Annotated in this window: 39 protein-coding genes and 1 pseudogene; 19 read left to right on the top strand and 21 right to left on the bottom strand. The window is 53.4% G+C overall.

Translation table 11 applies throughout. The features are described from left to right. Window positions 1-77: 77 nt before the first annotated feature. Both JNK54_09730 and JNK54_09725 read left to right on the top strand, forming a co-directional pair. Window positions 78-503 (top strand): hypothetical protein, encoded by a 426-nt coding sequence (locus JNK54_09730; protein MBL8024540.1) that lies wholly within the window; start codon window positions 78-80, stop codon window positions 501-503. After that, the gene (locus tag JNK54_09725) at window positions 496-921 is read left to right on the top strand and encodes an arsenate reductase ArsC (protein ID MBL8024539.1); all 426 of its coding nucleotides are present in this window, start codon (window positions 496-498) and stop codon (window positions 919-921) included. The genes JNK54_09730 and JNK54_09725 overlap by 8 nt, the downstream gene beginning before the upstream one ends. 28 nt (window positions 922-949) lie before the next feature. Here the strand turns inward: JNK54_09725 and JNK54_09720 are convergent, their stop codons facing one another. From JNK54_09720 to JNK54_09710, 3 genes are all read right to left on the bottom strand, one after another. Beyond that, entirely contained in the window at window positions 950-1186 is a 237-nt protein-coding gene (locus tag JNK54_09720) for a TM0996/MTH895 family glutaredoxin-like protein (GenBank protein ID MBL8024538.1), read from the bottom strand. A gap of 12 nt (window positions 1187-1198) precedes the next feature. Continuing rightward, the gene (locus JNK54_09715) at window positions 1199-2497 is read right to left on the bottom strand and encodes a permease (protein ID MBL8024537.1); all 1299 of its coding nucleotides are present in this window, start codon (window positions 2495-2497) and stop codon (window positions 1199-1201) included. A gap of 164 nt (window positions 2498-2661) precedes the next feature. Continuing rightward, complete coding sequence (locus JNK54_09710; GenBank protein MBL8024536.1) at window positions 2662-3030, bottom strand: helix-turn-helix transcriptional regulator; 369 nt, start codon at window positions 3028-3030, stop codon at window positions 2662-2664. Between the two features lie 266 nt (window positions 3031-3296). On the opposite strand from JNK54_09710, the gene JNK54_09705 reads away from it, so the two are divergent. Continuing rightward, entirely contained in the window at window positions 3297-3890 is a 594-nt protein-coding gene (locus tag JNK54_09705; protein ID MBL8024535.1) for a methyltransferase domain-containing protein, read from the top strand. Between the two features lie 238 nt (window positions 3891-4128). Here the strand turns inward: JNK54_09705 and ltrA are convergent. Next, window positions 4129-5430, bottom strand: a pseudogene (gene ltrA, locus JNK54_09700) (group II intron reverse transcriptase/maturase). Between the two features lie 809 nt (window positions 5431-6239). Between ltrA and JNK54_09695 the strand changes: the two are divergent. The 4 genes from JNK54_09695 to JNK54_09680 all read left to right on the top strand — a co-directional run bounded on the left by JNK54_09695 (window position 6240) and on the right by JNK54_09680 (window position 10876). Further along, the gene (locus JNK54_09695; GenBank protein MBL8024534.1) at window positions 6240-8108 is read left to right on the top strand and encodes a sulfatase-like hydrolase/transferase; all 1869 of its coding nucleotides are present in this window, start codon (window positions 6240-6242) and stop codon (window positions 8106-8108) included. Between the two features lie 12 nt (window positions 8109-8120). Further along, a complete protein-coding gene (locus JNK54_09690) occupies window positions 8121-8732 on the top strand; it encodes a hypothetical protein (protein MBL8024533.1) in 612 nt (203 codons plus the stop codon). 270 nt (window positions 8733-9002) lie between these two features. Next, complete coding sequence (locus tag JNK54_09685) at window positions 9003-9890, top strand: NmrA family NAD(P)-binding protein (protein MBL8024532.1); 888 nt, start codon at window positions 9003-9005, stop codon at window positions 9888-9890. Window positions 9891-9940: 50 nt separating this feature from the next. Beyond that, window positions 9941-10876 (top strand): L-lactate dehydrogenase, encoded by a 936-nt coding sequence (locus JNK54_09680; GenBank protein ID MBL8024531.1) that lies wholly within the window; start codon window positions 9941-9943, stop codon window positions 10874-10876. A 10-nt stretch (window positions 10877-10886) separates the two neighbouring features. Here JNK54_09680 and JNK54_09675 read toward each other — a convergent pair whose 3' ends face one another. The 4 genes from JNK54_09675 to JNK54_09660 all read right to left on the bottom strand — a co-directional run bounded on the left by JNK54_09675 (window position 10887) and on the right by JNK54_09660 (window position 13857). Then, window positions 10887-11360: a peroxiredoxin gene (locus JNK54_09675; GenBank protein MBL8024530.1), complete on the bottom strand. Its 474-nt coding sequence runs from the start codon at window positions 11358-11360 to the stop codon at window positions 10887-10889. 234 nt (window positions 11361-11594) lie between these two features. After that, window positions 11595-13145 carry an OmpA family protein gene (locus JNK54_09670; protein ID MBL8024529.1) on the bottom strand — a complete coding sequence of 517 codons (1551 nt, stop codon included), beginning with the start codon at window positions 13143-13145 and terminating at the stop codon, window positions 11595-11597. 58 nt (window positions 13146-13203) lie between these two features. Then, window positions 13204-13356 (bottom strand): lmo0937 family membrane protein, encoded by a 153-nt coding sequence (locus tag JNK54_09665; protein ID MBL8024528.1) that lies wholly within the window; start codon window positions 13354-13356, stop codon window positions 13204-13206. 12 nt (window positions 13357-13368) lie between these two features. Beyond that, a complete protein-coding gene (locus tag JNK54_09660) occupies window positions 13369-13857 on the bottom strand; it encodes a hypothetical protein (GenBank protein MBL8024527.1) in 489 nt (162 codons plus the stop codon). 147 nt (window positions 13858-14004) lie between these two features. Between JNK54_09660 and JNK54_09655 the strand changes: the two genes are divergently transcribed. Genes JNK54_09655 through JNK54_09645 form a run of 3 tightly spaced genes read left to right on the top strand, consistent with a single transcriptional unit; the run spans window position 14005 to window position 16692 of the window. Beyond that, window positions 14005-14673, top strand: coding sequence for an RNA polymerase sigma factor (locus JNK54_09655; GenBank protein MBL8024526.1), 669 nt, complete (start codon window positions 14005-14007; stop codon window positions 14671-14673). 49 nt (window positions 14674-14722) lie between these two features. Then, window positions 14723-15985 (top strand): PAS domain S-box protein, encoded by a 1263-nt coding sequence (locus tag JNK54_09650; protein MBL8024525.1) that lies wholly within the window; start codon window positions 14723-14725, stop codon window positions 15983-15985. Further along, entirely contained in the window at window positions 15982-16692 is a 711-nt protein-coding gene (locus JNK54_09645; GenBank protein ID MBL8024524.1) for a response regulator, read from the top strand. The genes JNK54_09650 and JNK54_09645 overlap by 4 nt, the downstream gene beginning before the upstream one ends. Before the next feature lie 31 nt (window positions 16693-16723). Here JNK54_09645 and JNK54_09640 read toward each other — a convergent pair whose 3' ends face one another. Further along, window positions 16724-17377, bottom strand: a complete 654-nt coding sequence (locus JNK54_09640) for a superoxide dismutase (protein MBL8024523.1) — start codon at window positions 17375-17377, stop codon at window positions 16724-16726. 229 nt (window positions 17378-17606) lie between these two features. Here JNK54_09640 and JNK54_09635 point away from each other — a divergent pair, with 229 nt between their 5' ends. Further along, the gene (locus tag JNK54_09635; GenBank protein MBL8024522.1) at window positions 17607-18578 is read left to right on the top strand and encodes a DUF1207 domain-containing protein; all 972 of its coding nucleotides are present in this window, start codon (window positions 17607-17609) and stop codon (window positions 18576-18578) included. Between the two features lie 61 nt (window positions 18579-18639). Here JNK54_09635 and JNK54_09630 read toward each other — a convergent pair whose 3' ends face one another. Next, window positions 18640-19332, bottom strand: coding sequence for a hypothetical protein (locus JNK54_09630; GenBank protein ID MBL8024521.1), 693 nt, complete (start codon window positions 19330-19332; stop codon window positions 18640-18642). A gap of 114 nt (window positions 19333-19446) precedes the next feature. Here JNK54_09630 and JNK54_09625 point away from each other — a divergent pair, with 114 nt between their 5' ends. Together JNK54_09625 and JNK54_09620 are read left to right on the top strand one after the other, a co-directional pair. Further along, entirely contained in the window at window positions 19447-19824 is a 378-nt protein-coding gene (locus JNK54_09625; GenBank protein MBL8024520.1) for a hypothetical protein, read from the top strand. Beyond that, window positions 19821-22493, top strand: a complete 2673-nt coding sequence (locus tag JNK54_09620) for an AsmA family protein (GenBank protein MBL8024519.1) — start codon at window positions 19821-19823, stop codon at window positions 22491-22493. Before JNK54_09625 ends, JNK54_09620 begins: the two co-directional genes overlap by 4 nt. A gap of 127 nt (window positions 22494-22620) precedes the next feature. Here JNK54_09620 and greA read toward each other — a convergent pair whose 3' ends face one another. Next, window positions 22621-23100, bottom strand: a complete 480-nt coding sequence (greA, locus tag JNK54_09615; GenBank protein MBL8024518.1) for a transcription elongation factor GreA — start codon at window positions 23098-23100, stop codon at window positions 22621-22623. A gap of 142 nt (window positions 23101-23242) precedes the next feature. Continuing rightward, complete coding sequence (locus JNK54_09610; GenBank protein ID MBL8024517.1) at window positions 23243-24655, bottom strand: class II fumarate hydratase; 1413 nt, start codon at window positions 24653-24655, stop codon at window positions 23243-23245. Between the two features lie 59 nt (window positions 24656-24714). Here JNK54_09610 and JNK54_09605 point away from each other — a divergent pair, with 59 nt between their 5' ends. Then, complete coding sequence (locus tag JNK54_09605; protein MBL8024516.1) at window positions 24715-26439, top strand: glycogen/starch/alpha-glucan phosphorylase; 1725 nt, start codon at window positions 24715-24717, stop codon at window positions 26437-26439. On the opposite strand, the gene JNK54_09600 is transcribed toward JNK54_09605, so the two are convergent. Beyond that, window positions 26415-27086: a VTT domain-containing protein gene (locus tag JNK54_09600; protein MBL8024515.1), complete on the bottom strand. Its 672-nt coding sequence runs from the start codon at window positions 27084-27086 to the stop codon at window positions 26415-26417. The two genes, JNK54_09605 and JNK54_09600, sit on opposite strands and share 25 nt — an antisense overlap. On the opposite strand from JNK54_09600, the gene JNK54_09595 reads away from it, so the two are divergent. After that, window positions 27085-27918 carry a M48 family metallopeptidase gene (locus tag JNK54_09595; GenBank protein MBL8024514.1) on the top strand — a complete coding sequence of 278 codons (834 nt, stop codon included), beginning with the start codon at window positions 27085-27087 and terminating at the stop codon, window positions 27916-27918. The genes JNK54_09600 and JNK54_09595 overlap by 2 nt on opposite strands. A 9-nt stretch (window positions 27919-27927) precedes the next feature. On the opposite strand, the gene JNK54_09590 is transcribed toward JNK54_09595, so the two are convergent. Next, entirely contained in the window at window positions 27928-28566 is a 639-nt protein-coding gene (locus JNK54_09590; protein MBL8024513.1) for a 2,3-bisphosphoglycerate-dependent phosphoglycerate mutase, read from the bottom strand. Between the two features lie 110 nt (window positions 28567-28676). Between JNK54_09590 and JNK54_09585 the strand changes: the two genes are divergently transcribed. The 4 genes from JNK54_09585 (at window position 28677) to JNK54_09570 (ending at window position 35281) form a co-directional block, all read left to right on the top strand. Continuing rightward, the gene (locus JNK54_09585) at window positions 28677-29261 is read left to right on the top strand and encodes a sigma-70 family RNA polymerase sigma factor (GenBank protein MBL8024512.1); all 585 of its coding nucleotides are present in this window, start codon (window positions 28677-28679) and stop codon (window positions 29259-29261) included. Further along, window positions 29258-30358 carry a protease complex subunit PrcB family protein gene (locus JNK54_09580; GenBank protein MBL8024511.1) on the top strand — a complete coding sequence of 367 codons (1101 nt, stop codon included), beginning with the start codon at window positions 29258-29260 and terminating at the stop codon, window positions 30356-30358. The genes JNK54_09585 and JNK54_09580 overlap by 4 nt, the downstream gene beginning before the upstream one ends. Before the next feature lie 103 nt (window positions 30359-30461). Further along, window positions 30462-32849 (top strand): hypothetical protein, encoded by a 2388-nt coding sequence (locus tag JNK54_09575; protein ID MBL8024510.1) that lies wholly within the window; start codon window positions 30462-30464, stop codon window positions 32847-32849. Beyond that, window positions 32846-35281, top strand: coding sequence for a hypothetical protein (locus JNK54_09570; GenBank protein MBL8024509.1), 2436 nt, complete (start codon window positions 32846-32848; stop codon window positions 35279-35281). Before JNK54_09575 ends, JNK54_09570 begins: the two co-directional genes overlap by 4 nt. A gap of 168 nt (window positions 35282-35449) precedes the next feature. Here the strand turns inward: JNK54_09570 and JNK54_09565 are convergent, their stop codons facing one another. From JNK54_09565 to JNK54_09535, 7 genes are all read right to left on the bottom strand, one after another. After that, window positions 35450-36382 (bottom strand): YihY/virulence factor BrkB family protein, encoded by a 933-nt coding sequence (locus tag JNK54_09565; GenBank protein ID MBL8024508.1) that lies wholly within the window; start codon window positions 36380-36382, stop codon window positions 35450-35452. Between the two features lie 8 nt (window positions 36383-36390). Next, complete coding sequence (locus JNK54_09560; GenBank protein MBL8024507.1) at window positions 36391-37575, bottom strand: tyrosine--tRNA ligase; 1185 nt, start codon at window positions 37573-37575, stop codon at window positions 36391-36393. After that, window positions 37572-38699, bottom strand: coding sequence for a glycine oxidase ThiO (gene thiO, locus JNK54_09555; protein ID MBL8024506.1), 1128 nt, complete (start codon window positions 38697-38699; stop codon window positions 37572-37574). Before thiO ends, JNK54_09560 begins: the two co-directional genes overlap by 4 nt. Continuing rightward, window positions 38696-39814: a tRNA 2-thiouridine(34) synthase MnmA gene (gene mnmA, locus JNK54_09550; GenBank protein ID MBL8024505.1), complete on the bottom strand. Its 1119-nt coding sequence runs from the start codon at window positions 39812-39814 to the stop codon at window positions 38696-38698. Before mnmA ends, thiO begins: the two co-directional genes overlap by 4 nt. Further along, a complete protein-coding gene (locus JNK54_09545) occupies window positions 39811-40164 on the bottom strand; it encodes an iron-sulfur cluster assembly scaffold protein (protein ID MBL8024504.1) in 354 nt (117 codons plus the stop codon). The genes mnmA and JNK54_09545 overlap by 4 nt, the downstream gene beginning before the upstream one ends. Further along, window positions 40164-41390, bottom strand: coding sequence for a cysteine desulfurase NifS (gene nifS / locus JNK54_09540; protein ID MBL8024503.1), 1227 nt, complete (start codon window positions 41388-41390; stop codon window positions 40164-40166). Before nifS ends, JNK54_09545 begins: the two co-directional genes overlap by 1 nt. Before the next feature lie 141 nt (window positions 41391-41531). Then, window positions 41532-42677, bottom strand: coding sequence for an ATP-binding protein (locus JNK54_09535; protein MBL8024502.1), 1146 nt, complete (start codon window positions 42675-42677; stop codon window positions 41532-41534). Window positions 42678-42823: the final 146 nt, after the last annotated feature.

The following is a 42823-nucleotide window of genomic DNA, read 5'->3' as shown; positions in this document are numbered from 1 at the left end:
AATATTCAGGATGCACGGGTAAAACAAGCAGCGTGAAAACCGTGGCCAATTTCAACTAAAAAAAAGATTGCGCCTCCTTGATTCGGGCCAAGGGCAAAGAATGGTTTGAAAACGTTTTTCTGCCAAAGATCAGCCCCATCACCCTCGGTGCCCTCTTGTTCACCATATTCGTCATGTTTTCGTTAAAGGGAGATTTCATCGTTCGTCTTCCAATGGATGTGGTAAGGATCGCTCTGCCTCTCATAATCTATTTTGTGTTGATGTTCCTAGTTTCCTTTCTCATGGGCAAGAAAATGGGGGCCGGATACGAAAAAACGGCGACTCTTTCGTTTACGGCGGCCAGCAACAACTTTGAACTTGCCATTGCTGTAGCGGTATCGGTTTTTGGAATAAATTCCGGGGTAGCACTGGCGACGGTTGTCGGTCCATTGGTCGAGGTGCCAGTGGTCTTGGGGTTAGTCCATGTGTCTTTGTTTTTTAAGAGGAGGTATTTCAATGGATAAAATCAAAGTTCTATTCGTTTGCATTCACAATTCGGCTCGAAGCCAGATGGCAGAAGCCTTTTTGAAGAAATACGGCGGTGACCGATATGCGGTGGAAAGCGCGGGACTCGAACCGGGAAAACTCAATCCGGTGGTGGTTGACGTGATGAAAGAGGTCGGGTTTGATATTTCCCGAAACAGGACCAAGAGCGTCTTTAAGTTTTACAAGCAAGGGAAACCTTACGATTTCGTGGTGACCGTTTGTGATGAATCCCAATCAGAGCGCTGTCCCCTATTCCCAGGGAATGCAAAAAAAATTCACTGGGGTTTCCCCGATCCTTCGAGTTTTACAGGATCCATGGAAGAAAAAATAACAAAAACCCGAGAGGTCAGAAACCAAATCGATGCCAAGATCAAAGAGTGGGTAGAACGCGGCTAGGGACAATCTCTTTGTGAGGGAACCCGGGCTAGACACCCAAGATGGATTTAAGTTCTTCCATTCCCGGCACTCGGCCCGACACCTTTACCACACCGTCCACCGCCAGGGCCGGCGTGGCCATCACCCCGAAGTTCATGATCTGATTAAGATCAGTCACTTTTTCCAGGACGTATTCAATCCCCAGCGCGTGGGCAGCTTGATCCGCCGCTTCCGTCAACTTCTTACATTTCGGGCAACCGGTGCCCAAGATTTGAATTTTTTTCATCGGTCGAACCTCCTAAGACAGAAATCCATAAACCCAGCCTGTGAACGTCGCCAACACAACAACGATGGAGATATAGACCATCGTCTTTTTCGTCCCCACGATTTGCCGCAAGACCAACATGCTTGGGAGGGAAAGGGCCGGCCCCGCTAAGAGAAGCGTTAGCGCAGGCCCTTTCCCCATGCCACTGCCCATGAGCCCCTGCAAGATGGGGACTTCGGTCAACGTCGCAAAATACATAAACGCCGCCACCACGGACGAAAAGAGATTGGCAAAAAAACCGTTCCCCCCCACCAACGAACTCACCAACGATGAGGGGATGAACCCCTCATGCCCCGGCCTCCCTAACAAAAACCCGGCCACCAAAACACCCACCAGGAGCAACGGCGTGACTTGTTTGGTGAAATCCCAGGAAGACGCAAACCAGTCACCCAATTCTCCCTCCGAAGTCGCCGTGGAAATCCCCAAGCCCACAAGGCCAACAGCAAACACCAAGACGGGCATTTTGGGGAACAGGGCCCAGACCGCCCCCGTGGAAAGGGCCATGCCGAAGAACTTGATCCATTTCAACTGAAACCACCGCACAAGACCCACACCCAACACCACGGCGCTCACCGCCGTGATGATCCACTTATAAGCGTAAACGGCCCCGAAGAAACCACCGTCCCCTTTCGGCGCTCCCCAATTGGCGAACACTAAAACGGCCACCATCGCGGCAAAAGTCACGGCTGTCTGCCACAGGGGCCGTTTGTCCACCGGTTCCGGCAAGAGGACTTGCGCCGCCGCCCGGGCCGATTCCTCCTTCCGAAAAAACAGGTGCATGGCCAATCCCGCCACAACACTAAAAATGACCGCCCCAACCGTCCGGACTAGTCCCATTTCCAATCCCAAAACGCGGGCCGTCAAAACGATGGCCAACACGTTGATGGCCGGCCCTGAATACAGGAAAGCCACGGCAGGCCCCAATCCCGCCCCACGCTTGTAAATTCCACCAAATAAGGGCAACACAGTGCAGGAACACACGGCCAGGATGGTCCCTGACACCGACGCCACACCGTAAGCCATCACCGGATGCGCCTTGGTTCCCAAGTATTTCATCACAGACGCCTGACGGATAAAGACCGAAATGGCTCCGGCAATGAAGAACGCTGGGAGAAGACACAAAACAACATGCTCCCGGGCGTACCACCTCACCAGGTGGAATCCCTCCATCACCGACCCATCAAATCGGGCCGACCCCACGGGGAGAAAAAAAGCGACAAGAAAAGCCCCACCGAGCCACCCCAAAACCTTTAATTCCTTTTTCCATTCCATGCGAATCTCCTCAAATCAACACCTGTCTCAACAAAAACCTAAAGGGTCCGTCATCTCTCCCACAATAAAAAGGTCTTTTCAACACCGCGGGACTTGCCCGTCAAGGCCCCCCATCTGCCACGGTTTCTCTCATGCAATACAACGCATATAAAGAGGTAAAAAAATCAGCCGTTTACAACCGGTGCACCAGGTTTCCGCACGGACGTACGGTTGAGCCACCGCAAATCTTCTTGAATAAGTGGGCTCTGGTCCCATAACGCCCTTAAACAAGCCAAGGTTTCCTTCAAGACACTGGAAAGGGTCGGGGCAATTTCGTAATGGATCCATGTCCCTTCACGCCAATCGCGGACAAGGCCAGCTTTTTTAAGGATCCCCAAATGGCGGGAAACTTTATATTGGGGTGTTTTCAAGACCCTCATCATCTCGCACACACACAATTCCCGTTCCATAAGGAGCCGCAGGATCCGGAGCCTCAACGGTTCGTTGAGTGCCCCATGAAACGAGACGATGTCGGATATTCTTATATGCGTCATATAGCATATATTAGTCCAACGAAAATCTTCTGTCAAGGATGGAACTTGCTCCCCCATTCCTTTGAAGGGCTCAGACACCTTGGGGGACAAATGGATGGTATCCCTCTTCTTGTGCACGAACGGATTCGCCACTGGGTGGGTTAAAGGAATGCTATTCTCAATGTCTCTTGGAATGTCATCAATCCATTTTTCCTTTCGGAAGCCCAAGAGCGGGGCTGACCCTGGCGGTTCGTATTCATGGGCCCCAGGGAGGCAAGGAGACAAGCATGGAATGGTGGAACGAACGATACACGAGGGAACCCTTTGCTTACGGCAAAGAACCAAATGATTTCCTCAAAGAATTTTGGTCCCTGATTCCCATGGGAAAAGTGTTGTGCTTAGCGGAAGGCGAAGGACGAAACGCCGTTTTTCTTGCAAAACAGGGGTATCAAGTCACAGCCGTGGATCAAAGCCGCGTGGGATTGGCGAAAGCACAAACTCTCGCCGCCGAAAACGGCGTTGAAATCAAAACGGCGGCATCCGACCTTAAAGATTTTGTCATTCAACCCGGGGACTGGCAAGGAATCGTTTCCATTTGGGCCCATATTCCACGGTTGATGAGAGACGATTTGCACAAACGTTCCGTGGCAGGGTTAGTCAGCGGAGGGCTTTTCCTCTTGGAGGCCTATAGCCCTCAACAATTGGGAAAAGGAACCGGGGGGCCCCCAGACTTATCCCTCCTCATGGATTTAGCTGAAGTCCGTTTAGAATTATCGGGCCTAAATTTTGTTCATTCCCTTGAGAAAAATCGCCCCGTCATTGAGGGAAAGTTTCACAACGGAATGGGGTCTGTTATTCAGATCGTGGGGAAGAAACCCTAACCCCGCCCGCCCTCGCCTCTCCGGAAAGAGAGGGAGGACCTGTTTGCTTAATTGACTTCCGCAAACTTGAGTTGAAGAGTCCATTCTCGCCCCTGTGAAGGACTCCCCCGCTCTCCAACAAGAGTTAATTGATCGGTTGAGTAGAATGTATCTGTCGTCCGTAGACGATCCAACATCCCCTCCCAGAACCGTACGTACAGTTTTCCCATATACGGCTCTTTGGTGTCACTCACAAAGTCTAGGCCAATCGAAGGATGTGCGCAAGACGCGGTGGGGGTAGCGGATTCCACTGGAGGCGACGCTGGAATTCTTCCCAGTCACCGCTCCGCTTCTGACTGCGCCGGTTCCACCACTTACAGGTCATCCTCAACACTTCCTGATGGAACCGGCTGATCCCACGCCAGTTCCCCGTGACCCCATAATACTGGGAGTGCCCGTTCCGCTTCCAGCGAAGAATCCTCCACCAGTCCGCCAACGGAAGACTGTTCCTCACGCCCTTCAGCCATTCGTTCATGGCCACCAGCTTCGCTCGCAACCGCTTTCCGCTTGTCCGTCGTCCCACCAGGAACCGCCCGCTCCGTCTTTTCGTGCAGTAGTGAGTGAACCCGAGAAATTCGACCGTGCCCGCCTTCCCGCCACGCTTTTCAGCGCGCTCTTGGGCAAACCGACCGAACTCTACGATCCGGGTCTTCTCCTCAGACACTTCCAAACCGAACTTCTTCAGGCGTTCTTTTAGCTCCACCAGGATCCCCTGCGCTTCCCATTCGTACTCGCACCCGATGACGAAGTCATCGGCGTACCGAATGAGCTGTGCATACCCCTTCAGCCTTTTCTTTAGCTCTCGCTCAAACCAGAGGTCGAGAATGTGGTGTAGGTAAATGTTCGACAGAATCGGGGAAACAATTCCCCCTTGGGGAGCCCCCATTTCCGTCTCACCCCGCACTCCTTCCTCCATCCCCCCGGCCTTCAACGTTCGCACAATCAGGCTTAAGAAGCTCGGGTCCGCGATCCGTTGCTCTAAGCACTTCATCAACCATCCGTGGTCAAGGTGGTCGTAATACCCTTTGATGTCCACCTCGATCACGTAGCTGACGCGCTTCGTCATGACCATTCGGTCCTACGTTTGCAACGCACCATGACACCCGCGCCCCGGTCGAAACCCATGGGACACGTCCAGAAAGTCCCCCTCAAAGATTGCTTCCAGGATTCGCGTCAGTCCCCTCTGTACAACTTTTTCTTCCGCCGCAGGAATTCCTAACGGGCGAAGTTTTCCATTGCCTTTTGGGATAAACACTCGACGCACCGCTTGCGGTCGGTATTGCTTTGCCTTCATCCGACGCACCAACCCTTTCAGCTTCTCTTCAAGGTCCTCCCCCTATTCCGCCACGCTCACTCCATCTATTCCAGGAGCCTTCCCCCTTTTCAGCTCGCCGTAGCAATCCGCCAACGTCTCTTCATTCAGCAGGTGCGCCAACGTCGTGAACCGGGTCTTCAGCTCCGCTTTGGCTCGCTTTGCTATGAGGTCCAGTTTTGTTTCCAACAGGTTTTCCATCTCTGGTATGGCTGCTGACTTCCCTTCCCTCTACGTTCCACCTCTGGCCCCTTCGAGCGCCCTTTCGGGCTCACCGGCCATTACGCCGGCTTTTCCTCTACTACGAGCCAGTCCGACTTCCCCATCCCCTTCGGTGCGTCCTCCCTTCTTCAGGTTGTTCGCCCCTACCCCCGTGGGGGGAGGATGTGGATCTCCCGAGGTTCCGACATTCCGCTTTTGTCACCATGCCACGGCCTTTGACCCCGGGGAAGTCGCCTTTGGTCTGGCCATCATCCGACCAGGGCGATGGGGCCTTCCCGTCATCAACATGCGGTCGGCCTTCCCTACGCGACGTTTTCGGAGCTCAACACCTTCACGCTTTCGCCTTGCGGCCTGGTCACTCCCGCCTCCTGGAATCACGGCGCTCGTTCCCTTACGCCGCTCGGAATTCGGTTTCGGGCGGCCCGGCTCAGACCTTGCCCTTTCGGATTTTCACCGTTACGGTTCTGTCAGCTCGCTCGGCTCACGTTGAGAACGTCCCCTTATCGCCTTTCAACGACGCATAATGGGGATTTTTGCTCAACGCCGCTCATTTTGGGATTCCGCTGTTGCACGATTGTCACCCTTGCATTTTTCTCTTTTTCACATTAGTCTTATATATGATTGAAACTGTGACCAAACAAAATATGCCCAAGCCCCTGATGATGTTTTCAAAACTCCTGCGCAATTTCAGTGAGAGTTCAGGTTGGATCCCCATAAAGGGCTTCGCTTTTCCTCTCTTAATTCCGACGACTCTTACCATTTATTCTCTCGTGTCGATGCACACTCGAGTCCGGTTCTCTGGCTATTTGGACCACATCCTTTTTGTGCTGGTCTTTAGTTTGGTGTATGGATTCATCCTTTCCGCTCCCAAATTTCTGTGGCGTTTGGTTCTAAGTTTTTCATTAGTATTAGCGACTGCCCTCTTTTATCTATTTGTTAATCTCAATTTCCGTTTTTTTAATTCCTGGGGTCAAATGGATGCACTAAAGCAGTGGGAAGACATTTTTGCGATTTGGAGTGGGATAATATCTTTGATGACACCAGGAGATATCATCTTCGGCCTCCTAACTCCCCTGTGCCTATGGCAGATAAGCCTGACCCAACCTGCAACATCCTTTCGTAAATTTCGTCGTTCCCTCCTATTTCTGGGCATCGCTTTATTTTTAGGTCATTACAAATTGACCGAAAAGAGTAACGGATACGCTGAACAAAATCCTTTGTTTTTTGTTATAAGACAAAAGCTTTTCCAAATGCAACTGACCTATGGGGGATATTTTTCGGGTCGTAATGATTTTCTGACATTCCAACGCTCGGATTTTATCCAATATAGTCCATCCTTGTATATGCCCGGCAAGGATCCCTATTTCCCTTTTTTAAAAATCCCTGTGGCCGCCCCACCCCCACTCCCATTCGCCTTCACCTCTAAACCCAACGTTGTCTTGATACTCATGGAATCCGTAAGAGCCTTTGAATCAGGCACTTACGGGGGGACCCCGTCCTTCACTCCCAATATTGATCGTCTTGCGCGTGAAGGTATTCTTTTTAAAAACTTTTACGCCAATGGCGCCCAAACCATCCGAGCAGAATTTGCGATTCATGCCTCGTATGTCCCAAATATGCGCGGGGGGCAGGTTTTTATTGACCAACCGGAATTAGCTGTAAAAACTCTTGGGATGGTCTTAAAAGACCAAGGCTATTCGACCCATTGGATCGGGTCCCATCCCCCAACGTTTGACAACAAAATCAAATTTCATTCCAACCATGGGATAGACTCTTTCCATTACAAATTTACGCCACGCTATCCCCCGATTGGCATGGGGGCGGCAGACTTAGATCTGGTGGATTATGCCCTGGATGTTTTATTGCAACAAAAAAGTCCCTATTTTGCGGAGATTATGACACTCAGCAATCATTATCCTTTTGCCTCTTATCCAACGGATTCACAGGCCCCCGCAGCCCATGGGTCAGAGATGTATCAGAAATATTGCCGTGGAATTTATTACACCGACGCCGCCGTGGGAGATTTTTTCAATAAAGTTCGAGCCAACCGCGCTTTTGATAATACGGTTTTTATAATTACGGGAGATCATGGTGTATGGATTTTTCCGGAGGACCCGCGTTTTGATGGGATGGTATTAAGGCAGGAGGCTTTTTTTCGGTCTCCTCTGGTGTTCTGGTCCCCGGACCATCTGAAACCCCAACGTGTGAACGTTCTTGGAAGCCAAATCGATATCACACCGACACTCCTGGATTTATTGAACATTCGTCTTCCCAACGCGTTTATTGGATCCTCTCTTTTTCGCAATGATATCCCGGACCGCTACGTTCTCATGAACCATGACAATCGGTGGAACCTCCGTTGGGGAAACGATTACGCCTATGACACAGGTCCGGAGTATTTCTTGAGCCATTACCCATTGGGTTCAACCCTGGATATGGAGAAATTCTTAAAGAACGAACGGATTGATCATCTATTTTTTCACTCCAAAATCGACTTGTTTCAGTCCTTTAAAAAGGGTGACTTTGAATTATTGGACCAGACCCGACGAACGTACCTAGAGGCTTTTGCTGAGGAAGCGCAAGAAGCTTTTGACAGGACTCTCTTAACAAACCGAATTTATCCTCCCCATTTAAGAGGAAAGTGAGGCATAACCTCCGTGAATGATCATTCATCTGAACCTCAATGTTTGGACGCGTCTCGCTGGGTCCGCCGACAGTTGGTGAAATCCAGGTTTCAATTAAAGTTTTCCCTAGCGGTATTTTCCCTCATGACGCTATTCATGGTCATTTCCTGGTATTTTGGAAATCATTACGTGAACCATTTGGCATCTTCAGGTTTAATCGAAAAAGGAGAAGTCGCGACACACATGCAGGTGATGGTGCATGTGATTGTTCGGAACAGCATCCTCTCCTGGATCTTGGTGTTTGGACTCGCTCTTTTGTTTTCTCATTTTGTGGCGAGCCCGATTTATCGTTTTGAGCAGATTATGCGTAAGGTCCAAATGGGGGACGTCTCGCATCGTGTCACGATGAGGCCCTATGATGAACTTCAAACTCTGGCCCAGGAAATCAATGGGGCTCTTGAGCAAATTCGTTCCAGGGCAGGTTTGGAAATTTCGCGTCGCAAACGATTGGGCATTGAACTTGAACGATTGTCTGGTCTCGCTCGTTCCGCAGGCGTAGTGGACGGGATGAAGGAAACCGAACGGCTATTGTTAGAAGAAAAGAATCACCCCTCCCTTTTTAAGCTCCCTCCAGAGGTGGAGTAACCCATTCCACAGCGTTTCGAACGATTGCATGAGACAGCCCACGAGGGACATCAGAGGGGACATGTTTGCTTAATTGACGTCCGCAACCGTGAGTTGAATAGTCCTTTCTCTCCCCTAAAAATTCCCCCGACTTTACGACAATAATTTATTGATTTGTTGATAACAGCCTCCTCTCCTTCTTATTTGTATTTGGGATCGGCCTCTCTCGGAACTTTTGTGTCATTGAATTGTTTGAGAGAATAAGGGAGTATGCCCCTTCAGGAGGTTTGTATGATCGTTGTCACAGCCGCAACCGGCCACATTGGGAAGGTCTTGGTGGAAGAACTACTTCGGCGAAAAGAAAAGGTCCGCGCCCTGGGTCGGGATCTTCAAAAACTGAAACCCCTGGAGAACGTCGGCGCGGAAATCCTGGCACTAAATTTGACGGATTCCGCAGCGGTGAAGAAAAGCTTTCAAGGGGCTGAAGCCGTTTTTACTCTGATTCCCCCTAACTACGCCGCCTCGAACTTGATGGCCGAGTATGGAAGAATCGGGCAGGTTTACGCTGACGCGCTGAAAGACGCCCAAGTTAAATTCGTGGTCAATCTCTCCAGCATCGGCGCCCAGCTCCCGGACAAAACGGGTCCGATGAAAGGGCTCCACCAGGTGGAGGAAAAATTAAACCAACTGGGCCAAGTAAATATACTTCACCTACGCCCCCCCTACTTCATGGAGAACCTCTTTGTGAACCTGGGACTCATCAAGGGGAAGGGGATCAACGGCAGTCCACTGAAACCGGACCTCGCGATTCCCATGATCGCCACTCAGGACATCGCCCACGTGGCGGCGGATCGACTAGCGAAACGAGATTTCAAAGGCCACACCGTTATGGAGCTTCACGGGCAAAGAGATCTAAGCATGACAGAAGCCACCCAGGCCCTAGGAAAAGCGATTGGGAAACCCGATCTTCCCTACGTACAGTTTCCCTATGACGAAGCCCTTAAGGCCATGATCACCATGGGGTTGTCCCAGAACGTGTCGGAATCTCTCATCGAAATGAACCAGGCCTTTAACAACGGCATCGTGAAACCCACCCAACCCCGATCTACCGTAAGCACCACACCCACGTCCATCGAGGAGTTCGCCAAAACCTTCGCCGAGGTCTATCGGCAGAACTAACGATGCCTTCTTACAAGTTCCGGAGCCATAATCACAAGGAGGAATGACCAATGAAAGTGGGCGTGATCGGAGCGGGTTTTGTGGGCAGCACGGGAGCCTACGCGATGGTGCTTCAAGGCGCGGCCAGTGAGATTGTTTTGATTGACATCAACCGAAAGTTGGCCCAGGCCCAAGCGGAAGATATTCTTCACGCCACGCCCTTTGGGCCATCCGCGCGAATCGATGTGGGCGATTATCCAGACTTGGTCGGGACCCAGGTGGTGGTGTTGGCCTGCGGGGTGGCTCAAAAACCCGGAGAAACGCGTATTCAGCTTTTAGATCGGAACGTCAAGGTTTTTCAAAACGTGATCCCCCAAGTTCTCAAATACGCCCCGGAAGCCCTATTGGTTGTGGTCTCCAACCCGGTGGACGTGTTGACGCACATCGTCACGCGTTTGGCCAACCGGCCTCCCGGACGCGTGATGGGTTCGGGGACTATTTTGGATACGGCCCGTTTCCGGGCGCTGGTGGGAGACACCTTGGGTGTAACGTCCCATTCGGTTCAAGCCTATGTGGTCGGGGAACATGGAGATTCGGAGGTCCTCTGTTGGTCCAGCGCCCAGGTGGGAGGCCTTCCCATCGAAGACTTTGCGGCCCAAATTCAAAAACCCCTCACGACGGATGTGAAAGCTAAAATTGATGGGGACGTTCGGCAGGCGGCGGCTCGCATTATTGAGGGAAAACAGGCCAGTTATTACGGGATCGGAGCCGGCATCGCTCGTTTGGTCCGGGCCCTTCGGGACGACGAACGGGCGGTTTTCACTGTTTCAAACGGGGATGTCCAACTCTCCGGTCTTCCCCCGGTTTGCTTATCCCTTCCGCGGGTGGTTGGTTCCCAAGGGATTATTTCCACCCTAAAGCCAACCCTCTCTTTCTCTGAAAACCAAGCACTCCTCAAGAGCGCCCACTTCTTGGAATCCGTAATTCTAGAGCTCGGGTTTAAATAACCCCCCTCTTCTAAGGCCTCACTTGAATCGTCGCCAGAACGTCCCGAATTTCTTGACTGTGGGTTTTCGGATTCACGGAAAGATTCGCGTAAAGCAAGGTGCCATCTTTTCCAATAATAAACGTGGCCCGGCTGGGGAACAAAAGGCCCGAGACGCCGAACGCTTTTGAAACAGTTTTCTCGCGATCCGAGATCAAGGGAAACGGCAACTGATACTTGGCGATAAACTTTAGATGGGATTTGATGGAGTCGTAACTGACCCCAACCACAGTCGCCTTTAACCCCCGGAACGCGGCGATATCGTCCCGAAGGCCGCAGGCTTCGGTGGTGCATCCCGGCGTGTCGTCCTTGGGATAGAAATAAAGAACGAGAGGGGCTTTGGAAAGCCATTCCTGAAGATGAAACGTTGTCCCGTCGCTCAGAGGAGCGGAAAAGTCGGGTACTTTGTCTCCCACTTTTGGAGCGGCTTGTGAAAAACCGAACATAAGCATTCCTCCCAAGGAAAAAATAACGGCCCTTTTGTTCTACCTGCTTCAATTCTACCAAATGGGGATCGACCTATTTTCAGGCCCATGCCCCGTTTCCCCTCGGGGCGCCATTTTAATTCGATCGGTATCGAAGACTCTGTCTTCATAGATCTCCTTTTAAAAACAGCGCCGCACCCAGTCCTACACCAGGTGCGGCGCTTTGAATCCGAGACGATGCGTTCTGAGGTGATATTAACGAGCTTGCGCCAATATCCCAATCGCTTCACCGCTGACAACGATCTCCACCCGGCGATTTTTTTGCCGTCCTTCAGTCGTTTTGTTGGATTCGATAGGATTGGATTCACCAAATCCTTGGGATTTGATGGAATTCGATGCCACGCCTTGTTTGACGAGATAAGCCCGTGCGGACTCGGCTCTTTTTTCTGACAATTGCTGGTTGTAGGCTTGGCTCCCCACGCTATCGGTATGTCCTTCTACATTCAATTTTAAACCAGAATGAGAGGAGACAATTCCCGCCACCTTAGCCAATTTTTCTCGAACGGCCTGCCCCAACGTCGAACTTCCCGTTTCGAAAAGAGCGTCCGACATATTGACGATGAGACCCCGAACGGAATCTCGTGTTTGAAGAACGGAGTTTAACTGTTCCAAGAGCTGTGCACGAAGGACAGCCTGATCCCCTTCAGCCCTTTCGGCCCGATTGTTGGCATCCACAGCCTGGCCTTTGGCTTCCTCAGCCGCGGCCCGAGCGGAGACCGCTTCGGCTTGAGCTTTGGTGGAGGAGGCGGTGGCACTCGTTGCTAAAGCCATAGCCGCAGCCCGTTCCGTGTCCGATTTCCCTATGGCTTGCTCCGCCTTGGCCAAAGCCTTTTCCGCTAGGGCCTGACTCTCGGTGGCTTTGGCGGCTTGTGTGTTCGCGCTCATTATTTCCTGTGCCGACTGTGTCCGTTCTGTCGCTAAACCCTCTGCGGATTGGCGTTTGAGGCTAAGGGAACGACTGTCTTCCGCGCTCTGGACGGCTTGGCGTGCTGTCTTAATTCTGTGTTTTCTTCCGCCGTCTTTCGTTTCCGATAGGGTCAGAAGTCTCTCGGCGTTTTTGAACCCATCCGCCTCATACTTTTCGGCCCCGGACGCTTTGGCAATCTGGACGGCATTACGGGCTTGGTAGACGTAGAAAGGTGTCTCTTTGTCCATCCTTTGCGGTGGGCGGTCCGTGGCCGAGTTGTTTTTCGTGTATTGTCCTCTGGGAAGCAACTCGTATTTCGCCTCTGTTAATGAGATTTTCTCATCCTCGTCTGGCTTGATGGCGTTTTCCAAAACGACGACATCGCTGGGCTGGGAAACAGCGAAGTACGGTTCGGCTGTCACAAGCAGACTCAATGTTTGAAGCGAGGATTTCGCCCTCAAGGAACTTTCTCCGTCATCGATAATCAACTCTCCCAAATTGGTCGCCCTGCCATCCGGTGAAATCGCCCATAAGACATAGGTCAAGTATTCGGTCCCGAACTGATGGGGCGGTGTCAAATTCTCAAACCATGCTTTAATATTCGTCTCACCACGTTTGTTCCAAACTTTGGCCTCGCCTTTTGCAGAGGGGAGAAGCACCGTGCCTTTGAAATCAATTTTCACGGATCCTTTTAGATTCCGGTAATTAATGGCTTGAGCGGGTGTTTGTACAACCGTGACGTTGTAAAGCGGCTTTGTGGTGGCCTCCGCGGCGTTACTTTGATGTTGAAACGTCAAGAACACGATGGTCATGCTTAGGACAAGCAACATTTTATTCATAGGACGAACCCCTTTTTTTGTTTTTTAGAACATAAACTCAATACGTGCTTTTCTTTCATCATTGCACGATCCGGCGCCCTTGAATGAGGCGAACAAGAACCAAAAGGATCGCCGCCACCAACAAAATATGGATGTATCCACCCATCGTGGTTGAACTTACAAAACCGAGCGTCCATAAAACCAGTAATACCACAGACACTGTCCAGAGCATGGCCCCTCCTTTTCAACCTTTAAAGTAGAAACGTACGCCCGCCCCAGCATTTACGCGAGTTTCGGTATCCGGCGTAAAGTCAACCAAAGGAGTTATTTCTCCGAACAACTCGATCGGAACCCGAGGGAACATATAACTGACCCCAAAAGGAATGCGTACGCCCAACCGCGCGTCGTGACCGGTCAGAAGACGACCACCCACCCCGACATAGAGGGGCATTCGCCCCTGCAATCGCGATAGATCTAAGTCAAAATGCCAAAGGTGGTCCGCGTGGATCTCGAACCGGTCTTCGCTCCCGGACAAATCCCAAGCCAGAGCGAGGTCCACCGCCCGTGTGCGTGACAACCAATACTTAGCTGAAAAACCCGTTGGATCGCCTACGATCACCCCCACACCAAGATCCCCGGCACTTCCCGCTTGAGGACCCGCGGCCCAAACCGCCCCCACCATCCCCAGGAGAAGAACCAGCGAAGTCGAACGTCTGAATAAAGTTGAATTCATTTCAGGTGCTCCTTTAGTTTCAATCCATTAGGGCGTTGTCTTTCCCCACCCCTGGCTGATAAGACGTCGTAACCTCTTGAAAGGTTACACCCTGGACGAATGAAACATTTGCGACGCTTCAGGTGTTCTGGATGACACCATTAAGTTATGATGAGAGGAGATACCAGTGTTGCGCCGGGGAATTGGCCAATAGCCTGGTGGCAACACCGGGAGATTAACTTGGATTTTAATGAGGCCGTTCCACCCCTGGATGAGGAACTTATCACGGCCACCCTCGCTGGTGACGGGGCAGCCTTTGCCGTTTTGGTCAGAAGATACCGACCTCCTCTTTTGGAAATGGCCTGTCGTATTTTGGGTCAGCGGGAGGAAGCGGAAGATGTCCTGCAAGAAGTTTTTATGAGCGTCCACGCCCATCTCAACCGCTTTCGCGGCGAATCAAAGCTTTCCACCTGGCTTTACACCATCGCTTTAAACCGTGTCCGAAACCAGATCAGACGGCGCGGAAAACGACGCATCATCTCGTTAGACATCGTTCCGGAGGAAGGGACCCACCGCTGGGAACTCCCGGAGAAAGGCCCCCCCATTGAAGAAGTCGTGGCGCAGCAGAGAGATTCCGAGAAGCTTCGATCCGCCGTCGATGCTCTTCCGCCCCATTTTCGCGCCATTTTCGTTCTTCATTATTACCAACACGTGCCGCTCAAAGAGGTCGCCCAACAGCTGGAAAAACCTCTAGGAACAGTGAAAGTGTACCTCCACCGCGCGCGTAAACATCTCCAGGCGACTTACTTTGGGGGTTCCCTTGAATCCCCCCAGTAACCTTCAGAGGAATAAACGCGTCCCACTCAGTAGCAGAGGGGGAGATTTCATGCGCGGACGGCACTTGAATCAATGGATCAGCGGACTGGCTTTTTTATCGATTCTCATAAACGGAGCCTTTTTTTTCTACGCCCTCAACAAGACGCCCCTCTTCCTGGGAAACAGATTTCTTTTGCTTTCCACTTCGCTGATTCTCCTCCTCTCCCTGATTGCAATATTGTATTTGTCATTTCGAAGCGCCGCGGTCATTGGCCTCCGCATTGAAACGTCCTTGAACGAAAGCAAAGACCGTTACACCATTCTTGTAAATAGCCTCAAAGACCACGCCGTCCTCCTCGTGGATCCGGCTGGCCGCATCCTCACGTGGAACGCGGGCGCCGAACACATTTTCGGATACCGAGCGGATGAAGTCTTGGGCGATCCTATTTCGCGTTTTTCCTCACCTGAGGAACAAACGACCGGGAAATTACAGGGAACATTTATGGAAGCCACGCGCCAAGGTTTTTACGAAGAGCAAGGATGGCGAGCGCGAAAAGATGGATCCCTTTTTTGGGCAGAAATGGTGACAACCCCTTTAACGGACAAAAACAATGGGCTGTTGGGGTTCTCCCAGGTGCTTCGAGACATTACCCGTCGCAAAAAGGAACAAGACACTCTGACCGCGTCTTTGCACGAAAAAGAAGCCCTGCTGAAAGAAATCCACCATCGGGTCAAAAACAACTTGCAGATGATTTCCAGTCTCCTCCGTCTCCAGTCGGAAAATATACAAGACCCAGCTCTCATTTCCATTTTTTTAGAAAGTCAGAACCGCGTTCGGTCCATGGCGATCATTCACGAATGTCTCTACCTATCACCGGACCTGGCGCGCATGGATTTCGCTGATTACGTCGACAAGCTAACCGATAACCTGCTGCGCACATACAGCATCCATATGGATAAAATCCAGCTCCGGCTTGACGTGGACAAGGTGCCTCTCAATCTGGACATCGCCATCCCGTGCGGTCTTATTCTTACAGAGCTGGTCTCCAACGCACTAAAATACGCCTACCCTGACGGCCGGCAGGGAACGATTTTTGTGAAATTTCGGGTTCTCCCAAGGGAAGGCTACGAGCTCACGGTGGCGGACGAAGGCGTGGGGTTGGCTCATCCCATTGATTTTGACTCTCCCGAATCCCTAGGACTTCGCTTGGTCCAAATTTTAACGGAGCAATTGCGGGGTAAAATAATGGTGGAGACCAACCCCGGCACTCGGTTCACCCTCACTTTCAGAGAACCCGCAGGACGATCACCCAATGACGGAGGAATTCAATGACGGGAAAACGGATTTTGATCGTGGAAGACGAACGCATCGTGGCGGAAGACCTAAAACGGCTGTTAATAAAAATGGGGTATGGGGTGACAGATATCGCCGCCAGCGGCGAAGAAGCCCTCCGGAGCGTCAAAAGCCAAAAACCGGACCTCGTTTTGATGGACATTCGGATCCAAGGGCCCCAAGACGGCATCGAAGTGGCGGAACACCTCTACGCCGAATACAACATACCCGTAAGTTATTTGACCGCTTTTGCGGACGCCCCTACCCTGGACCGAGCCAAAGCCACAATGCCCTATGGCTACATTTTAAAACCCTTTGAACCAAGATCCCTTCAAGCCGTCCTTGAGTTGGCCATTCATCGCCACATGATGGAAAGCGTGGTCAGCGAGATGGACGGTTGGCACGCCCGCGTTCTCCATAGTTTGCCGGGCGCCCTCATGGCCACGGACCGACTGAACCGGATCATTTTCATAAATAAGGCAGCCGAAACATTGACCGGCTGGACCCCCGACGCTCTTTTCGGCAAACCCTTGTCCGATTACCTGTTAGAGGAAAAGGGGAAACCCATCCCCCCCGCTGGATCGGAAGGAACTGGTTCCTTTAAAACCAAAACCAACGGTTCGGCCCCCATCACCTATACCCGCACCATCTTACCCGGAGAAGATAACGAACCAAACGGCGAATTGATTATTATTAAACTTTTCTGACCCAAAGCGTCAAACCGAGAAATCCAGACCCTTATCGGTTGGATTTAAGGGTCAGGGCATTGGTCATTCTTTCTTCGATCACGGACCAATTCACGTTTTTGAAATAAGCCTCAATGTAGGCGGACCGACCAACTCCGGCGGCCGCTAAGGCCCCAAAATCAAGGATGTAGGCGTGTTCCCACACATCCATAACAAGGATGGGCACAAACCCCGCCACGTTTCCCACTTCATGATCGGAGATCCAAAAGTTATTTAATCGTTTCAACAACGGATCATAGCTCAAGACGACCCATCCAACGCCACGAAATTTCCCGATCTGAATGAACTGTTTTTTCCAACGTTCAAACCCTTTAAAATCCTCAGACAGTTTTGTCATCAACGGAGAAGTGGGGGCCAATTCACTCCCTTTCTTTAACGCACCGAAATAATATTCATGCAGAACCATGCCATTATATTCAAAGCCAAACCTTCGTTGGATCTCAGAGTGCTCGGCATTGTTCAATTCTTTGCCAGCCTCCGCCGTATCCCAGACCAACTTATTGAGCAGATTGGTGTTCGTCACATACCCTTCATACAATTTCCAATGCTGATCGATCCCTTTCTCCGATAAGCCATCAAGATCCTTGGGCTTTAGATCTTGTCTTACTTTGTACGTGGCATACGGGTTGGAACTTGTGTCATTCATAGGTTTCTCCTTTGGACTTCATGGATGCGGACTCTAGTGAGACACAGACCATGACGAAAGGGTTACTCCTGATGAACACCAGAAAGAGGGCCCTCCGTCACCGTTCCGGATCTTTGTAACCTTTTTCCGATTTTCGCGTCTTACCAATGACGTCTTTTTTGAAACATAACTCTTGAGCCGACGGAAGGGGTTCCCTTTCACGCGAGAGGGAGCGGGGGAGGAAGAAGAGATGTTATCAACGAAAAATTGGCTCTCATTCATCTCCCCAGACCATCTCCGACGACAGAGGGGGGAAGGGTTTCTTGTTTTGGCCCGTCGCGACCGAAGTCTCCCCACTCAGGGCAACCGAAATTTCTTGTTCGGCGCCCTCCTCATGCTGATCATAGCGCTCGGCCAACCCATCCAGGCGGACATTGTGGCAGACGTGGAACCTCCAAAAGTGGCTGGTGGTTTACGTTTTTTCCCCTCAAACGACGTTTTCCGCCCTCTGCTGGCCGACCCCAAAGAACGACAGTTTTTTATGAGCATGCTCAGTGTGAAGACCCCCACCGATTCGTACACCGCCTGGTCCGTTGGTTTTGGAGAAAGTTTGGGCTTGGTCCGGTGGGATGGACAATCTTTCCAATCCCAATTGAGCTTTCTGGCCGGCGTGTTTTCCCAATTCGATTGGAGCACCCCCTCAAAAGATCTCCTGAACACCGATTTCACCTTTGGGGTCGCGGCCACCCACCGATGGAGCCGTTTGACGGGACGTCTCCAATATTACCACCAAAGTTCTCATTTGGGTGACGAACTCCTCCTCCACAATCCCATCCCACGATTGAATTATAGTTACGAGGCGTTGGAAAATGTCTTGGCCTTGGAAACCCCTCTCTACCGAATTTACGGAAGTGCGGAGTATCTGGTGTCCCGGGATCCCACCTATTTAAAAAGATGGAACATTCATTCGGGCGCCGAATTGCGCGGAGGCGCCTCCCCCGCCTTCTTCCGACCAGTGGCGGGTCTCGATCTGATGTGGAAAAAACAGCATCCGGACGGATTTGATGTCAGCGCAAAAGCCGGTCTTGAGATGGGAAAACCCGCCATGCGAGACCGTCATTTGCGCCTCTTGCTGGAATTTTACGACGGCTATTCCCCCTACGGTCAATTTTTTGACCTAAAAATTCGTTACTTGGGCGTCGGCGTTTACGTAGGATTTTAAATTTAAATCCTTGTTATCGGTTTTTTCATGATCGGTTGGCCACCGTTCGATTGGGGAAACACTACACGAGGGCTTGCGCTCCGGAAAAAAGATCGGAATGCTCATGGAAGGGGATATCGGGGACAGCCTCCAAACGGAACCCCACGGAATGATAGTGAACCGTGAACGCCAACCGTTGGTTGGGCGAAACCGCCCAGAAAAGGGTCGGTCGATGGCGCAGGATATGGGCGGCCTTTTGAAAGGCGTCGGGGGGCTTTTGGCCCTCCACCAATTCTAAAAAGGGAAGCCCCTCCGCAAACCCTGAAGAGAGTTCACTCACCAATCGTTCTAAGGTGCGATCGGAGGCTTTGGTTTCCGCGTAAAGACGGACGCGCCCATCCATCTCTTGAAGAGCCACATCCAGGGAATCCAGTTCGAATCGCACCAGACGGCGGTGATAACCGTAATGGGTCACTAAGGCAACGTAGACGGCCGCCTGGGTTATGGACTCCCGCCGCAAACCGACCATCAAACCGGTTTCGTTCCGCACAAACAGACTGAACGAAGATTGGCGACCTGACCCCAACCGAAACCAATGACCGTTTAATTGAATCAACCCCCGCTTGATCCCTCGGGTCCAAAACAAAAGTTCCCAATCGGTCACAGGGGACTCCTCGAACCGTTGTCGAACAATTTGTCGAAACCCCCGAACCGTGCCCCCTGCCGCTTCCACCGATTGGGCCGCTTGTACCACTTGATCCGATAACCAACTCATGGATCCCCCTTTCGCTTCCGTGCTCCCGGGGGTACATCACCCAAGGGCGAAAAGCAAAAATACGATACATTTGTATAGTTACCAAGTCAAGGCCAAATGCTAAAATCAAGGACCGTGAAAATACGATTCGCTCCGATGGCCTGTCTTTTTTTTTCACTGACCGCCTGCGGCCCACAGGGCGATCATTCCGTCCGCACCGATGGCCTCGAATCCCTGGACGTTCTCCGCCTCAAACTTCACGCCCGCCAAAACGATGTGAACCGATTTAAACAACGACTTGAATCCGCCCCCGCCCACAGCCGGTTTAAGGCCGAAGCCGATTGGGACGGGGTTCAGGAACGTTTGACCGCGGCACGTTTAAAACTCGATGCCCTCAATAGCGTGGATGTCCACGATCAACCCCAAGCCCAGGCCGATTTCCACGAAACCCTTTCGGAGCTCACTCGTTTTTTAAGAGAAATAGAACAGCGGTATGGGACGAACAATAAATGAAACGCTTCTTTAAAATCCTGCTGGTTCTCCTTTTATTGACCCTCGCTGTCCTTGTGGGAGCCGGGTTCTGGCTTAAAGCCCAATACCCCCCGGAACGCCTCCGTCAAATAGCGGCCGATACGCTGGGAGAAAAGTTGGGCCGACAGGTTAAAATGACCAACGCCCGGCTCAGCCTCCTTCACGGACTCGAGTTAACGGGCGTGACCATTTCCGAACCTCCTGATTTTTCGAAAGGGACGTTCATTGCCGTGGAGAGGGTAAGGGTTTTTCTCCGCCTCCTGCCCTTGCTGTCCCGCCAAATCATCATTCGATCCATCGATTTAGAGAGACCCCAAATCCACCTGAAGCGATCCGCAGAGGGAGTTTTCAATTTTTCGGATCTGACCCAACCGCCTCCCCCCTCCTCCGAGCCCCCAAAGGGGGAAGGGCCAAACCTAAATACGTTCCTCATTTCCAACGCCACCCTGACCGAAGGAGAACTAACGTTCCGGGATGACACGTTGAACATGGAGGTCGGACTCCGCGCCCTCAACTTTCGCGTTTCGGGATTTTCCCTGACCAACCCTTTCAGCATAAACGCCCAAGGAAACCTGGAGATCCATCTCGGCACCGCCACGTGGAAAGGTCCCTTGGGTTTACAGGCACGCCTCTCCCCCTGGGGAGACCGCGCCATCCAACTGGAAAATTTACGTTGGGGACTTGGGACCACTTCCCTGGAACTGAACGGTGTTTTATCCCCATTCCCCTTACCCCATGCCGCCGTGACGCTAAACCTTGACCGGCTCACCACCGATCTTTTATCCCCTTTCGTGGTTTTTCCTGACGCCCTGACAGGGACCCACCTTTCCGGCCGCTGGAAGGTCCACGCCTCGACCACGGCCCTGGATCTTGAGGGAACTTTTAACGCCCAAGGTTCAGACATCGAATTGGATGGATCTGTGACCGCCCGGAGCTGGTCTGAAGCGGACGGATTTCATCATCAAGTTAACCTTCGACCAAAATCGTTTCGCCTCGAGGGGCCCCCCTGGATTCCCACTCTCACGGGAAGCGGTCCCCTGGGCGGGGAATGGACAGCGACCGCCTCCAGCGGGAACTGGTCCGTTGCGGGGAATCTCACCGCCAACGACGCGACATTTCTTTACGATGGGTGGCTCGAGAAACCAGCCGGGACCCCTTTCACTCTGACCGGGTCGGCAAAGAGCCGGGGTCCAGGGGAACCCCGATTGGTTGTGGACCTTCGCGTACCCGATCTGGAGATCACTCCGGGCGGCCCTTGGCCAAAAAATATCCGTTTGAATGGAACACTCGGTATCGTCGCGGAATGTCAAGGAACCCCATCGGATTTGGCTTTTGACTTCACGGCGGATGGACTCACCCTTGAGGCCGCCTACAGCGAATCGTTCAAAAAACCAGCGGACTCCACGTTGGTTTTCTCCGCCATGGGCCGACTTCGGAACCAGGCCGCCGTTCAACTCACCGCAGCGTCGGTTCGAACCTCCGCTGGCCTTCTGGATATCCGGGGAGGCATCACCGATCTCAAGGGCACCAAACGCCTCGATTTAACTTTGAAGGGAAAACAGGATTTGGCCCAGTTGAGTTTGAGACTCCCCGCCCTCGCCCCCTACCATTTCCGGGGCGAGACAACCCTAGACGCCACGGTCAAGGGCCCCGCAGAGAACGTTCTCATTCAAGGGAGATTTGACCTCACAGATGCCTCTTTAACGGCCTTACCTGGCGTGGGCTTAATGAATCTTAACGGGCGAATCCATTTCACCCCGGACCGGGCCCGCATCGAATCCCTAAAGGGGAAAGCGTTTGGCTCTCCTTTTACACTCTCCGCCCAAATTGAAAATTTCGACCGACCCACCATCGCCTTAGACGGGGATTGGGCACGCTTGGAAGTTGAAAAGGTTCTTAAGGTCTTTTCCGCCACCCCGTCCCCCGATCCGTCTTCTCCAACGAAACCGGCCACCGCTCCCGGCCGCGCCCCCATCGCTCACATCATGGGGGTCTTCCGCATTGGAGAAATCACTCACCCCCATTACGTGGGGAGAAACTTTCATTTCAATTGGAGCCTCCGCGAGATGGGTCCCGACCTTTCGGTCCTTTCGGGGACCGCCACCGTGACCGCCGCCACCGGCGAAATCAAAGATATCCCGGTCGCAAAGAAAATAAATAAACTCATGGGGCGAGAAGGGTCGGACATCACCTACAAACAATTGTCCGGCCGCTTCCAGGTCACCCAGGGGGTAGCCACCATCCAACACTTCACCCTCGACAGCGATCAAACAGATTTTTTCGCAAACGGACGGGTTCGTTTGGGCGACATGGATTCAAACCTGAATTTGATGTTGAAATTGCCCCCCGGCTCAGTGCGGGGCAGTGTGGGAAATTGGTTAACAGCGGAAGATGGTCGGCCCACCATAGAAGCCCACCTGGAAGGCCCACTGGGGAACCCCCAGGTCAAGGTCAACAAAGCGGACGTTATTCGTCGCGCCGCGAAAGATATCTTTAAAAAGACGCTCGGCGGTTGGAAGGGAAAACCAGACCACTCCAGCTCTTCGACACAAGGAAACGCGACTCCCACCCCGACGACTTCCCCCACCCCCATAGAAACGTTGGAAGACTTAGGAACCCGCGCCTTGGAAAAACTGTTCAGAAAGCAATAAGGAAACGACTCAGGTCAAAACATTTCACCCTCTCCCGCGAGCGGGAGAGGGTCGGGGAGAGGGTGGGGTTTCCCAACGATAAACGGATCGGAATTTTGCGGAGGGATGAAACAAGAAATAAGTCGGATCAGGTCAGTGAACGGGAAACTTTCGTGACATGATAAAGGACGGGCCCCGCTGGAAGATTGACGGTCACCTGTTCCCCTTCCTTGTGACCCAACAGCGCCTGAGCCACGGGCGACTGAACGGAAATCCATCCCTTTGAAAAATCAGCTTCCGCCGCGTCCACCAGGGTGTATTCCAGGGATTCACCGGACTTCACTTCCTTTAAATGGGCGGTGGCGCCAATTCGAATTTCGCCCTCCGCAACGTTAGACTCATCAATAATTTGCGCGGACCGCAGTTTCTCTTCCACCTCGTTGATCCGCCGTTGGACCTTGGCCTGTTCTTCCTTGGCGGCGTGGTATTCTGCGTTCTCTTTGAGATCACCCTTTTCCCGAGCTTCCCCAATTTCGCCGCTCAATTCCCCCCGCCGCTCTTTCAAACGAGCCAAATCATCTCGAAGTTTTTCATACCCCTGCCGCGATAAAAAGGTTTCTCCAGCCATAGTCCAACTCCTAACACTTTAATTTCCCCGATCAAGGGGTCTTCACCCGCAATTCAAATTCTATAAAATGCCACCCGTTGTTCTATGAAGTGACCCACCCGATCCATCCGACGACATTCCCGGCTCGGTCTCGGTCTCCGGACTAGCGTCCTCCAACCATTTCCTCGCTCCCCGGCTCGGTCATGGCCCGGGGGTTTAAGAGGATCTCCAACTCTTTTTCGGAGAGGATCTTCTTGTCCAAGGTGACCTGTCGGACTGTTTTCCCTGTGGCGTAAGCTTCCTTGGCGATCTCGGCGGCCTTGTCATACCCGATTTTCGGGGCCAAGGCCGTACACATGGCTAAACTGTTCTCGATGTAGCCTTCCGCAGTGGCCTTGTTGGCCTTAATCCCTTTGACGCAACGGTCCGCCAAGAGGCGGGAGACGTTTGCCAAAATCGCGATGGAGGAAAGGAGGTTGTGGGCAATCATGGGTTTCATGACGTTCAACTCAAAGTTCCCCGACTGTCCCCCAACCGTGATGGCCACGTCCGCCCCGATCACTTGGGCGCACACCATGGCCGCCGCTTCAGGGATCACGGGATTAACTTTCCCAGGCATAATGGAACTTCCCGGTTGCAAGGAAGGAAGCTCTATTTCACCGATACCACACCGGGGCCCCGAGGAAAGCCAACGCAAGTCGTTGCAAATCTTCATCAGGGAAACCGCCACGGTTTTTAAGGCCCCGCTGGTTTCCACGCACGCGTCACGCCCCGCCAACGCTTCAAATCGAGAAGGCGCGCCCACAAAGGGAAGACCGGTCTCTGCACCCAACTTTTTAATAACGCCCTCGATGAAAGCGGGGTTGGCGTTCAATCCCGTTCCCACCGCCGTCCCACCGAGAGCCAATTCGGCCAAATGAGGGATACAGTTTTTGACCCGCTGAACGCTGTGCGCCACTTGACTGGCGTATCCACCAAATTCCTGCCCCAACCGCATGGGGACGGCGTCCTGAAGATGCGTTCGGCCAATTTTAAGAATTCCGTCAAAAGCCACGGCTTTTTCTTCCAGCGCCGCGTGCAAAACGCCTAAAGCCGGCACCAACTCTTTTACCAAAGATTCCAACGCCGCCACATGGATTGCCGTGGGAATCACGTCGTTGGAGGACTGCCCCTGGTTCACATGGTCGTTGGGGTGAACCGGCGATTTCGCACCACGCTGGCTCCCCAAAAGTTCATTGGCCCGACTGGCAATGACCTCATTGGCGTTCATGTTGGTGGACGTCCCCGATCCTGTTTGAAAAATATCCACAGGAAACTGGTCGTCCCATTTCCCGTCAGCCACTTCACCCGCCGAAACCCGAATGGCTTCCCCGACTTTTTTATCCAAGATCCCCAGATCCATGTTCACCTGAGCCGCGGATTTTTTAATCAAGGAAAGGGCTCGAATAAAGGACCGGGGAAACCGCCACCCACTCACGGGAAAGTTTTCCACGGCTCGCAGGGTTTGAATCCCGTACAAGGCGTCAGCGGCAACTTCTTTCGTTCCAAGCGAATCTTTTTCTGTTCGGGTATTCATGATGGACCTCGGAGTTAGGATGGGGCATATTCTACTAAAATTGTTATCATAGTCCGCTCATGAAGACACCAACAGACCTCCCCCTTCCCGCGGAACAACCCCCGCGCCGAATTTTGGAAGTGGCCATGGAAATGGCCCTCACTCCCGAAATTCTCTCTTCCATCGAGAAACGTTTTGGCCTGGAAGCCGCTCAAGCGGCAGGGATGTCCACCTCTGTGGGCGGGATTGGCCCTCTTCTTCGGGAACGGGTCATCGCTCAGGAGGAGTTGGGCGCCCGGGTGGTGGGGGTTTCGCTCCTCTACAACACCGTCTGGAGCCAAGCCTGGCACGACTGGAACCATTTGATTTTGGAACGAATCCCGGCGGGCCGGTACCTTCGAGAGGTTTTGAAGGACGCTGGGTTCAAACTGGATTTACCTCTCTTTGACGGCCGCACCATTTCGCTCAAGGTGTGGAAAGCCGCCTACGGGACTGGAGTGGTCTATTTCTTGGATTGCCCTGAAATAGGCGATGTGGTTTATCCCTGCTCCGAAGACGCCCCGGCCAACACAAACGACACCAACGCCTGGGCGGAACGTCAAAGACTTCTGCACAGTTGGGTGGTGGGACGAGGGGCCTTAGCCGTCGCCAAGGCCATTGGATTTAAGCCGGACGTGGTCGTCTTGAGCGAAACCCCAACGCTTTTTGGTCATCCCAAATTGGTCAACGACGAACTGGCGGGGGACCCGCTGTTTGAAACCTCGATCACCGTATTTAACGATCACACCCCATTGGAATACGCGCACCCCATCTGGCCAAAGGAAACCCTCGATCTGACGCGCATGAACCCCGCGTTGTATGGGCCCTTCCTGAAAGACGGTCGCATCGACATCACCCAAATGCTGGTGGCGGTTTCGGACGGGGCTTTCGGCGTGGCGGAGAAGCACGCTCGGGTCATGCGCGCCATGCCTTCCCTCCGCCCCCAGGCCGCGAAGATTCAACACGTCACCAATGGCGTCAGCGTCGCCTATTGGCAAAATCCCATTTTCACAAAGAGTGAGACCCTGTCGGACGAAGCCTTGATCGCCGCCAAAGAAAAATTGAAAGAAGAATTCATGGAATGGCTTTGGCGCCGAGCGTTGATGTGGCCCCATTGGGCCAAACAAGCGCGCCATGCCCCTATCGCTCTCTGGACACGCCGGATCACCAGTTACAAACGGTTGGACATTTTGGAACGCATGTTCCACGACCCCGTACGCCGCAAAAAGTTTTTGGATACCGGCGTCGTTTTGGTTGTGGGCGGGCGAATTTATCAGCGGGACAATGTCTCTGAAAAAATGGTTTATGGGCTCGTGGAATTCCTGAACCGAGACGAAGAGTTGGGCGAACGGGTGGTCTTCTTGCACAACTTTAATATCTGGGAAGCCCCGCGGCTTTTCTACGGGACAGACGGAGCCATCATGCTTTCAGACGACGGCCGGGAAGCCTCGGCCACTGGCTTTATGAAAGCCCAAATGAACGGCGCGGCCGTTATTGCAAACCCGGACGGCGCTGTCCCTGAATTCGTTTTCATTGAAGGTTCCGCTCCCGCGGGCCGCCAACCCAATGGGTTCGGCGTCAGCTATTCCAACGGCCAACCGGACCCCGACTCATTTTTACTCGGCCTTAAACAGTTCAGCGCCACCTATCGCGATCCGGCCCGCCGGGCCGCCATGATCCGCGCCGCTCTCGCGGTCACACCGCAGGTCAGCGTCACTCGCACCGCCCGCGAAATGGCAACTTACTTCGAATCGCTCTTGGGTTGATGATCCGATAAACCCTTTCTCACCCGGCGGCGAATGTAAAGGATCCCCCCCACCACGCTTCCCGCAATCACGATGGAAATCAGACTTTCAAAACGGTCCACCCCGTGAGCCAACTCCAACGCTTTCCCCCCCATCTGCCATCCCAAAAAAGACAACAGATAACAGCGCACAATGGTCCCTAAAACAGACCAAACGATGAAGAGACCCAGCGGGATTTTTAAAATTCCGCCCGCCATCGAGATGAGGGACAAAGGCACAACAGGTACCGCCCGCAAAAAGAAAAGGGAGATTTCTTCTCCCCGGCGCGAGAAGTGGCGACCGATGTCTTCCACATCCGACCATTGAAACCCCAGGAACTTCTGAAACTTATCCACAAAGACCTTGCCCCCGTAGTGGCCGAGATAATACATACCGATGGCCCCAATGGTCGAGGCCACCACCCCGGGAAGAACGATTTCAAGCGACGCCTTTAAAAACGCCGCCGCCCAAGAGGCCTCCGCGGGGATCAAAATGAACCCGGCGCCCATAATGATCGCGGGGGACGGAATAGGCACGATCACCTGCTCGATGAGAACTCCCACAAAAACGCTCCACCCGCCGTTCGTACGGAGGGCTTCCAAAATCCATTGGGTCACATGTCCGATCATGGGCGCGCCGCCCACCGTTTCGTTCTCTCCGCGCGTTTTATACAATAACCCTGTGAAAAAACAATTTCTTCTTGTGGCACTGGTGGCTCCTCTCTTTTTTTCGGCCTGCGCGACCATCCCCATTTCCGGCCGCCGATCGTTTAACATTGTCCCTGAAGACCAAGAAATGGCCCTGGGGATAGACGCCTACAAAGACATCGTGACCCAATCGAAGCGGTCCACCGATCCCGTGGCCACGGCCATGGTTCAGCGCGTGGGCGAACGGATCGCCCGGGTCTCCCATCGTCCGGATTACGCCTGGGAATATATTCTTATCGATGACCCAAAAAACCAAAACGCTTTTTGCCTTCCTGGCGGGAAAGTCGCCGTTTACACGGGAATCCTTCCCATCACCAAAACCGAAACCGGTCTGGCTGTCGTTCTGGGCCACGAGATCGCCCACGCCATCGCCAAACACGGGGCGGAACGAATGTCCCAACAACTTTTGATCAACCTGGGCGGCGAATCACTGGAAATCGCCCTGCGAAAGAAACCCACCGAAACCCGGCAAGCGGCCCTCCAGGCCTTTGGCCTGGGCGCCACTTTCGGAGCCGTTTTGCCTTTCGGTAGGAACCAAGAATCCGAAGCCGACCGAATGGGATTGATTTACATGGCCCAAGCGGGTTACGATCCTCGGGAAGCCCTAGCCTTCTGGCAACGCATGGACGCCGCTTCAAGCGGCCAGGCCCCACCCCAATTCATGTCCACCCACCCCAGCCACGAAACCCGCGTCCGAGATCTTGAGAAATGGTTACCGGAAGCGGAACAAATCTTCCAAACCAGCCCCCACTAAGAGGGTTCCCTACTTCAGAACGGTCTTCTTCTCCACACGCCCGCGTTCGTCTAATTCGTAGACGATGGGCACACCCGTATCGAGGTTCAATTCCAACACTTGCTCTTTCGTCAGTTTGTCGAGATCCATAACGATAGACCGCAAACTGTTGCCGTGAGCCGCCACCAAAATGGTTTCCCCATTCTTCACCCGAGGAAGGATGGCACTGTAAAAGTAGGGCAAGGTTCGGGCGGCCGTGTCTTTCAGGCTTTCCGAGATTCCTTCCGGGTTCATATCGGTTTTCTCATTCGGGGGGGGCACATCGTAACTCCGACGCCAAATTTTGACTTGGTCCGCCCCAAATTTTTTCGTGGTTTCTTCCTTGTTCAGTCCTTGCAGAGCGCCATAATGCCGCTCATTGAGCGCTTGATTTTTTTCAATGGGCAGATCCTTTTGTCCAATCACATCCAAGATTATCCCTAAAGTCTTCTGGGCCCGCTGAAGAACCGACGTAAACGCTTGGTTGAATTTTATTCCCTTCAAATGATTTCCCGCCCGACGGGCTTCTTTCTCTCCCGTTTCGGTCAGGGGGACATCCACCCACCCTGTAAATCGGTTATCCAAATTCCATTGCGACTGTCCGTGACGAACCAACACCAGTTTTCCCATGATCGAAACTCCTTAAGGGTGTATTAAATTCGGCCTATTATACGAACTTCTGACGCCCATGGAGTGCGCGTGAGGTTACCGGACTGTTTGGCTTTTGGTAACATTCCCCTGTGGAATCAGGGAACTTTTCAAGCTCAGCAGGGTCTAAACTTGAAGGAAGGGACTTCGAACCCCTCTTTCGTCAACACGGCGCGCGTATTTACGCCCTATCGGTTCGGCTCTGCGGGAACAGGTCCGATGGGGAAGACCTCGCCCAGGAAACGTTTCTGACAGCTTACCGGCGCCTTGGCCAGTTCCGCGGGGAAGCGGATTTCGGATCCTGGGTCTATCGAATTTGTGTCAATCTATGGAAGAACCGTGTGCGTTATGAAAAACGCCGCTCTTTTTGGAAACATATCTCACTCTTTGGCGGGAATAAGGACGATGACGATCCCCGTCCCATGGAAATCGCCGACCCCAAAGACCGGACAGACGCCCCTGCCGAATTGGCGGAACGCCATCGGCACGTCCGGGAAGCCATGGCCGGGCTGGATCCCCATGAGAGGGCGGCCCTCACGCTTCGGGAAATGGAAGACAAAACCTACGAGGAAATCGCCGATCTCTTGGGCCTCCCCCTAGGAACGGTAAAATCCCGGATCGCCCGAGCCCGTGCGACGTTAAAGGAACAGTTGGCACCCTTATTGAGGGACCTATGAACCACATCACAGACGAACAGCTCTCCGCCTTTCTCGATGACGCCCTTGCTCCAGGGGAAAGGGCCTCTATTGTGCGTGCCCTCGCTGGGTTACCCAAACTCCAAAAGGAGCTGGCCGACCTCAAACAACTGAAAAGCCTCCTGCGATCGGGCCCCCTCCCCGAACCACCTGAACAGTTTTTTACCAACGTCCTGAAAAAAGTGAAACATCGCCCGCGCCCATGGGGAACATGGACATTCTCTTTCCTCGGGGCGGCAGCGGCCGCCCTCCTTATGGTTTATGTCGTCCACGATTCAAAGCCCACGTTGTCCTTAGAAAAGGAAGAAAAACAGGTTCCCGCCACCGCCATGCTGCAGAGCACCATGGATTTTCAGGAAATGGCCCAAAGGGAATCCCTTGTGTCCAATCAAATTCTTTCCAAGGATGTCCATTCACCGAAAGAAAAACTCCTGGAAAGAAAAACAGCATGGGACAAATCTACTTTTCGCGGACAAGATGCTTCACTATTACCCCTGCAAGAGGCGGAAGACTTGGTATTGGAAAAGGACATGGCTAGAAAGGGACTTAACACCAGAGAGACTCTCCAAACGCCTCAACCAGCGTCCATGGCGCCCGCCCCCTCTTCAAAAAAAGACGTCGATCTTGGGATCGCCAGAGGAAAGCCGAGTGATCTTTCTCTCAAAAACAAACAGGCGCTCTCCCTAAAAGACGGTTCACCGCTCGAGACGTCCGCTCAAGAGTGGGCAGGAGAATACAGCGGCATCACCATTCCCCGCGAAGTCGTCGTTAGGGACGCCAAATCTTGGGCCGAACTATGGGCCGAACACCAGTCCCCCATGGGAACACCTGCCCCCACCCCTGAAATCAATTTCAATAACTATAGGGTTGTTGGAATTTTCCTAGGTGACCGAGGATCCAGCGGTTACAGTGTCCGAATACTTGGTATGCATAAGGAAAACAACGAATGGATCATCACTTACCAAGAAACGAAACCCAATACGTCCGGTGGCATAGGATTTTTAACCGTCATGACCCAACCCTACCACATCAAAGTCATCCCCCAATCCAACACTCCCGTTCGGTTCATAGAAAAATAATTAGAATCCACGAGAACTTTTTTGTCCTTCTGGTGTCGTAAGTTTGGAGCTAAAAATATATGCCCTTGCACAGACACCGTTTCTCCATTAGGATTAAAACCACATGAAAAAACTATTTCCCCTCCTCCTTTTCGTATTAAGCTGTCTTTCAACCTTTGCCCAGACCGAAGAAAAAACGTCCAACGCGAAACTTCGCCTGCCTTGGGAGATCCTGCAGGGGGTGCTCAAACTCGACGCGAAAGACGTACGCCTGACCTGGGAAGAATACCGGACTATTCTCCGCCTCACCAGTTCCAAGAAAGTTCCTGATTTCAGCATGTCCGGCGGGGATGTGATTTTGTCCCGGGAAGAATTCACCCGACTGGTCCAAAGCCTGATCCCTCCCGCCCTCCCCGCCGCCGAAGCCTTTGTTTCCAAGGCCTCTTATAAGGGGCAACTCCATGGAGACAGCGCTCTTTTCGCGGCTACCCTTCGGTTGGAAATCCCCCAGCGGCCCGCTCACCCGATCCGGTTCGACCTCTTCCCGGCCAACGTGGCTTTCCAAGAAATCAAACTAAACGACCGACACGCTTTAGCTGAAGTTGAAAATGGACGGCTCATCCTGACCATCGCCGAACCCGGGTCCCACAAAGTGACTCTTCACTTTTCCGTTCCTGTTCCGGAGTCCTACGCCTCACAGTCGATCACCATCCCCATCGCGCGAACCCCCATCACAGAATGGACTTTTGACATTTTTGAGCGAAATTTGGATATTGCGGTCCCCGCCGCCCTCCATCGGGAACTCTCCTCCGTAGAGAAAGGCACCCGGGTCCGTGTTCTTTTGCCTCCTTCCACCCAGGTCACCGCCACCTGGAACCCCCTGGCCCCCGACACCGCCAAGGGCCCCGCCCATGTGTATGCGGACGTGGATCACCTCATCTCTGTTCAAGAAGACGCCCTGCGCGTTGTCAGCCAAATCGGCCTTGATGTTTTACAAAACACCATCAACACGCTCACGTTGGATCTTCCGGATGGATTCACGGTTCTTGATGTAAAAGGCGACGCCGTTCGCGATTGGCAGGAAAACGGAGGTTCCCCAAGCACCCTTTCCATTCCCTTTAAAGCCGCTCGCAAGGGGCGGATGGATTTTGTCGTTATTCTGGAACGCGTCCTTCCCGTTGAAAAGACCACCACAATCTTCACCGGCCTCACGGTACGGGGCGCCGTTCGCCAGAGAGGTCATTTGGGCGTGGAGCTGAACAGCGACGCGGAACTTCCTCCCCCCGTGACAGAAGGGTTAGACCCCAAAGACCCCTTCCGAGAACTTCCCAGCACCCTGACGGGGCAAAGCACCCGGCTTCTTTTCGGTTACAAATATGTCAGAACCCCCTTTTCATTAGCCCTCACGCTCGCGCGGCATGAATCCGTCAATCTTATCCCCGCTGTTATTGACCGGGCCGAAGGAACCAGCGTCATTCGGCCCGATGGAAAAATCGTTCACCGGGTCACCTACTCTCTGCGAAGTTCCGCCAAACAATTTTTAGAAGTTTCCCTGCCCAAAGGGGCCCAACTCTGGAGCGCTTTTGTCGAAGGGGCACCGGTCAAACCCGTTCAAGGGGATGGAGATAAAACATTGATTCCTCTGGTCCGATCCCTGCGCGCCCCGAACAACGCCTTTCCGGTGGAACTCGTCTACTACGAAGAACGACCGCGCCTCTCTTTTTGGGGGCGCGAAAACCTTCAACTCCCTATTCCCGACGTTCTCGTGAGCCGCCTCCAATGGTCGGTCGTTACACCTCCCGATCAAAATTTCATCTATTTCGGCCGCGAGTTTGAAAAACCAGAGCGCCCCGGTTTCACCCCTTTCAAACAGATGTCCAAAGGGTTCATCGGGGGGCGCGCCGTTCGGTTCGCCTCAGCCGTCCCAACGGAAAATCAGGTGGAGCCAGACTCCGAAAGAACGAATCGGATGATGGACATTTCCTCTGAACAAGAGGTGGAATTTTCCGTGGCCCAAACATTAGTGGCTCCCCCCTCGGCCCATGACAAGCCCTCCCGGAAAACCAAAGAAGGCCTCGGAGCAGGGACATCGGCCACCGTGGGACTCTTACCCGTTCGGGTTGCGGTTCCCTCCATCGGGAACTCCGTCACCTACTCAAAAACACTGCCCGAACCCAACGCACTTCTGACTTTGCCCCTCTATCACGTGGCGGAATGGGTTAAATCTTTCCTCTGGTTCGTTCCCATGGGATTGCTCGCCCTTGGGACCTGGTTCTTCCGAAAAACGATCCGGAAACGTTTGAACGAGACGACCCCTCACTTTCAAAAATTTCTTCAAAAATACGGCGGGCAATTAACACCCTCCCGCACGCTCTTCTTTTGCCTCGTGGCACTTCTTGGGGCTTCTTACGGCCCCCGCCCACTATTCTGGTTCGTCCTGGTCTTTTTTTCAGGGGCACTCGTTCGATGGGTGCTGTCACTCTTTGATCCGTCCGAAGGAGAAAAAACATGAACATCTTTAAACCCCTTTTACTGGTCGGCCTTCTCGGGTTGGCCCTCCCTTCTTGGCCCGATGAGGTCCCCCACACGAGCGATGAGGGCTCTGGAGAGTTAAGCCTCCCCTGGACGGCTTTCGAAAAACTTCTTCGCCTGGACCAAGACAACGTGAACTTAACCTGGGACGAATTCCAACGTCTCGTGAAACAGACCGGGGTCCAAGAAATGCCCCCTTTCCAACTCCAAAACGGGAAAGTCTCCCTTTCCCGAACAGAATTCAAAACCCTCTTGGACCGAATGAAACTTCCCGCCGGTGAAGTTTCGAAAACCTTCTTGACCAAAGCCCTTTACACCGGGCGCGTCACGCGCAAAGGGGCGCTCCTCACGGCCACGATTTCACTGCAAACCATGAATGAGGGTTCTGTGTTCACCCCCACCCGAATCCCCCTTTTCCCCGGGGACATCGCTTTTGAAGATATCCTTCTGGATGGGAAACCCGCTTTGATTGAAAACGTTAACGGCTGGACCTCGGTCACGTCCCCCACCCCAGGAGCCCACCAAGTCACGGCCATCTTTTCCCTCCCCGCTTCCTTGGACAAGGAACCTTACCGATTGAATTTCAATATCCCAGAGACCCCCATCACCCAAATCGACCTCCTTTTGGCCGCCCCCAACCTGGATGCCCGTGTGGAGGGGGCCTCCCAGGTCCAGGCGTCTCCCGGAGAAGGGGGTACCCGGGTTCGGGCCAGCCTCCCTCAATCAAAATCCGTTAACATTTCCTGGAACGCCGTTGAGCCGGAAAGCACCAAAGGGCCCGCCAAAATTTACGCCACGGTTCACCACGTGGTTTCCGTCCAAGACGACGTGGTGCGGGTCACCGCTAAAATCGAACTGGACGTCCTGCAAAACACCATCAATAATTTGTCCCTTATTGTGCCTGAAGGGTACACCCGATGGGACGTGACCGGCGAAGCCGTGGGCGAATGGAAACTCCGGGGAGAAGGGGATCGCACTCTCTTCATTCCCTTCGCTTACGCCCGCAAAGGCCGGTTTGATGTCCTGTTGAAGGCGGAACACTCGCTTAAAGAGAAAGAAGACGCCGTGATGTTCGGCGGATTTCAAGTGTTGGGCGCGGTCCGAGAAAGCGGCGATCTTCTGGTTGAGAAAGGGACAAACGGGGAAGTCAAGGTGTCGGAAAAGACGGGGCTCAGCCGGTTGGACGTGAGGGAAATTCCCGACGCCCTGAAAAACCTGTCCACCCAAACATTCCTGGAAGCCTTCAAATACATCCGCCCCCCCATCCACCTAGGGCTAGACATCCAACGGCACGAAGAGGTGGCGGTCGTGTCCACCCTCATCGATTCCGCCAACGCCGTCACCCTGGTCCAAAAAGATGGAAAATGTGTGACGCACCTCACGCTCACGGTTCGGAACACCGCCCGCCAGTTCGTTGAACTCAAACTTCCCACCGGGGCGGAAGTGTGGTCTGTTTTCGTGGAGGGTCGATCGGCCCGCGCTTCCAAAAACGAAGCCGGCGCCACCCTGATCCCGCTCAACCGATCCCGGATCGAGGGACAAACCCTAGCCCCCTTTGAAGTGGAGGTCATGTATTACCGCAATTTAGGTCGCCCCGGCCTGGGCGGAACCCAATACCTGGAAGTGCCCAACCTTGATCTTAAAGTCAGCCAACTTCTCTGGTCTGTTTACCTCCCCACCAACCGAAATGTCCTTTACTTCGGTGGCTCGGTGGACAAAGAAAAAGAGGCGGAAGGCGTTCAACCGCTCCTTTCCATCGTTCGAGGGAAAATGCGCGTCCTGAAACAGCTCTCGGAAACGGCCTCGGACGAAGTATTCCAGAATTTCTCCGTGGCATCCGCGGCCACCCGAAACGCCCGAATCCATAAGGCTCGTCAATCCGCTCAGTATTCCATGAAAAGCGATTTTGACGAGTCCCAAGGGATCACCGAAACGGCCTACGCCCAACAGGTGGAACGGGAAATCAATTTCTTCAGTAACGTGAACCGCCCTCAGAACACAGGAGGGATAGGCGATGGGGCCCCGCTCCGCATCCAGGTGCCGAACGCGGGCCAGGTGTATCGGTTCTCCAAAGTTTTGGTGCAGGAAAATGAACCGGTCAATCTCCACGTGACCCATGCCCATTCGGCCTTGGTGAAAGGGTTGAAAGGATTGGGTATTTTCGTCCTTCTGTTCTTCTTTTTCCGCGTCATCCCCCGTGCCCTCCGTTCTCTTCGGGCACTTTCTGCCCGCTACCCCAAAGAACTCGCGTGGCTCAAGACCCCAGCGGGAACGACAGTGGTTTTGTTTGTTGGGGCCTTTCTCCTCACCTTCGTTTCCCGCTTTCTCGCGGTCATAGCGTTCCTGGGAGGCATCGGGGCCGGCGTTCGGTGGGGATGGGGGCTTTTGTCCCGTAAAAGGGATCCCTCATGAAATCGCCCATGGAAATTCTGTTGGGCCGGAAAAAGGCGGATTGGCGCCGACGGGATCGGTGGGCCCTGCGGTTGCTGGTGGGGGGGATGGGTCTCTTCTCTTTTCAAGCACTGAAGGGAATTCTTATACTGCTTCATGGGGTTTACGGCACGCCCCCGAGCGTTTTTCTTACCCTCTGGGGTGTCCTGTGGACCCTCGGTCTCCTGGTCGTGGTGGAACGACGGATCCGTCCAACAGCTCTTTCCGATGGGCCCACGCCCACGTAAATTCGGCGCCCAACAGAAAGATTTGTGCGGTGAAATAAATCCAGATCAACACCAGCATCAGGGATGTGGCCGCCCCAAAAATGGACCAAAATTTAATCACGCTGAAATAAAAACCTACCCCATAAACACCCACCGTCACCAAGATTGACGTAACGAACGATCCCACCCACACATCCCGCCATCGAAGTTTTAGAGCGGGGAGAAACTTATAAACCATCCCCCAAAAAAGCATGAGCGCCGCCAGAAATAGGCCAAGGTTCATGGCCCACCAAAAAGGGAATTGTTCAAGGAACGGGGCCCACGGATCCAAAAAACTTCGCACCAAACCCAAGCCCGCGTTCAAACTCGCAAAGAACACCACCAAAAAACCAACGCCCATGACCATACCAAAAGAGGTTAACCGGGTCACCAGGGCCCCCCCGACGCCCTGTTTCGGCGAACATTCCCAAACCATGTTGAGCGCGCGCTGAAGATTACTAAACATAATGGAAGCTACCCACAAGAGAATCGCCAAACTGGCCACCGTGGCCCCGCGCAACTGTTTCTGAGAGGCCTGCACCACCAGCATTTCTAAAGGCCGCGCGATTTGTTCTCCCATCATGCCTTCCAAAACGGGAGCCAATTGGTTCATGGAGGCGGCGGGCCCTAATATCTTCCCGCTGATGGCGAGCGCAAGAATAAAGAGAGGTATAAGCGAAATGATGGTGTAATAGGCCAAACCGGCGGCGATCAGGGAACAATGATCTTCCTGCCAATGTCGAACCGTAATTCGAATCAGTTTAAAGGCGCGAAGTGTCCAATTCAACAAACCGCCAGGGAGAGATGAAAAACCCATAGAATAATTTAGGAGGCCGGCGAAACCAATCGCCGAAACTGACGCTTGCCCACTTTGAGAAGCAACGGCCCATGGACCGTGATGTCCCTGTCATCGGGAACACGCTCCCCGGCCAATTCCACGGCGCCCTGTTGAATCAAGCGACGGGCCTCGTTTTTAGAGGGAGCCACCTTCGATTCCACCAGAATTTCCGAAAGACGTTGCGGCGATCGACTGAGCACATGCTCCACAATATCTTGAGGCACCTCCCGTTTTGAAAAGACCTTTTCAAACTCCGCCCGGGCCGCCGCACCGGCCGACGGGCCGTGAAATCGGTCCACCAAAACCTCTCCCAATTTCTTTTTGGCCTCCATGGGATGACCCGCTTGGAGCGCTGGAACATCTTGATCCGTGAGGAGTTCAAAGTATTTCCACATCATGTCGTCCGAGAGAGAAAGGACCTTTCCAAACATGTCCCCCGGCGCATCGCTTAACGTAATGGCGTTCCCATAGGATTTGGACATCTTTCGCACTCCGTCCGTCCCTTCCAAAAGAGGGAGTGTCAGAACCACCTGGGACGTTTGTCCGAAATCTTTCTGAATTTCTCGACCCATTAGAAGATTGAACAGCTGGTCTGTCCCCCCCATTTCCACGTCGGCCTTCACCGCCACGGAATCGTATCCCTGCATCAGGGGGTAAAGGAGTTCCAGGAGCGAAATGGGCGTGTTGGACGCTAAGCGTTTTTGAAAATCATCCCGCTCGGTCAGTTGCTGGAGGGTGTGCTTCCCCATCAAGCTCAAAATTCGTCGGGAGGGATCGGCGTCGGTGTTGGCGAAAAGGGGCATTAACCATTCTGAATTCCAGCGAACCTCCGTTCGCGTTTTGTCCAACACCTTGAACACCTGGGCCAAATAGGTTTCGGCGTTGGCCGCCACCGCTTCAACCGTCAGGGGGGGACGTGTTTCGGAACGGCCGGACGGATCACCGATCCGCGCCGTGTAATCACCGATAATGAGGACCGCCGTATGCCCGGCGTCTTGAAACGATCGAAGCCTGTTTAAGGAAACCGTGTGTCCCAGGTGGAGGTCCGGCGCGGTGGGGTCCACCCCGTATTTCACCCGGAGCGGTCGGTTTTGAGAAACTTTTGTCTCCAGTTCCTGACGCGAGAAAACCTGAACGGCTCCCCGCAGGAGAGATTCCAATAAAGAGATCATTTCCCCCCCTTGCCGTGAAACCGTTCCGGAGAAAAAGGCGCTCCCAAGGGATCCCAACGTCCATCCAAAATTCCGTCCGCCATAAATTGGCCCGCGAAAGGAGAAAGTAAGATCCCCGACTTGAAATGACCGGCCGATATAAAAAGGTTATCGTAGTCCCACAACCGGCCCATGATCGGCCAAGAATCCGCCGTTCCCGGACGCAATCCCGCTTGAAATTCCACCACAGGCAACCCACTCAACCCCGGACACCAAAGCGCGGCCCAGTCCGCCAAGTTGCGCTGGGCCTCCAAGGTCGGCTGAGCGTTAAAACCCACCCGTTCTTCCGTGGCTCCGATCACCAATCGCCCATCGGGGTGGGGAACCACATACCCCGACGTGGCATACACGGGGCCTCGAAAAGCCCGGGGAACGCCCGCCAAAACCATCAGTTCTCCTTTCACGGGTTCCAGCGGAAGAGAAATCCGCAGTTGGTCCAAGAGAAACGATGTCCAGGCCCCCGCCGCCAAAACCACTTGATCGCACGAGATCAAATCATCCTTGGTTCGCACCCCAGCCACCCGCCGGCGATCACGCACCAATTCCAGAGGAGGGGGAACGTGATCCAGAAACCGCACCCCTTTCCGCCGGGAAGCCTCGGCCAGAGCCTGCACCCATTGTCCGGATTCAATTTGAGCATCGGAGGGGCAAAACAGAGCCCCCCTATTTTCGCCGATCCCAGGGTGAACTCCCTTAAGGACATCAGGCTCTACCCATTCCACGGAGAGAGCCCGTTCCTCCTGCCAGCGTTTTTTTTCCAAAAGGATTATTTTGTCCTGCTCGGAAGCGGCCGCGTGCCAAACACCGCTCACTTCAAACTCCGGGTCCATGCCGGAGGTTTCGATGATTTCGTCCACCAAAGAAGGGAAAAGGGCCCGGCTCGCCCGCCGCAGATCGAAAAAGGCGTCGGGGGCCTCCGCTTCCATTTGGGCGGCCAAAATACCCGCCGTCAAAGACAAGGCATGACCGCCAATGGCACGCTTATCCACCACCATCACTTTCGCGCCTTTCCGTGCCAAATGGAAAGCGGTGGAACACCCAATCACCCCACCGCCCACCACCACCACATCAAAGGAATGGTTCAACCTTGACTCCCCGCCACGTGCCGTTGACCTGAAACCGCCCGACACAACGTTCCCCCACCGATCACACGATCTCCTTCGTAAAACACCGCCGCTTGCCCCGGCGCCACCGCCCGTTGCGGCTCATTGAACCGAACAAGCACGCCCAATGGGATCGGCGTCACCAGAGCCTCCGCCGCCACATGGCGGGACCGAATCTGAACCGAAACATGAACTGGCTCGGGAGGAGGAACGCCCAAAGACCAAACGACTTCCCTCACCTCCACTTCGCCCACCGCCGTATCGTCGTCTTCCCCCACGATCATGGTATTTGTGACGGGATCCAGATCCACCACATAGACCGGTCGACCAAGAGATATCCCTAACCCACTTCGTTGACCCCGCGTGTAGTAGGCCACACCCCGGTGCTCCCCCAACACACGACCTTCCACAGATTTGATGGGCCCCGGTGAAAGGGAAGGGGCCGCCCGTTGCGTTTCCCCCGCTCGGAATTTCACAAAACCCGCCGTGTCCGCCCCAGGCACAAAACAGATTTCCATACTCTCGTCTTTCGCCGCGGTCTTTAAATTAAACCGGCGAGCCGCGTCTCGAACTTCGGGTTTGGTCATCCCGCCTATGGGAAATTGGAGTTGGGCCAATTCCGCCTGACCCAAATGGTAGAGCACGTAGGATTGATCTTTATTGGGATCCTTGCCTCGACAAAGAAAGCGCATCGCTTTCCCTCCCGATTCGCCCACCTCGATTTGCGCGTAATGGCCTGTGGCCACCGCATCGGCCCCTAACGCCACCGCCTTTTTCAAGAGCGCGTCAAATTTAACAAACCGATTGCACGCGATACAGGGGTTCGGCGTTTCCCCAGACAAATAAGAATCGACGAAGGGATCCAAAATATTCTTCTGAAATGTGTTGGCGAAATCCAGAACGTAGTGGGGAACCCCCAACCCCGCGCACACGGCGCGGGCGTCATCGATGTCACGGGTGGAGCCGCAACACCCAAACCCGGTTTCCTGACGCAGAAGTTTTAACGTGGCTCCGATCACCCGGTGGCCTTGCTCTTTCAGGAGCGCCGCCGCTACGGAAGAGTCCACCCCACCGGACATGGCCACCAAGATGTTCATCGACTGTCCAAGGCGGATTTAAGGGCCTGTTCCGCCAACACCGAACAATGCATTTTAATGGGCGGCAAACCGCCCAAGGCCTCGGCCACCTGAACATTGGTGATGGCCTTTAATTCCGACTCCGTCTTTCCCTTCACCATTTCCGTCAAAATAGAGGAGGTGGCAATGGCGGCCCCGCATCCAAAGGTTTTAAACGTGGCCCGGGAAACCCGCCCGTTTTCGAATTTAAGATACAACCGCAAAATATCGCCGCAGGTGGGACTGCCGGCTTTGCCCACCGCGTCGGCGTCCGGCATGTCTCCCACGTTCCGTGGGTTTTGAAAATGGTCCATGACTTTAGGGGAATACATTATTTCGCCGCTATTTCTTTCATTCGATCTTCCCAAAGGGGAGACAGGGTCCGCAACCGATCCACCGCTTTAGGAATCACGTCCAAAGCCACATCGATATCGGCCTCCGTATTGAAATGTCCCAGAGAAAACCGGACGCTCCCGTGAATCCGGTCCGGGGGAACCCCAATGGCTTTCAACACGTGAGAGGGTTCCAACATTCCCGACGCACACGCCGACCCAGTGGACACTTCCAACCCCGGAACATGGTCGTTTTTGAGGGTAAACCCCGCTTGATCCAAAGCCAACACCAAGGATTCCCCTTCCACCGAATCAAAGGCCAGATTGGTGGTGTTTCCCAACCGTTCCGTGGGATGACCGTTTAAATACACAAAGGGGATCCGGTCCAATAGCCCTTTCTCCAACCGATCTCGAAGAGCCCGCACCCGTGGCCCCTCCGTGGAGATCTCTTTAAAGGCCAGCTCACACGCCACACCAAACCCCACCGCGCCCGGCACGTTTTCCGTCCCCGCCCGCCGTTTCTTTTCGTGGGCGCCACCGTGTAAAATCGGGTGAAGCTCCACCCCGCGCCGAATATACAACGCGCCGATCCCCTTGGGTCCGTACAATTTGTGCCCTGAAAGGGAAGCCAAATCCACCGGCCAATTTTTAAGGTCCAGGGGCTCTTTTCCAACGGATTGAACCGCGTCCGTATGAAACAAAACCCCGGCCTCTCGACACACGGCCCCCAATTCCCGAATAGGCTGAAGGGTCCCGATTTCATTATTGGCGGTCATAATGGAAACCAGCAGGGTTTCCGGCCGAAGGGCACGGCGCAGGTCATCGGGCGACACGCGGCCAAACGAATCCACGGGCAACCGGGTCACTTCAAAACCGTGTTCCTTTTCGAGATAATCACACGGATGGAGGACAGCGTGATGTTCAACGGAACTGGTGATCAGATGCCGCCCCTCCTCCCGATGGGCAAAGGCGGCCCCAATCAAAGCGAAATTGTCCGATTCCGTACCCCCCGAAGTAAAAACGATCTCCTGGGGGTCCGCCGCGCCAATAAGGGCCGCCACTTTCTCCCGGGCTGATTCCATGACCGCGTGGGCCCCTTGTCCTAACGAATGAAGGCTCGAGGGATTGCCGTATCCATCGTCCGACCGAAAAAAAGGCGCCAGTGCCTCAAAGACCTCCCCCCGCACCGGGGTAGTCGCGTTATTATCGAAATAGATGGGTTTCATATTTGTCTGAAATTTTATCATTTCCCGACGTAAATGATCGCCTTAAGAAAAATTTCTTCTTAAAAAATCAGCGGGGGATAAAATGGGAATTCGTCGAAAAGATCCCAATGGAAGGAATTGACGCGCGATAGGGCAGGGATTTCAGAAGATGGTTTTTTCCCAAAGGTTTTTTAAAAAGATCTCCACGGGAAGAATTTCAACACCCTCATCGGTATGGCGAGGGCGAGGTTCCCGACACACCACTATTCTTTTTTTAAAACACCGCTCCTCACTGAGCGCCAGAAGCCCACTGTAATCAGAGGGGGAAACGGCGGTTTTTGATTTGACCTCAATGGCCACATCATCCCCCACCAGGAAATCGACTTCATAGTGGGACTGACGTGAACGCCAATAGGTCAGGGAATCTTCCTTCCGTTCGTAATTCAAGAAGGCCCTCAGTTCAAGAAAAACGAGGTGCTCCAACCCGTGGCCAAAAGCGTGAGACCCCGGCTGAAGGTTAGACTGTTTTTTAAGAACGTTCGCCACGCCCAGGTCAAAAAGGTAAAACTTGGCTGTGGATACAGGTTTTCGCTTGGTGGTTTTTTGGTAGGCGGGGAGCTCGTCCCCCAATAACGTATCCGTTAAAATTCGGTAATGCTCTCGAACTGTCCGCGCGGGAACCTGGGCGTCATTGGCCACGGAGGTATAATTTAATTGCTCCCCACTGGAGAGACCAGCCACTTCTAAAAAACGGGAAAACCCTTCAATGGAACGTGTTAATCCCTCCGCTTGAATCTCCTCTTTAAGATAAGTCCCCACATACGCCTTGAGCTCCTCGGCAAAATCCTCAGAAGAATAAATCGCGGGCAGTCCACCCCGGTTCAGCCTTTGGACCAGGGAGCCCTCCGGGATTTCTGGGGAAACCAAAGGGTGGAGAGAACAGCTCCAAGCCCGACCCCCTAAAAGATTGGCGTTCCCTCGCTTTAACTTCCGCGCACTGCTTCCTGTTAAAATGGCCCGTAGTGACTTATTCCGATCCAACAAAAGTTGAATTTCATCCAACAACATGGGAAGTTTTTGTATTTCGTCTACGATAAGCAACGATTGATGGGCGGGCAACAACGATTGTCGAAGAGACTCGGGACGCGCTGTCAATTCCCGAAAAGTGTCGGCTTCCAATAGGTCAATGTAGGTCGCCTCAGGGAAAAGAAGGCGAAGGAGAGAGCTTTTGCCCGTTTGCCGAGGTCCAAACAGGAAAAAGGATTTCCTCGCAACAAGTGATTTTAAATCAATAATTCTGTTATACACGCATATATCATGCCAAATTTATCGTTAAATCGGCAACTTATGTGCGGATTTTATTGTCACGGTGCCTGAGCCGTCACCTGAACTTTTATGGTTTGCTGGGCCACGGTCGTGGTCGTGGTGGGGAAATCCATCCGAATCCACAAGGT

The organism is Elusimicrobiota bacterium (assembly GCA_016788905.1).
In the GTDB taxonomy this organism is placed as follows: Bacteria; Elusimicrobiota; Elusimicrobia; order FEN-1173; family FEN-1173; genus JADKHR01.
Note: the sequence above shows the minus strand (reverse complement) of the source record. Positions and strands in the feature narration are given on the sequence as shown.

Coding starts and splice junctions, on each gene's coding strand:
- JNK54_09725 (MBL8024539.1), top strand. CDS start 496: ATGGATAAAATCAAAGTTCTATTCGTTTGCATTCACAATTCGGCTCGA.
- JNK54_09720 (MBL8024538.1), bottom strand. CDS start 1,186: ATGAAAAAAATTCAAATCTTGGGCACCGGTTGCCCGAAATGTAAGAAG.
- JNK54_09715 (MBL8024537.1), bottom strand. CDS start 2,497: ATGGAATGGAAAAAGGAATTAAAGGTTTTGGGGTGGCTCGGTGGGGCT.
- JNK54_09710 (MBL8024536.1), bottom strand. CDS start 3,030: ATGACGCATATAAGAATATCCGACATCGTCTCGTTTCATGGGGCACTC.
- JNK54_09705 (MBL8024535.1), top strand. CDS start 3,297: ATGGAATGGTGGAACGAACGATACACGAGGGAACCCTTTGCTTACGGC.
- JNK54_09695 (MBL8024534.1), top strand. CDS start 6,240: ATGCACACTCGAGTCCGGTTCTCTGGCTATTTGGACCACATCCTTTTT.
- JNK54_09685 (MBL8024532.1), top strand. CDS start 9,003: ATGATCGTTGTCACAGCCGCAACCGGCCACATTGGGAAGGTCTTGGTG.
- JNK54_09680 (MBL8024531.1), top strand. CDS start 9,941: ATGAAAGTGGGCGTGATCGGAGCGGGTTTTGTGGGCAGCACGGGAGCC.
- JNK54_09675 (MBL8024530.1), bottom strand. CDS start 11,360: ATGTTCGGTTTTTCACAAGCCGCTCCAAAAGTGGGAGACAAAGTACCC.
- JNK54_09670 (MBL8024529.1), bottom strand. CDS start 13,145: ATGAATAAAATGTTGCTTGTCCTAAGCATGACCATCGTGTTCTTGACG.
- JNK54_09665 (MBL8024528.1), bottom strand. CDS start 13,356: ATGCTCTGGACAGTGTCTGTGGTATTACTGGTTTTATGGACGCTCGGT.
- JNK54_09660 (MBL8024527.1), bottom strand. CDS start 13,857: ATGAATTCAACTTTATTCAGACGTTCGACTTCGCTGGTTCTTCTCCTG.
- JNK54_09655 (MBL8024526.1), top strand. CDS start 14,005: ATGATGAGAGGAGATACCAGTGTTGCGCCGGGGAATTGGCCAATAGCC.
- JNK54_09650 (MBL8024525.1), top strand. CDS start 14,723: ATGCGCGGACGGCACTTGAATCAATGGATCAGCGGACTGGCTTTTTTA.
- JNK54_09645 (MBL8024524.1), top strand. CDS start 15,982: ATGACGGGAAAACGGATTTTGATCGTGGAAGACGAACGCATCGTGGCG.
- JNK54_09640 (MBL8024523.1), bottom strand. CDS start 17,377: ATGAATGACACAAGTTCCAACCCGTATGCCACGTACAAAGTAAGACAA.
- JNK54_09635 (MBL8024522.1), top strand. CDS start 17,607: ATGTTATCAACGAAAAATTGGCTCTCATTCATCTCCCCAGACCATCTC.
- JNK54_09630 (MBL8024521.1), bottom strand. CDS start 19,332: ATGAGTTGGTTATCGGATCAAGTGGTACAAGCGGCCCAATCGGTGGAA.
- JNK54_09620 (MBL8024519.1), top strand. CDS start 19,821: ATGAAACGCTTCTTTAAAATCCTGCTGGTTCTCCTTTTATTGACCCTC.
- greA (MBL8024518.1), bottom strand. CDS start 23,100: ATGGCTGGAGAAACCTTTTTATCGCGGCAGGGGTATGAAAAACTTCGA.
- JNK54_09610 (MBL8024517.1), bottom strand. CDS start 24,655: ATGAATACCCGAACAGAAAAAGATTCGCTTGGAACGAAAGAAGTTGCC.
- JNK54_09605 (MBL8024516.1), top strand. CDS start 24,715: ATGAAGACACCAACAGACCTCCCCCTTCCCGCGGAACAACCCCCGCGC.
- JNK54_09595 (MBL8024514.1), top strand. CDS start 27,085: ATGGGCGCGCCGCCCACCGTTTCGTTCTCTCCGCGCGTTTTATACAAT.
- JNK54_09600 (MBL8024515.1), bottom strand. CDS start 27,086: ATGATCGGACATGTGACCCAATGGATTTTGGAAGCCCTCCGTACGAAC.
- JNK54_09590 (MBL8024513.1), bottom strand. CDS start 28,566: ATGGGAAAACTGGTGTTGGTTCGTCACGGACAGTCGCAATGGAATTTG.
- JNK54_09580 (MBL8024511.1), top strand. CDS start 29,258: ATGAACCACATCACAGACGAACAGCTCTCCGCCTTTCTCGATGACGCC.
- JNK54_09575 (MBL8024510.1), top strand. CDS start 30,462: ATGAAAAAACTATTTCCCCTCCTCCTTTTCGTATTAAGCTGTCTTTCA.
- JNK54_09570 (MBL8024509.1), top strand. CDS start 32,846: ATGAACATCTTTAAACCCCTTTTACTGGTCGGCCTTCTCGGGTTGGCC.
- JNK54_09565 (MBL8024508.1), bottom strand. CDS start 36,382: ATGGGTTTTTCATCTCTCCCTGGCGGTTTGTTGAATTGGACACTTCGC.
- JNK54_09560 (MBL8024507.1), bottom strand. CDS start 37,575: ATGATCTCTTTATTGGAATCTCTCCTGCGGGGAGCCGTTCAGGTTTTC.
- mnmA (MBL8024505.1), bottom strand. CDS start 39,814: ATGAACATCTTGGTGGCCATGTCCGGTGGGGTGGACTCTTCCGTAGCG.
- JNK54_09545 (MBL8024504.1), bottom strand. CDS start 40,164: ATGTATTCCCCTAAAGTCATGGACCATTTTCAAAACCCACGGAACGTG.
- nifS (MBL8024503.1), bottom strand. CDS start 41,390: ATGAAACCCATCTATTTCGATAATAACGCGACTACCCCGGTGCGGGGG.